The 57,671-nt window shown below is 68.9% G+C and carries 49 protein-coding genes, 1 tRNA gene and 1 pseudogene (1 of these 51 running past the window's edge); 41 read left to right on the top strand and 10 right to left on the bottom strand.

Going from position 1 to position 57,671, the window contains the following annotated elements:
- The 30 genes from ABIC63_RS25280 to ABIC63_RS25135 all read left to right on the top strand — a co-directional run.
- A protein-coding gene (locus ABIC63_RS25280) for a bifunctional 3-phosphoshikimate 1-carboxyvinyltransferase/cytidylate kinase (RefSeq protein WP_354321810.1) crosses the window boundary here: on the top strand, positions 1-1,301 show its 3' portion. 709 nt of this gene lie to the left of the window's left edge; only the last 1,301 of its 2,010 coding nucleotides appear in the window; its start codon lies beyond the left edge, outside the window; its stop codon occupies positions 1,299-1,301.
- Between the two features lie 209 nt (positions 1,302-1,510).
- Positions 1,511-3,196, top strand: a complete 1,686-nt coding sequence (gene rpsA, locus ABIC63_RS25275) for a 30S ribosomal protein S1 (protein ID WP_354321809.1) — start codon at positions 1,511-1,513, stop codon at positions 3,194-3,196.
- A 60-nt stretch (positions 3,197-3,256) separates the two neighbouring features.
- A complete protein-coding gene (locus ABIC63_RS25270; protein ID WP_017761062.1) occupies positions 3,257-3,547 on the top strand; it encodes an integration host factor subunit beta in 291 nt (96 codons plus the stop codon).
- 168 nt (positions 3,548-3,715) lie between these two features.
- Positions 3,716-4,033, top strand: coding sequence for a LapA family protein (locus ABIC63_RS25265; protein WP_354321808.1), 318 nt, complete (start codon positions 3,716-3,718; stop codon positions 4,031-4,033).
- Positions 4,023-5,177: a lipopolysaccharide assembly protein LapB gene (lapB, locus tag ABIC63_RS25260; protein WP_354321807.1), complete on the top strand. Its 1,155-nt coding sequence runs from the start codon at positions 4,023-4,025 to the stop codon at positions 5,175-5,177. The genes ABIC63_RS25265 and lapB overlap by 11 nt, the downstream gene beginning before the upstream one ends.
- 114 nt (positions 5,178-5,291) lie before the next feature.
- Positions 5,292-5,606, top strand: a complete 315-nt coding sequence (locus ABIC63_RS25255) for a ComEA family DNA-binding protein (RefSeq protein ID WP_354321806.1) — start codon at positions 5,292-5,294, stop codon at positions 5,604-5,606.
- A gap of 152 nt (positions 5,607-5,758) precedes the next feature.
- Positions 5,759-6,727 (top strand): TRAP transporter substrate-binding protein, encoded by a 969-nt coding sequence (locus ABIC63_RS25250; RefSeq protein ID WP_294372444.1) that lies wholly within the window; start codon positions 5,759-5,761, stop codon positions 6,725-6,727.
- Positions 6,728-6,742: 15 nt separating this feature from the next.
- Positions 6,743-7,249: a TRAP transporter small permease gene (locus ABIC63_RS25245; RefSeq protein ID WP_354321805.1), complete on the top strand. Its 507-nt coding sequence runs from the start codon at positions 6,743-6,745 to the stop codon at positions 7,247-7,249.
- Positions 7,242-8,537 (top strand): TRAP transporter large permease, encoded by a 1,296-nt coding sequence (locus ABIC63_RS25240; RefSeq protein WP_354321804.1) that lies wholly within the window; start codon positions 7,242-7,244, stop codon positions 8,535-8,537. The genes ABIC63_RS25245 and ABIC63_RS25240 overlap by 8 nt, the downstream gene beginning before the upstream one ends.
- A 244-nt stretch (positions 8,538-8,781) precedes the next feature.
- Complete coding sequence (locus ABIC63_RS25235; protein WP_354321803.1) at positions 8,782-10,014, top strand: alpha/beta hydrolase family protein; 1,233 nt, start codon at positions 8,782-8,784, stop codon at positions 10,012-10,014.
- Positions 10,015-10,181: 167 nt separating this feature from the next.
- The gene (locus ABIC63_RS25230; protein ID WP_294372453.1) at positions 10,182-13,148 is read left to right on the top strand and encodes a monovalent cation/H+ antiporter subunit A; all 2,967 of its coding nucleotides are present in this window, start codon (positions 10,182-10,184) and stop codon (positions 13,146-13,148) included.
- A 1-nt stretch (position 13,149) separates the two neighbouring features.
- Positions 13,150-13,497: a Na+/H+ antiporter subunit C gene (locus ABIC63_RS25225; RefSeq protein ID WP_017761071.1), complete on the top strand. Its 348-nt coding sequence runs from the start codon at positions 13,150-13,152 to the stop codon at positions 13,495-13,497.
- Complete coding sequence (locus tag ABIC63_RS25220; RefSeq protein ID WP_294372458.1) at positions 13,494-15,203, top strand: monovalent cation/H+ antiporter subunit D; 1,710 nt, start codon at positions 13,494-13,496, stop codon at positions 15,201-15,203. The genes ABIC63_RS25225 and ABIC63_RS25220 overlap by 4 nt, the downstream gene beginning before the upstream one ends.
- Positions 15,203-15,694: a Na+/H+ antiporter subunit E gene (locus ABIC63_RS25215; protein WP_294372912.1), complete on the top strand. Its 492-nt coding sequence runs from the start codon at positions 15,203-15,205 to the stop codon at positions 15,692-15,694. The genes ABIC63_RS25220 and ABIC63_RS25215 overlap by 1 nt, the downstream gene beginning before the upstream one ends.
- Entirely contained in the window at positions 15,691-15,969 is a 279-nt protein-coding gene (locus ABIC63_RS25210; RefSeq protein WP_294372460.1) for a K+/H+ antiporter subunit F, read from the top strand. The genes ABIC63_RS25215 and ABIC63_RS25210 overlap by 4 nt, the downstream gene beginning before the upstream one ends.
- Positions 15,966-16,358, top strand: coding sequence for a monovalent cation/H(+) antiporter subunit G (mnhG, locus tag ABIC63_RS25205; RefSeq protein WP_294372462.1), 393 nt, complete (start codon positions 15,966-15,968; stop codon positions 16,356-16,358). The genes ABIC63_RS25210 and mnhG overlap by 4 nt, the downstream gene beginning before the upstream one ends.
- A 144-nt stretch (positions 16,359-16,502) precedes the next feature.
- Positions 16,503-17,522 carry a Bug family tripartite tricarboxylate transporter substrate binding protein gene (locus tag ABIC63_RS25200; protein ID WP_354321802.1) on the top strand — a complete coding sequence of 340 codons (1,020 nt, stop codon included), beginning with the start codon at positions 16,503-16,505 and terminating at the stop codon, positions 17,520-17,522.
- Positions 17,523-17,585: 63 nt separating this feature from the next.
- Positions 17,586-18,506: an alpha/beta fold hydrolase gene (locus tag ABIC63_RS25195; RefSeq protein WP_354321801.1), complete on the top strand. Its 921-nt coding sequence runs from the start codon at positions 17,586-17,588 to the stop codon at positions 18,504-18,506.
- 124 nt (positions 18,507-18,630) lie between these two features.
- A complete protein-coding gene (locus ABIC63_RS25190) occupies positions 18,631-22,122 on the top strand; it encodes a response regulator (protein WP_354321800.1) in 3,492 nt (1,163 codons plus the stop codon).
- Positions 22,123-22,250: 128 nt separating this feature from the next.
- A complete protein-coding gene (locus tag ABIC63_RS25185) occupies positions 22,251-23,051 on the top strand; it encodes a CheR family methyltransferase (protein ID WP_502935912.1) in 801 nt (266 codons plus the stop codon).
- The gene (locus tag ABIC63_RS25180; RefSeq protein ID WP_354321799.1) at positions 23,051-23,716 is read left to right on the top strand and encodes a chemotaxis protein CheB; all 666 of its coding nucleotides are present in this window, start codon (positions 23,051-23,053) and stop codon (positions 23,714-23,716) included. Before ABIC63_RS25185 ends, ABIC63_RS25180 begins: the two co-directional genes overlap by 1 nt.
- Positions 23,706-24,929: a hybrid sensor histidine kinase/response regulator gene (locus ABIC63_RS25175; protein WP_294372476.1), complete on the top strand. Its 1,224-nt coding sequence runs from the start codon at positions 23,706-23,708 to the stop codon at positions 24,927-24,929. Before ABIC63_RS25180 ends, ABIC63_RS25175 begins: the two co-directional genes overlap by 11 nt.
- Before the next feature lie 46 nt (positions 24,930-24,975).
- Positions 24,976-26,080, top strand: a protein-coding gene (gene prfB / locus ABIC63_RS25170) for a peptide chain release factor 2 (protein ID WP_354321798.1) whose coding sequence is annotated in 2 segments (ribosomal slippage) — positions 24,976-25,056 and positions 25,058-26,080 — 1,104 coding nt in all. Because the reading frame shifts where the segments join, the coding sequence is not laid out codon by codon here.
- A complete protein-coding gene (locus tag ABIC63_RS25165; RefSeq protein WP_354321797.1) occupies positions 26,080-26,790 on the top strand; it encodes an HAD family hydrolase in 711 nt (236 codons plus the stop codon). The genes prfB and ABIC63_RS25165 overlap by 1 nt, the downstream gene beginning before the upstream one ends.
- A complete protein-coding gene (gene pepN, locus ABIC63_RS25160; protein WP_294372498.1) occupies positions 26,774-29,473 on the top strand; it encodes an aminopeptidase N in 2,700 nt (899 codons plus the stop codon). The genes ABIC63_RS25165 and pepN overlap by 17 nt, the downstream gene beginning before the upstream one ends.
- Positions 29,474-29,499: 26 nt before the next feature.
- Positions 29,500-30,510 carry a class 1 fructose-bisphosphatase gene (locus ABIC63_RS25155; RefSeq protein ID WP_294372501.1) on the top strand — a complete coding sequence of 337 codons (1,011 nt, stop codon included), beginning with the start codon at positions 29,500-29,502 and terminating at the stop codon, positions 30,508-30,510.
- A gap of 77 nt (positions 30,511-30,587) precedes the next feature.
- Positions 30,588-30,663: transfer RNA gene (locus ABIC63_RS25150), tRNA-Thr, on the top strand.
- Between the two features lie 139 nt (positions 30,664-30,802).
- Positions 30,803-34,447, top strand: coding sequence for a hybrid sensor histidine kinase/response regulator (locus ABIC63_RS25145; protein WP_294372504.1), 3,645 nt, complete (start codon positions 30,803-30,805; stop codon positions 34,445-34,447).
- A complete protein-coding gene (locus ABIC63_RS25140) occupies positions 34,444-35,478 on the top strand; it encodes an HD-GYP domain-containing protein (RefSeq protein WP_294372506.1) in 1,035 nt (344 codons plus the stop codon). Before ABIC63_RS25145 ends, ABIC63_RS25140 begins: the two co-directional genes overlap by 4 nt.
- A gap of 2 nt (positions 35,479-35,480) precedes the next feature.
- Complete coding sequence (locus ABIC63_RS25135; protein ID WP_294372509.1) at positions 35,481-35,990, top strand: thermonuclease family protein; 510 nt, start codon at positions 35,481-35,483, stop codon at positions 35,988-35,990.
- Between the two features lie 94 nt (positions 35,991-36,084).
- Here the strand turns inward: ABIC63_RS25135 and ABIC63_RS25130 are convergent, their stop codons facing one another.
- Positions 36,085-37,392 carry a hemolysin family protein gene (locus ABIC63_RS25130; protein WP_294372512.1) on the bottom strand — a complete coding sequence of 436 codons (1,308 nt, stop codon included), beginning with the start codon at positions 37,390-37,392 and terminating at the stop codon, positions 36,085-36,087.
- 26 nt (positions 37,393-37,418) lie between these two features.
- On the opposite strand from ABIC63_RS25130, the gene ABIC63_RS25125 reads away from it, so the two are divergent.
- A complete protein-coding gene (locus ABIC63_RS25125) occupies positions 37,419-38,261 on the top strand; it encodes a symmetrical bis(5'-nucleosyl)-tetraphosphatase (protein ID WP_354321796.1) in 843 nt (280 codons plus the stop codon).
- A 31-nt stretch (positions 38,262-38,292) separates the two neighbouring features.
- Here the strand turns inward: ABIC63_RS25125 and ABIC63_RS25120 are convergent, their stop codons facing one another.
- The 9 genes from ABIC63_RS25120 to ahpC all read right to left on the bottom strand — a co-directional run bounded on the left by ABIC63_RS25120 (position 38,293) and on the right by ahpC (position 48,242).
- On the bottom strand, positions 38,293-39,510 hold the full coding sequence (locus tag ABIC63_RS25120) for an aminotransferase class V-fold PLP-dependent enzyme (protein ID WP_354321795.1): 1,218 nt from the start codon (positions 39,508-39,510) through the stop codon (positions 38,293-38,295).
- A gap of 127 nt (positions 39,511-39,637) precedes the next feature.
- Positions 39,638-41,110 (bottom strand): DEAD/DEAH box helicase, encoded by a 1,473-nt coding sequence (locus tag ABIC63_RS25115; protein ID WP_294372524.1) that lies wholly within the window; start codon positions 41,108-41,110, stop codon positions 39,638-39,640.
- A gap of 91 nt (positions 41,111-41,201) precedes the next feature.
- Positions 41,202-42,077, bottom strand: coding sequence for a KPN_02809 family neutral zinc metallopeptidase (gene ypfJ / locus ABIC63_RS25110; protein ID WP_294372527.1), 876 nt, complete (start codon positions 42,075-42,077; stop codon positions 41,202-41,204).
- A gap of 58 nt (positions 42,078-42,135) precedes the next feature.
- The gene (locus ABIC63_RS25105; RefSeq protein ID WP_114802409.1) at positions 42,136-42,402 is read right to left on the bottom strand and encodes a hypothetical protein; all 267 of its coding nucleotides are present in this window, start codon (positions 42,400-42,402) and stop codon (positions 42,136-42,138) included.
- 159 nt (positions 42,403-42,561) lie between these two features.
- The gene (dcd, locus tag ABIC63_RS25100) at positions 42,562-43,128 is read right to left on the bottom strand and encodes a dCTP deaminase (protein ID WP_058641997.1); all 567 of its coding nucleotides are present in this window, start codon (positions 43,126-43,128) and stop codon (positions 42,562-42,564) included.
- 81 nt (positions 43,129-43,209) lie between these two features.
- Complete coding sequence (guaD, locus tag ABIC63_RS25095; RefSeq protein WP_354321794.1) at positions 43,210-44,496, bottom strand: guanine deaminase; 1,287 nt, start codon at positions 44,494-44,496, stop codon at positions 43,210-43,212.
- A 130-nt stretch (positions 44,497-44,626) separates the two neighbouring features.
- Positions 44,627-45,724 (bottom strand): BMP family ABC transporter substrate-binding protein, encoded by a 1,098-nt coding sequence (locus ABIC63_RS25090; RefSeq protein ID WP_354321793.1) that lies wholly within the window; start codon positions 45,722-45,724, stop codon positions 44,627-44,629.
- A gap of 139 nt (positions 45,725-45,863) precedes the next feature.
- A complete protein-coding gene (gene ahpF, locus ABIC63_RS25085; RefSeq protein ID WP_294372539.1) occupies positions 45,864-47,426 on the bottom strand; it encodes an alkyl hydroperoxide reductase subunit F in 1,563 nt (520 codons plus the stop codon).
- 252 nt (positions 47,427-47,678) lie between these two features.
- Positions 47,679-48,242 carry an alkyl hydroperoxide reductase subunit C gene (gene ahpC / locus ABIC63_RS25080; RefSeq protein ID WP_354321792.1) on the bottom strand — a complete coding sequence of 188 codons (564 nt, stop codon included), beginning with the start codon at positions 48,240-48,242 and terminating at the stop codon, positions 47,679-47,681.
- A 253-nt stretch (positions 48,243-48,495) separates the two neighbouring features.
- Here ahpC and bfr point away from each other — a divergent pair, with 253 nt between their 5' ends.
- The 10 genes and pseudogenes from bfr to ABIC63_RS25030 form a co-directional block, all read left to right on the top strand.
- On the top strand, positions 48,496-48,972 hold the full coding sequence (bfr, locus tag ABIC63_RS25075; protein WP_295374261.1) for a bacterioferritin: 477 nt from the start codon (positions 48,496-48,498) through the stop codon (positions 48,970-48,972).
- Positions 48,973-49,184: 212 nt separating this feature from the next.
- Positions 49,185-49,829: a PepSY-associated TM helix domain-containing protein gene (locus ABIC63_RS25070; RefSeq protein WP_354321791.1), complete on the top strand. Its 645-nt coding sequence runs from the start codon at positions 49,185-49,187 to the stop codon at positions 49,827-49,829.
- A 47-nt stretch (positions 49,830-49,876) separates the two neighbouring features.
- Positions 49,877-50,410 carry a DUF2271 domain-containing protein gene (locus ABIC63_RS25065; RefSeq protein ID WP_354321790.1) on the top strand — a complete coding sequence of 178 codons (534 nt, stop codon included), beginning with the start codon at positions 49,877-49,879 and terminating at the stop codon, positions 50,408-50,410.
- Between the two features lie 44 nt (positions 50,411-50,454).
- Positions 50,455-51,264 (top strand): DUF4198 domain-containing protein, encoded by an 810-nt coding sequence (locus tag ABIC63_RS25060; RefSeq protein WP_354321789.1) that lies wholly within the window; start codon positions 50,455-50,457, stop codon positions 51,262-51,264.
- A 2-nt stretch (positions 51,265-51,266) separates the two neighbouring features.
- Positions 51,267-52,340 carry an FAD:protein FMN transferase gene (locus ABIC63_RS25055; protein ID WP_354321788.1) on the top strand — a complete coding sequence of 358 codons (1,074 nt, stop codon included), beginning with the start codon at positions 51,267-51,269 and terminating at the stop codon, positions 52,338-52,340.
- Positions 52,337-53,692, top strand: coding sequence for a sulfite reductase subunit alpha (locus tag ABIC63_RS25050; protein ID WP_354321787.1), 1,356 nt, complete (start codon positions 52,337-52,339; stop codon positions 53,690-53,692). Before ABIC63_RS25055 ends, ABIC63_RS25050 begins: the two co-directional genes overlap by 4 nt.
- Positions 53,693-53,922: 230 nt before the next feature.
- Positions 53,923-56,250, top strand: a complete 2,328-nt coding sequence (locus ABIC63_RS25045) for a catecholate siderophore receptor Fiu (protein ID WP_354321786.1) — start codon at positions 53,923-53,925, stop codon at positions 56,248-56,250.
- An 84-nt stretch (positions 56,251-56,334) separates the two neighbouring features.
- Positions 56,335-57,015, top strand: coding sequence for a Fe2+-dependent dioxygenase (locus ABIC63_RS25040; RefSeq protein ID WP_294372559.1), 681 nt, complete (start codon positions 56,335-56,337; stop codon positions 57,013-57,015).
- 118 nt (positions 57,016-57,133) lie between these two features.
- Entirely contained in the window at positions 57,134-57,406 is a 273-nt protein-coding gene (locus ABIC63_RS25035) for a (2Fe-2S)-binding protein (protein WP_043112580.1), read from the top strand.
- A gap of 104 nt (positions 57,407-57,510) precedes the next feature.
- A pseudogene (locus tag ABIC63_RS25030) lies at positions 57,511-57,671 on the top strand (energy transducer TonB); the annotation flags it as partial.

Here is a 57,671-nt window from a genome sequence, read left to right as displayed (position 1 = left end):
GCTACCTCACGCCCGGGCGCATTCATGTCGAGGCGGATGCGTCCTCGGCCAGCTACTTCATCGGCCTGGGCGCGCTCGCCGCACCGCTGCCGGGGCGCAACGGCATCCGCATCGAAGGCGTGGGCGCCGACTCGATCCAGGGCGACATCCGTTTCATCGACGCCGCGCGCCAGATGGGCGCGCAGGTGGACAGCGGCCCCAACTGGCTCGAGGTGCGTCGCGGCGCTTGGCCGCTCAAGGCCATCGACCTGGACTGCAACGCGATTCCGGACGCCGCCATGACGCTGGCCGTGATGGCGCTGTATGCCGATGGCCCCTGCCGGCTTCGCAACATCGCCAGTTGGCGCGTGAAGGAGACCGACCGCATCGACGCCATGGAGGCCGAGCTGCGCAAGCTGGGCGCCACCGTCGAATCGGGGCCGGACTTCATCGTCGTGCATCCACTGCCCGCCGGCGGCTGGAAGCCGGCCGCCATCCACACGTACGACGACCACCGGGTGGCCATGTGCTTCTCCCTGGCGGCCTTCAACCCGGACCGCCAGCCGGTGCGCATCCTCGATCCGAAATGCGTCGCCAAGACCTTCCCCGACTATTTCGAGACCCTGTTCTCGGTCGTCGCGGCGGACGAGGTGCCGGTGCTCTGCGTCGACGGCCCCACCGCCTCGGGCAAGGGCACGCTGGCGGCCGAGCTGGCGCTGCGGCTGGGCTACCACTACCTGGACTCGGGCACGCTGTACCGCGTGGCGGGTCTCGCGACCCGCCGGGCCGGCCTGGAGCCGGAGCCGGCCCACGAGGCCGCCATCGCCGCCATTGCCCGCGCGCTGCCGCTGCGCTTCGACGCCGGCCGTGTGCTGCTGGCCGACGAGGATGTGACGGACGCCATCCGCACCGAGGCGGCCGGCATGGACGCCTCGCGCGTGTCGGCCCTGCCCGGCGTGCGGGCGGCCCTCACCGAACTGCAGCACAGCTTCCGCCGCCTGCCCGGGCTGGTGGCCGACGGCCGCGACATGGGCACGGTGATCTTCCCCGACGCGCCGCTGAAGGTCTACCTCACGGCCAGTGCCGAGCACCGGGCCGAGCGGCGGCATAAGCAATTGATTTCCAAAGGAATTCCCGCTATACTCGCCGACCTTCGCGCGGACCTGGAAGCACGCGACGCCCGCGATTCGAATCGAAGCGTCGCCCCGCTCAAACCCGCGCAGGACGCCCGCCTCCTGGACAACTCCTTCCTCAGCATCGATCAGTCGGTCGCGCAGGTGTTGGACTGGTGGCGGCAGGTGCAGCCCTTCGAGACGCATTAAGCGCTTTCGTCGGGCTCGGCGCCCCGGCCCTGCCGGGTGCGCCTATCGCTCCAGCCAGGCTCCCCTCGCGCGTCAGCGCACCGGCCTGCTGGTTGTTCAACTTCAACCCCCGGGCTTCACTGCCCAAACCACCGGTTCCAGTCATAGAAACAGCCGCACGCGATGTTGCATGGGCGGCTGGAAACCTGGAGAGACCGGAAGGAAACTCAATGTCCGAATCTTTTGCCGCCCTCTTTGAAGAGTCCCTGAAGCGTTCCGAAATGCGCGCGGGCGAAGTGATCACCGCCGAGGTGGTCCGCGTCGAGCACAACCACGTCGTGGTCAATGCCGGCCTGAAGTCCGAAGCCTACGTGCCGATCGACGAATTCAAGAACGACAAGGGCGAACTCGAAGTCCAGGCCGGCGACTTCGTCTCCGTGGCCATCGGCTCCGTCGAGAACGGCTACGGCGACACCATCCTCTCGCGCGACACGGCCAAGCGTCTGGCTTCGTGGCTGGCGCTCGAGAAGGCCCTGGAATCCGGTGAATTCGTCACCGGCACGACCAGCGGCAAGGTCAAGGGCGGCCTCACGGTGCTGGTCAACGGCATCCGCGCCTTCCTGCCGGGCTCGCTGATCGACACCCGTCCGATCAAGGACCTGACTCCCTTCGAAAACAAGACGATGGAGTTCAAGGTCATCAAGCTCGACCGCAAGCGCAACAACGTCGTGCTGTCGCGCCGTGCCGTGGTCGAGGCCTCGATGGGCGAAGAGCGCGCCAAGCTGATGGAGACGCTGAAGGAAGGCGCCATCGTCCGCGGCGTGGTCAAGAACATCACCGAGTACGGTGCTTTCGTCGACCTCGGCGGCATCGACGGCCTGCTGCACATCACCGACATGGCCTGGCGCCGTGTCCGCCACCCGAGCGAAGTCGTTCAGGCCGGCCAGGAAATCACCGCCAAGATCCTCAAGTTCGACACCGAGAAGAACCGCGTCTCGCTGGGCCTCAAGCAGATGGGCGACGACCCGTGGCTGGGCGTGTCGCGCCGCTACCCGCAGGGCACGCGTCTGTTCGGCAAGGTCACGAACATCGCCGACTACGGCGCATTCGTCGAACTCGAGCCGGGCATCGAAGGCCTGGTGCACGTGTCCGAGATGGACTGGACCAACAAGAACGTGGCTCCCAACAAGATCGTCTCCATGGGCGACGAAGTGGAAGTCATGGTCCTGGAAATCGACGAGGACAAGCGCCGCATCAGCCTGGGCATGAAGCAGTGCAAGGCCAACCCCTGGCAGGAATTCGCGCAGAACACCAAGCGCGGCGACCGCGTCAAGGGCCCGATCAAGTCGATCACCGACTTCGGCGTGTTCGTGGGTCTGGCTGCCGGCATCGACGGTCTGGTGCACCTGTCCGACCTGTCGTGGAACGAAGCTGGCGAGACCGCCGTGCGCAACTACAAGAAGGGCCAGGAAGTCGAAGCCATCGTGCTGGCCGTCGACGTGGACCGCGAGCGCATCAGCCTGGGCATCAAGCAGTTGGACGGCGACCCGTTCACCACCTTCTCGTCCGTCAATGACAAGGGCCAGATCGTGACCGGCAAGGTCAAGACCGTGGATGCCCGTGGTGCCGAGATCGATCTGGGCGGCGACGTCGTCGGTTACCTGCGCGCTTCGGAAATCTCCCGCGACCGCGTGGAAGATGCCCGCAACGTGCTGAAGGAAGGCGACGAAGTCACGGCCGTGGTCACCAACGTGGACCGCAAGAACCGCAGCATCCAGCTGTCCATCCGCCAGAAGGACATGGTCGACCAGCAGGAAGCCATGGCCAGCCTGAACCAGCAGTCGGCCCGCGAGAACGCCGGCACCACCAGCCTGGGCGCCCTGCTGCGTGCCAAGCTGGACGGCAGCGACAAGTAATCGACCCGGATCGCGGCGGGTCGCAGGGGTGCAGACGCCTGAACCCGCCGTGTGCCAGCAATGACACGTTCCGATCTGGTCGAAGAACTCGCCGCCCGCTTTGCGCAGCTCACGCACCGCGATGCCGAGCAGGCCGTCAAGACCATTCTTGACGCCATGAGCGACGCGCTGGTGCGGGGGCATCGCATCGAGATCCGCGGCTTCGGCAGCTTTTCGGTGAGCCGCCGCCCGCCTCGCCTGGGCCGCAACCCGCGTTCAGGCGAAAGCGTGCAGATCCCCGAGAAGCGCGTGCCGCACTTCAAACCGGGCAAGGCCCTGCGCGAAGCCGTGGACCGTTCGAGCGAGGCATGAGCCCAGCCGCGGCCCTTCGTCCTTTATGGGGGCGGATGGGCCAAGGCCTCCTACTTAGAATCGTCCCGCCATCGGGACCTTCATGACGAGATATTGCCTTCACGCGCCCTGCTTCGTGTGGCCACTGCCCCCTCACCGGACCGCAGTTCGCACCGGAGTGGCCTGGCGATGAAATACCTCCTGTGGCTGCTCAAGGCAGCCATTTTTTTTACCCTGTTCGCCTTCGCGCTGAACAACCAGCACGAGACCACCGTGCACTTCTTCTTCGGCACCTCCTGGCGCGGGCCGCTGGTGCTGGTGGTGCTCGCGGCCTTCGCCGCCGGCCTGGTGGTCGGTGCGCTCGGCATGCTGCCCGGGTGGTGGCGCCATCGCTCGGCGGCCGCTGCGTTGCGCCAGCCGTCGGCGCCCCCGGACGGTGTGGCAGATGTGCCGCTGACCCCGCCCCCGGTGGCAGAACCCTCCCACGCCCGACGCCATGGACTTTGACCTGAGCTGGCTGCTGCTGGGCCTGCCCCTGGCCTTCGTGCTGGGCTGGCTGGCCTCGCGCCTGGACCTGCGCCAACTGCGCTTCGAGAACCGGCAGGCGCCCAAGGCCTACTTCCGCGGCCTGAACTTCCTGCTCAACGAACAGCAGGACCAGGCCATCGACGCTTTCATCGAGGCGGTCCAGAACGACCCCGACACGCAGGAGCTGCACTTCGCCCTGGGCAACCTGTTCCGCCGCCGGGGCGAGTACCAGCGCGCGGTACGCGTGCACGAGCACCTGCTGTCGCGGGCCGATCTCAACCGCGCCGACCGCGACCGCGCCCAGCATGCGCTGGCGCAGGATTTCCTGAGCGCCGGCCTGCTCGACCGGGCCGAGACGGCGCTGCAGAAGCTGGAAGGCACGCGCTACGAGAACGAGTCCCGGCTCGCCCTCCTCGCCATCTACGAACGCTCGCGCGAATGGGCGCAGGCCGAGGCCGTGGCGACCAAGCTCGATGCCTCCGACCAGGCGAGCTACGCCGCCCGGCGTGCCCATCACCTGTGCGAGCAGGCGGCGGAGCACAGCGCCCGCGGCGATGCGGACGCGGCGCTGCGCCTGCTCCAGCAGGCGGCACAGCTTGCGCCCGACGCGCCCCGCCCGGCCATCGACACCGCGGCACTGCAACTGCGTCAGGGACGGGCCATGGAAGCCTGGACCACGCTGTCGGAACTCAGCCGCACGGCGCCGCTGGCCCTGCCGCTTTACGCGGCCGCGCTGCAGCAGGCGGCACAGGCCGCCGGCGAACAGGCCGCGGCCGCAGACCTGCTGCGGACCCGCTACGAAGCCGAGCCATCCATCGATGTGCTCGAAGCCCTCATGGCGCTGGAAGCCACCGGCGGCGACGCGCCACGCGACCGCTACCTGGAGCATCTGGCCCGCCAGCCGGGCTCGCTGCTGGCCGCCTCCCGCTGGCTGGCCGGCGAAACCCTGCGCGACGATGCACGCACGCATCCGCCGGTGCAGCGCGCGCTGGACCAGGTGGCCCGTCCGCAGATGCGCTACCGCTGCGCCGCGTGCGGCTTCGAGGCCCACCAGTACTTCTGGCACTGCCCGGGCTGCCAGGCCTGGGACAGCTATCCACCCCGTCGCGTCGAGGAACTGTGACGCGCTTCACGCGCGCCGGCACTGGATGCATTGACAGCCTCCGTCCGCCTGAATTCTGATGGTCGGGCTGCGCGCAATGCGCAGCGCATTCCAATCACATTCAGGAGGAAATTCATGATGATCAAGAAGCTCGTCGCATCCTTGGTGCTGGGCCTGTCGGCCCTGGGCGCCTTCGCCGCCGTCGACGTCAACAAGGGCAGCGCCGCCGAGCTCGACGCGCTGCCGGGCGTGGGGCCGGCCATGTCGCAGCGCATCGTCGACGCGCGCAAGCAGGGGGAGTTCAAGGACTGGTCCGACCTCATGGCCCGCGTGAAGGGCATCAAGAGCAAGTCCGCCGCCAAGCTGTCGGCCGCCGGCATGACCGTGGGCGGCAAGCCCTTCGACGGTGCCGGTGCCCCGGCCAAGGAAGCCGCCAGCAAGAAGAAATAGGAACGAGGCCACATCGCTCAGACCAGGGCCGCCTTTGGGCGGCCTTGTCGTTTTTGCACCGGCATGCGGCCAGACAAACCCCCAGCCGGTGGCCTGATATTTGCACGTATCCTGGATTTCCATATCTTCAACAACAGTCGGAGCGTTCATTCATGAAGTTCAAGTCCAGCCTCGCACTGGCCACGTTCGCCCTTGCGACCGCCGCGTCCGCCCAGGTCAAGTGGGATCTGCCCACGGCCTATCCGCCGAGCAACTTCCACACGGAGAACCTGGCCAAGTTCGCGGGCGAGGTGGACCAGGCCACCGGCGGCAAGCTCAAGATCACCGTGCACTCCAACGCCTCGCTGTTCAAGGCGCCCGAGATCAAGCGCGCGGTGCAGGGCGGTCAGGCGCAGATGGGCGAGATCCTGCTGGTGAACTTCCAGAACGAATGGCAGGTCTTCGGCGTGGATGGCATCCCCTTCCTGGCCGACAGCTACGACGCCGCCTGGAAGCTCTATCAGGCGCAGAAGCCGGTGCTCTCCAAGAAACTGGCGGAACAGGGCATCGTGCTGCTCTACACCGTGCCCTGGCCGCCGCAGGGCATCTTCATCAACAAGCCCATCGCCTCGGCCGCCGATCTCAAGGGCGTGAAGTGGCGGGCCTACAGCCCGGCCACCGCCCGCATTGCCGAGTTGGTGGGCGCCCAGCCCGTGACGGTGCAGCAGGCCGAGCTGTCGCAGGCCATGGCCACCGGCGTGGTGGAGTCATACATGTCTTCGGGCTCCACGGGCTACGACACCAAGACCTACGAGTACATCAAAAACTTCTACGACACGCAGGCCTGGCTGCCCAAGAACGCCGTGCTGGTGAACAAGAAGGCCTTCGATGCGTTGGACAAGCCCAGCCAGGATGCCCTGCTCAAGGCTGGCGCCGACGCCGAGAAGCGCGGCTGGGAGGTCTCCAAGGCCAAGACGCAGGAATACCTCGACCTCCTCAAGAAGAACGGCATGGCCATCCATGTGCCGTCCGCCCAGCTCAAGGCCGACATGAAGAAGGTCGGCGACACGATGATCAAGGAGTGGTCGGAGAAGGCGGGCGCAGACGGCCAGGCAGTGCTCGACGCCTACCGCAAGATGTGACCTCCGGCGCCGGCGATGCGAAAGGCCCTGGACGCCCTCTACGACGCCGCCGCCGGCCTGGCGGCGCTTTCCATGGTGGGCCTGCTGCTCGCGGTGCTCACCTCCATCCTCGCGCGGCAGTTGCACTTCAACGTGCCGGGCATCGATGCCTACGCCGGCTACCTGATGGCCGGCACCGGCTTCCTGGCGCTGGCCCATACGCTGAAGAAGGGCGAGCACATCCGCGTGACGCTCGTGCTCACGGCCATGGGCGTCACGCCGCGCCGCTGGCTGGAGCGCTGGGCGGCACTGGCCAGCGCCGCGCTGGCCGCCCTCTTCGCCTTCTACAGCGTGCGGCTGGCAATTCAGTCCTACCAGTTCAACGACATGTCCACCTCGAACGACGCCACGCCGCTGTGGCTGCCGCAGCTGTCGATGGTGATCGGCACGGTCACCTTCGCCATTGCGGCGCTGGACGAATGCGTGCTGGAGTGGCGCGGACGCGTGCGCGCGACTGACGGGGAGATGCTGCGCCATGAGTGATCTCGGCATTGCCGGCCTGCTGATCCTGGCGCTGTTCCTCATCCTCGGCAGCGGCGTCTGGATCGGCCTGACGCTGTCGGGCGTGGCATGGATCGCGATGCAGCTCTTCACCTCCCGCCCGGCGGGAGACGCCATGGCCGTGACCATCTGGGGCTCCGCGTCCAGCTGGACGCTTACCGCGCTGCCGCTGTTCGTCTGGATGGGCGAGATCCTCTTCCGCACGCGGCTGTCGCAGGACATGTTCAAGGGCCTGTCGCCCTGGATGCAGCGCCTGCCCGGGCGGCTGCTGCACACCAACGTGGTGGGCTGCGCGATCTTCGCGGCCGTTTCGGGCTCCAGCGCCGCCACCTGCGCCACCATCGGCAAGATGACCCTGCCGGAGCTGGGCCGCCGCGGCTACCCGCAGGACATGGTCATCGGCACGCTCGCCGGCGCCGGCACGCTGGGACTGCTGATCCCGCCCTCGATCATCATGATCGTCTACGGCGTGGCGGCGGATGTGTCGATCGCCCGCCTGTTCATCGCCGGCGTCGTGCCGGGCGTGCTGCTGGCGCTGCTGTTCTCGGGCTACATCGCGGTCTGGGCCCTGCTGCATCCGGACCAGGTGCCCGCGCCAGACGGCCGGATGCGCTTCGCCGAGAAGCTGGCTGCATCGCGCAGCCTGATCCCTGTGACGCTGCTCATCCTTGCCGTGCTGGGCTCGATCTACGCCGGCATCGCCACCGCGACCGAAGCAGCCGCCGTGGGCGTGCTGGGCGCGCTGGTGATCTCGGCCGCCCAGGGCTCCCTCCGTTGGCAGACCTTCAAGGATTCGCTGCTGGGCGCGACCCGCCTCTACTGCATGATGGCGCTGATCCTGGCCGGCGCCGCCTTCCTGACGCTGGCCATGGGCTATGTCGGCCTGCCGCGCCACCTGGCGGAATGGATCGGCTCGCTCGGTCTCAGCCGATTCCAGCTCGTGCTGATCCTGGCCGTGTTCTACATCGTGCTGGGCTGCTTCCTGGACGGCATCTCGATGGTGGTGCTGACGATGGGCGTGATCATGCCCACCGTGACGGCAGCCGGCATCGATCCGATCTGGTTCGGCATCTTCATCGTGCTGGTGGTGGAGATGGCGCAGATCACGCCGCCGGTGGGCTTCAACCTCTTCGTGCTGCAAGGCATGACCGGCAAGGACCTGCTCTACATCGCGCGGGTCACCCTGCCGATGTTCCTGCTCATGGTGCTGGCGGTGCTGATCATCTATGCCTTCCCGGCGCTGGTCACCTGGTTGCCCCGCCAGATGTAGATGCGGGCAGCGTCGGCCGCGCCTGTTGCGACTTCGCCGCAACCGCCGGACCTGACCTTGCTCGCCTGCTTTGCTTGGACTACGCTTTTACCTCCAGTTAAGAGTTAGCACATTCAGAAACAACCTGGGAGGGTTGCGGTGGGAGCAAGCATGGGCCCCGGAACGGTGTGCCCGTCCCTCCTGCGGCTGAATGTGACGAGCGATACGGCCCCGCCGCATCACCACGTCCAACAGGAGGATCCCTATGTTCAAGTTCTTGAAGCCCTTGCTCGTGGCCGGCTTTTTGGCCGCCGCGGCAATCTTGCCCGCACATGCCCAGGCGCCGGTCGCGGCGCCAACGCTGTCCGCGAAGACCATCGCCGGCAACGTGCAGTACGAATTGATCGGCCAATGGGACGTCAACCGGCTCAACACCATCCTGAGCACCGATACGCCGAAGTTCGCCGGCATCACCGTTTCCTACACGCCAGCCCGCACGGGAGTCCGGCTCTACCGCATCAGCTATGACTCGGTCGTTCCGGAGAAGGGCAACAAGCCGATCCGCGCTTCGGGCCTGCTGGCGCTCCCCGACAACGCTGGCGCCACGCTGCCGGTGGTCTCGTACCAGCATGGCACGGTGTACGGCCGCCAGGAAGTGCCCGGCTTCCCGGAGCAGTCGCCCGAGACCCAGCTCATGATTGCCCAATTCGCCGGGCAAGGCTATGCGGTGGTGGGCGCGGACTACTTCGGCATGGGCATCTCCACCGAGCCCGAGGGCTACCTGGTCAAGGCCAGCCACCAGCAGGCCTGCTTCGACTTCCTAGTGGCCGCCAAGGGCGTGATGGCCGACCTGGGCCGGCAGTCCAGCAAGCTCTACCTGGCCGGTTGGTCGCAGGGCGGCTTCGTCACCATGGCGCTGCTGGAGAAGCTGGAGCGCTCGGGCGTGAAGGTCGACGGCGCCGCGACGGCCAGCGCCCCGCTGGACCTGGGTGTGGCGATGAGCGGCTTCCTGAGCTACCCGCGGCCCTTCGACGCGGTCTGGCTCAACAGCATCTTCATCCTGTCGGCCTTCTCGTACGAGAACTACTACGGCGTCCCCGGCCTCGCCCGTTCGCTGATCAACGAGCCCTACTACGACGCCGCCCGCAAGGCCTACGAACGCCAACCCTTCAACGCGGCCGACATCCCCAGCGACCTGCACAAGCTGCTGAAGGCGGAGTATTTCGATCCGCACTATTTCGCGGACTCCGCCTTCGGCAAGCTCATCGCCGCCACGCAGTCGTACCGTTGGGTGATCAAGTCCCCGGTGCGCAACTACTACGGCGAAACCGACGAGGCGATCACGGTGGGCGTGGGCCGCATGGCACAAACGTATGCGCAGGCGCTGGGCGCCGGCAATCCGATGGTCGAGGCCGTCTCCACCGGCAAGACCACGCACCGGGGCACCTTCGCCACGGCCGTGCCGCAGTGGAAGGCCTGGTTCGACACCGGCCGCTGATCGTCGCGGCGGCACATGCCACCGGGCGCGGGAGCCTGTGCGCGGGCGGGCCCGCAGCGCCTTGAAAAACGCCTACGGCGACATGGGGCCGCGTCCTCCAAAGACCGGCCGCCATGCAGAGGTTTTTGCAATGGAGATGGGAAGGTCGGTCGATAGAATCGATTGAGATGCCCCTGGTCGCCCTCGTCCTCCTCCCCTTCCTGGCCAGTGCGCTGGCGGCCATGATGCCGTCCGACGCCCGCAACCGAGGGGCGGCCATCGCGGGATTCACGGCCCTGGGCTGTGCCGTCTTCGCCGCCTGGCAGTTCCCGGCGCTCGCCGCCGGCGAGGTGCTGCAAGAAGGCCATCGGTGGATCCCCACCCTGGGCGTCGACCTGTCCTGGCGCATGGACGGTCTGGCTTGGCTGTTCTGCATGCTGGTGCTCGGCATCGGGGCGTTGGTGGTGCTCTACGGGCGCTACTACATGTCCTCCTCGGACCCGGTGCCCCGCTTCTTCGCCTTCTTCCTCGCTTTCATGGGCGCGATGGTGGGTGTGGTGCTGTCGGGCAACCTGATCCAGCTGGTGCTGTTCTGGGAGCTGACCAGCCTGTTCTCCTTCCTGCTGATCGGCTACTGGCACCACCGCCGCGACGCCCGCCGCGGCGCTCGCATGGCGCTGACTGTCACCGGCGCGGGCGGCCTCTGCCTTCTGGCAGGCGTGCTGCTGCTGGGCCGCATCGCGGGCAGCTACGAACTGGACGTGGTGCTGAATTCGGGCGACGTGGTACGGGCCGATCCGCTCTATCCGCTGGCGCTGGTGCTGCTGCTGCTGGGCGCCTTCACCAAGAGCGCGCAGTTCCCCTTCCACTTCTGGCTGCCGCGCGCCATGGCGGCGCCCACGCCGGTGTCGGCCTACCTGCATTCGGCCACCATGGTGAAGCTGGGTGTGTTCCTCATGGCGCGCCTGTGGCCGGTGCTGTCGGGCACCGACCTGTGGTTCTGGCTGGTGGGCGGCGCGGGCGCCTTCACGCTGCTGCTGGGTGGCTATGTCGCCATGTTCCAGCGCGACCTGAAGGCGCTGCTGGCCTATTCGACGATCTCGCACCTGGGCCTCATCACGCTGCTGCTGGGCATGAACAGCCCGCTGGCCGCCGTGGCGGCGGTCTTCCATGTGATGAACCACGCCACGTTCAAGGCGTCGCTGTTCATGGCCGCCGGCATCATCGACCACGAGACCGGCACCCGCGACATCAGCCGGCTGAGCGGGCTGCTCAAGTCCATGCCCATCACCGGCGCGCTGGCCATCATCGCCAGCGCCTCCATGGCCGGCGTGCCGCTGCTCAACGGCTTCCTGTCGAAGGAGATGTTCTTCGCCGAGACGGTGTTCCTCGACGGCGCGCCCTGGCTGGAAATCGCGCTGCCCGTGCTCGCCACCCTCGCCGGCGCCTTCAGCGTGGCCTATTCGGCCCGCTTCGTCTTCGACGTCTTCTTCGGCCCGCGCTGCGACACCGAGGTGCCCAAGCCGCCGCACGAGCCCCCCCACTGGATGCGGGTGCCGGTCGAGTTCCTGGTGCTGCTGTGTCTGGTCGTCGGCGTGGTGCCAGCCTGGTCGGTGGGCGCCTTCCTGGCGACGGCCGCGGCGCCGGTGGTCGGCGGCACGCTCCCCGAATACAGCCTCGCGGTCTGGCACGGCTTCAACCTGCCTCTGGCCATGAGCGTCGTGGCGCTGGCGGGCGGCGCCGCCATCTATCTGATGCAGCGTCGCAGCCGGGCGCATGGCGGCCTGAACCGCACGCCGGTCATCTGGATGTTCGACGGCCAGCGCATCTTCGAGAACCTGCTGGCGCGCCTGTCCCAGCTCGGACGCAATGGCCGGCGCGTGCTCTCGACCAACCGGCTGCAGCCGCAGTTGCTCCTGCTGGTGATGGTGGCGGTGCTCGGCGCGGGCGCCTCGCTGTGGCTGGCGCCTGCCGACACGGGCAGCCGCCAGCGCCTGCCCTTCTCGCCCATGTTCCTGATGACCTGGGTCATCGGCTGCACCTGCGCGGTCGCGGCCGCCTGGCAGGCCAAGTTCCACCGGCTCGCTTCGCTGATGCTGGCCTCCGGGGCGGGGCTGGTGAGCTGCATCACCTACATCTGGTTCTCGGCGCCCGACCTGGCGCTGACGCAACTGGTGGTCGAGACGGTGACCACCCTGCTCATCCTGCTGGGCCTGCGCTGGCTGCCGATGCGCAAGGCCGAAGTCCAGCCCCCGCGCGAGCGCATGCGCCCCTGGGGCCGCCGCGGGCGCGACCTGCTGCTGGCCACGGTGGCCGGCTGCGGCATGGCGGCGCTCGCCTGGTACATGATGACCCGGCCCTTTCCGCAGAGCATCTCCCCCTTCTTCCTGGAACGCGCCCTGCCCGAGGGCGGCGGCACCAACGTGGTCAACGTGATGCTGGTCGACTTCCGCGGCTTCGACACCTTCGGCGAGATCACCGTGCTAGGCATCGTGGCGCTGACGGTCTATGCGCTGCTGCGGCGCTTCCGTCCGGCCGCCGAGGCAATGGCGCTGCCGCCGCAACAGCGGGTGCAGCAGGACCAGGGCGGCACCGACCTCGTCAATCCGCGCCGCGCCACGGACACGGCCATCGGCTACCTGATGGTGCCCGCCGTGCTGGTGCGCCTGCTGCTGCCGCTGGCGGCCATGGTGTCGGTGTACTTCTTCATGCGCGGCCACAATCAGCCGGGCGGCGGCTTCGTGGCCGGGCTGGTGATGTCGGCCGCGCTGATGCTGCAGTTCATCGTCTCGGGCGCGGCCTGGACGGAGGAGCACCTGCGGATCTACCCGCGGCGCTGGATCGCCCTGGGCCTGCTCATCGCGCTGGCCACGGGCGCCGGCGCCATCGCGATGGGCTATCCCTTCCTGACCACCCACACGGCCCATGTCACGCTGCCGGTGCTGGGCGAGTTGCACGTGCCCAGCGCCATGTTCTTCGACATCGGCGTCTTCGCGCTGGTGCTCGGCGCCACGCTGCTGATCCTCACCGCCCTGGCGCACCAGTCCATCCGCAGCCACCGCTGGGCCGAGGAGCAGGAAGAAAAGGCCGCGGCCAGGGCCGCCCTCGAAGCTGCGAATGCCGAGGCCATCCGCATCACTGGCGGAGCCGTCTGACATGGAAGCCGTTCTCGCCATCGCCATCGGCGTGCTCACCGGGTCGGGCGTGTACCTGCTGGTGCGCCCTCGGACCTTCCAGGTGATCATGGGCCTGACGCTCATCTCGTACGCCGTCAATCTGTTCATCTTCAGCATGGGCCGGCTCAAGGTCGACAGCGAGCCGGTCCTGCGCAAGGGCGTGGAGGCCACGCTGCAGAACACCGCCGACCCCATGCCGCAGGCCCTGGTGCTGACGGCCATCGTGATCGGCTTCGCCATGACGGCGCTCTTCCTGGTGGTGATGCTGGCCTCGCGCGGCATCTCGGACACCGACCACGTGGACGGCCAGGAGCGGGAGGAGACATGAGCAACGAAATCCTCGCGCTGCTCGACCGACTGCTCGACGCCACCATGCCGCACCTGGTGGCGGCGCCCATCCTGCTGCCACTGCTCACGGCCGCGCTGATGCTGCTGATGGGCGAGCAGCGCCGGCGCGCCAAGTCGGCACTCACGGTCATCTCCGGCCTGTTCGGCCTGCTGGTGGCGCTCGCCCTGCTGCGCTGGGTGAACACGCCCGACACCGGCGGTGGCCCGGGCTCCATCGGCGTCTACCTGCCCGGCAACTGGGCCGCACCCTTCGGCATCGTGCTGGTGGCCGACCGCCTCTCGTCCATGATGGTGGCGCTCACGGGCGTGGTGGCCTTCGCGGCGTCCATCTACTCCACCTCCCGCTGGGACCGGGCCGGTGTGCACTTCCACCCGCTGCTCCAACTGCAGCTGATGGGCCTGAACGGTGCCTTCCTCACCGGCGACCTGTTCAACCTGTTCGTGTTCTTCGAGGTCATGCTGGCGGCTTCCTATGGGCTGCTGCTGCACGGCTCCGGCGCCCTGCGCGTGCGCGCCGGGCTGCACTACATCGCCATCAACCTGGCGGCCTCGTCGCTGTTCCTGATCGGCGCGGCCATGCTGTACGGCGTGACCGGCACGCTCAACCTGGCCGACCTGAGCCAGCGCATTGCCGAGGTGGCACCGGCCGACCGGGGGCTGCTGCATGCCGGCGTCGCCATCCTGGCCGCCGCCTTCTTCGCCAAGGCCGGCGCGTGGCCACTGAATTTCTGGTTGGTGCCCGGCTACAGCGCGGCGGTGTCGCCCGTGAGCGCCGTCTTCGCCCTGCTGACCAAGCTGGGCGTGTACGTGGTGCTGCGCACCTGGACGCTGTTCTTCGGTCCCGACGCGGGCGACTCGGCGCTCTACGGCCAGCCGGTGATCATCGGCCTGGGGCTGGCCACGCTGACCGTCGGCTCGCTGGGCCTGCTCGGCTCGCAGCGGCTGTCGCACCTGGCGAGCTTCGCGGTGGTGGTGTCGGCGGGTACGCTGCTGGCCGCCGTCGGGCTGGGGCAGGAAGGTGTCTGGGCCGGCGCGCTCTATTACCTGCTGGGCTCCACGCTGGCGGCCAGCGCCCTCTTCCTGCTGATCGACATGATCGAGCGCTGGCGCAACGCCGGCCACAGCATCGCGCCCCACGAATCGGCCGCGACCACGCCCTTCCTCACAGAGGACCTGCAGGCCCTGGACGACGTCAACCTGGACGACGAGGCGCAGGCGCTGTATGGCCGCGCCATCCCGGCCGGCGTCGCCTTCCTGGGCCTGGCCTTCGTGTGCTGCGTGCTGCTGCTGGCCGGGCTGCCGCCGCTGCCCGGCTTCATCGGCAAGTTCGCCATGCTGTCGGGCCTGCTGGACGCCCAGCAGGTCAGCCGCTGGGGCTGGGCCTTCATGGGCCTGCTGCTGGTCTCGGGCTTCATGACGCTGGTCGCGTTCTCGCGCAGCGGCATCCGGCATTTCTGGACCCACACACAGGGCTCGCTGCCGGCGCTGCGTGCACTGGAGGTGCTGCCGGTGGCGGGCCTGCTGGCCGCGTGCATCGCCCTGGCGGTCGGTGCCGGCCCGGTGCTCCTGCACGCCCAGGCCACCGCCGCCAACCTGGCCGACACCCGCGACTACCGTGCCGCCGTGTTCGCGGCCACCCAGAAGGCCGGTCCGACGACCACCGGGCGGGCGGAGGTCCGGCCATGATGCGACGCCTGATTCCCTCGCCCCCGCTCACCATGGCACTGTGGGTGGTATGGCTGCTGCTGAACCAGTCGCTGCATCCGGCCACCATGCTGCTGGGTGCGGTGCTCGCGGTGGCGGTGCCGCTGCTCACCAAGGGCCTGCGGCCGGCGACAGTGCGCATGCGCCGCCCGCTGGCGGCGCTGCGGCTCCTGCGCCTGGTGATGGCCGACCTGCTGGTGTCGGCGCTGGGCGTGGCGCGCGCCCTGCTCACCCGCCGGACGCCGCAGATCCATTCGGCCTTCGTGCGCGTGCCGCTGGACCTGCGCGACCCCAACGGCCTGGCCGTGCTGGCCATGATCCTGTGCCTCACGCCCGGCACCGCCTGGGCCGAGCTGGCGGTCGACCGCAGCCAGCTGCTGCTGCATGTCTTCGACGTGGACGACGAAAGCGACCTGATCGAGCGCATCAAGCTGCGCTACGAGACCGTGCTGATGGAGATCTTCGAGTCATGACGCCACTCTTGTTCTGGGCGCTCAAGGGCGCGTTGTTCCTCCTGGCCGTCGCCATGCTGTGCGCGCTGGCGCGGCTGCTGATGGGCCCGACGGCGCAGGACCGGGTGATGGCGCTCGACTGCCTCTACATCAACGGCATGCTGATGATGCTGACGCTGGGCATCGTCTACTCCAGCGCCGTCTACTTCGAAGCGGCGATGCTGATCGCGCTGTTTGGCTTCGTGGGCACGACGGCGCTGGCCAAGTTCCTGTTGCGCGGCGAGGTGATCGAATGAGCGGACCGCTGCCTTTGTGGGCCGAGGCACTCACGGCCCTCCTGGTGGTGGTGGGCGCCGGCTTTGCCGCCATCGGCTCCTTCGGTCTGGTGCGCATGCCCAGCTTCTTCCGCCGCATCCACACGCCCACGCTGGGCGCGACCGCCGGGGTGTGGTCGATCTCCCTGGCCACGGCGGTGTACTTCTCGGCGCAGGGCTCGCACCTGTTCCTGCACGCGGCGCTGATCGCGATGTTCGTGGCGCTGACGGCGCCGATCACCACCATCTTCCTGACGCGGGCTGCGCTGTTCCGCGAACGCCAGAAGGGCGGCGACGTGCCGCCGCCAGCCGCCACGCGCAGCGAAGACGGCGCCCCGGTCACGGTCCAGCTCGACAAGACGCCGGATTGACCCCGTCAGCGGGCGCGCGGCACTGCGCGTTGTGCAGACGCCTCGCCACCCGCAGCACGTCGATACCAGCCCGGCAAGCCCGCCTTGCGCGGCGGCAGCGAGTCCGTTAACGTCTTGTAACTTTAGTCAATCTCGGACACGTTCATGGTCGACAAGCGCCGCCTGCTCCATTCCTGTGCCGCCCTGGCGGCCAGCGCTTGCCTGCCGGCCTGGGCGCAATCCGGCAACAAGTCGCCCCGACCCGCCATAGCGCCGGATGGCGGCGCCAGCTGGCCCACCCGGCCCGTGAAGCTGCTGGTGGGATTTCCGCCCAATTCCTCGCCCGACATCGCGGCACGCATCGTGGCCGATCCGCTGGCGCGGCTGCTCGGCCAGACCGTGGGTGTCGAGAACAAGCCCGGTGCCAGCGGCAACATCGCCGCCAACGCGGTGGCCAAGGCCCGCGACGACCACACCCTCGGCGCGCTGATCAACGGCAACCTCACCATCGCCCGGCTGCTGGACGCTGCCGTGCCCTTCGACCCCGAGACCGACTTCGCCCCGGTCGGCCTGATCGGCACCGCACCGCTGGTGCTGGCGGCCACGGCGCAGGCCCAGGGCACCCGGCCGGACGAGCTGCTGCTGTGGGCCCGCAACCTGGGCACCGATGCCCGCTACGGCACGCCCGGCAACGGCACCGTCGGCCACCTGGGTATGGAGCTGCTGAAGATGCGCACCAGCATCCGCGCGCAGTACCAGGGCTTTGCCGGCAATCCGCAGGTGATCGAGGCCATGCTGGCCAACCAGATCCAGCTGGCCCTGCTGCCGCCGGGGCTGGCGCTGCCGCACATCCGCCAGGGGCGGCTCAAGGCCATCGGCATCACCGCGCCCGAGCGCAGCCCCCTGACGGGCGAGATGCCCACGCTGCGCGAGGCCGACGTGCGCGGCGCGGACCTGGAGATCTGGACGGCCCTGGCAGCGCCGGCCGGGCAGTCGCCAACGGCCATCGCACGGCTCAATGGCGCGCTGCAGACGGTGCTGCGCACCCCCGAGGTGAGCGAGGCCCTGCTCAAGGCCGGCTGGCAGGCCCGCGGCGGCACGCCCGAGGCGCTCGCGCGACGCATCCGCAGCGACACCACCACGCTCGGCGGCGTCATCCTGATGCGCGGGATCAAGGCCGCCTGACGGCGGTGGACGTGTCCGGTGGCGGACTGCCCGCCGGCGGGCGCCTTTCTATGATCGCCGCCCATGTACGCTCCCCGCCGCCTGCCGCAGTCCGACTTCGTTCCCGTGCGCAACCTGCGCTACCACGTGCTCACCTGGGGCACGCCCTCGCTGGCGCGTCCGCCACTGGTGCTGCTGCACGGCTGGATGGATGTGGCGGCCTCCTGGCAGTTCGTCATCGATGCCCTGGCGCAGGAGCGCTTCGTCATCGCGCCCGACTGGCGCGGCTTCGGCCAGACCGGCGGCGGCGACGTCGACAACTACTGGATGCCCGACTACCTGGCCGACCTCGACTGGCTGCTCGACCACTACGCCGCCGACCGCGCCGTCGACCTGGTCGGCCACAGCATGGGCGGCAACGTCGCGATGCACTATGCGGGCGTGCGACCGGGACGCATCCGGCGGCTGGTCAATCTCGAGGGATTCGGCATGCCCGCCTATGCGCCCGACGAGGCGCCCAGGCGCTACGCGCGCTGGATCGACGAGAACAGGCAGTTGCATGAAGGCGGCATGCGCCTGTCGGGCTACAGCACGCCCGATGGCGTAGCGCGCCGCCTGATGAAGACCAACCCCCGGCTGTCGCAGGACAAGGCCGACTGGCTGGCCCGGCAGTGGGCCCGGCCGGTGCGCCAGGAGGATGGCAGCGAGCGCTGGGAGATCCAGGGCGATGCCGCGCACAAGGTGATCAACGCCAACATCTTCCGCGTGGACGAGACGCTGGCCCTCTATGCCGCCATCACCGCGCCGGTGCTGGCCGTGGTGGCCAGCGACGACAGCCTGCACGGCTGGTGGAACGGCCGCTACACCCTCGACGAATTCCACCGGCGCCTGGAGGTGCTGCGCGAACTGCGCACCGCCCGGGTGGAGGACGCGGGCCACATGCTGCATCACGACCAGCCGGACCAGGTGGCGGCGCTGATCGAAGACTTCTTCCAGCCGTCATGAACGCGGGCGGCGCCAAGGTGGTCGGCCAGCGCCCGCCGGTCTTGGCATAAGCGGCGTTTTCCGACACCCCCCGGGCACGTCCTCGGGCAGACTCGGTCGGTTTTGCTCCGACCAAGCCCCACCCATGGACCGACGCCCTGCCATCGCCAACGATGAGTTCCGCCGCCTGCTCAGCCGCAACGTCAAGCTGCCCCTGCTGCTGGGTGCCCTGGGGGCGGTCGTCTTCGTGGCGCTCATCGGCTACCTGTTGTCGGTCATCAGCTGGGTGGAGCACACGGACCGGGTCACCCGCACCGCCACCGAGACCCAGCTGCTGCAGGCCGACATGCAGGCCGCCGTGCGCGGCTACCTGCTGACGGGCAACGGCGCCTTCCTCCAGCCCACCGACGCGGCGCGCACCCGCGCCCACGCCCTGCTGGGCGAGCTGCGCGTGCTGGTGGCCGACAACCCTCAGCAGGTCGGCCGTGCCACCAAGCTCGACGAGCTGCAGCGGGCGTGGGAGAGCTATGCCGACGACGTGGTGGAGTCCAAACAGCGCGGCGAGGACATCGGCGAGCGCCTGCAGTCCGGCCGCGGCAAGCGCATCGCCGACGAATCGCGCTCCACGTTGGATGCGTTCCTCGCCACCGAACAGGCCCTTCGCGCCGAGCGCAACCGCAGCGCCAACCGCGCCGCCGTGGGCGTGGTGGCCGGCTACCTGCTGCTGAGCGTCCTGATCAGCGTGGTGCTGTCCATCCTCGGCCGCCGGCAGATGCTGCATCTGTCCGACCGCTATGGCCAGGCACTGGCCGAGCAGGCCGATCATTCCGAACGCATGGAGGCGCAGGCCTGGTTGCGCGGCGCCCAGAACGAACTGGCCAGCCGCACCGTGGGCCAGTTGACGGCGCAGAACCTGGGCCGCCAGGTGCTGGAGTTCTGCGCCCAGCACCTGCGCAGCGCCGTGGGCGCCGTCTACGTACACGACACCGACGGCAGCCTGCGCCGTGTGGCCAGCTATGGCTTCTCGCGCGAGTCCGAGGCCGCCTCGCAGAGCTTCCTGCCCGGCGAAGGCCTGGTGGGCCAGGCCGCCGCGCGCGGCGAGTTGATGGACATCACGCCCGTGCCGCCCGGCTACCTGCGCGTGAGCTCGGGCCTGGGCGAAGCCCCGCCGCACACCGTGCTGCTGCTGCCGATCTCGCACGAAGGCCAGGTCAACGGGGTCGTCGAACTGGGCCTGCTCGCCTCGCCCTCCCCGCGCGAGCTGGAACTGCTGCGCGGCGTGGCCGACGACGCCGGCAGTTCCATGGCGGCCGCGCGCTACCGCGAGCGCCTGCAGCAGGTGCTGGCCGAGACGCAGCAGCTCAACGAGGAACTGCAGGTGCAGCAGGAAGAGCTGCGCACCGCCAACGAGGAGCTGGAGGAGCAGTCCCGCGCGCTCACCGAAAGCCAGGTCAACCTCGAGAACCAGCAGGCCGAGCTGGAGCAGATCAACAGCCAGTTGGCCGAGCGCACCGAGCAGCTCGACCAGCGCAATGCCGCGCTGCGCCGCGCCCAGTCCGACCTGGAGGAACGTGCCGACGCCCTCGCCCGCGCCAGCCGCTACAAGTCGGAGTTCCTGGCCAACATGTCGCACGAGCTGCGCACCCCGCTCAACAGTGCGCTGATCCTGTCGAAACTGCTGGCCGACAACAGCCAGGGCAATCTGAGCGAGGAGCAGGTGCGCTTCGCACGGTCGATCCACGACTCGGGCAACGACCTGCTCACGCTGATCAACGACGTGCTGGACATCGCCAAGGTCGAGGCCGGCCGGCTGGACATCCATGCCGAATACCTGCCCGTGGCACGGCTGGTGGAATCGCTGCAGTCCACCTTCACGCCGCTGGCGCAGAACAAGTCGCTCGCGCTGCGCATCGAGCTCTCGCCCGACGCGCCGGCGCACCTCATCTCGGACCGTCAGCGCGTGGAGCAGATCCTCAAGAACCTGCTGTCCAACGCCATCAAGTTCACCGACCGGGGCGAGGTGCTGCTGAGCGTGCAGCCAGGCCCGCAGGGCGGCGTGCGCTTCGACGTGCGCGACTCGGGCATCGGCATCGCCCCGGACCAGCAGGCGCTGATCTTCGAGGCCTTCCACCAGGCCGACGGCACCACCAGCCGCAAGTACGGCGGCACGGGGCTGGGGCTCTCGATCTCGCGCGACCTGACGCGCCTGCTCGGTGGCACCCTCACCGTCAGCAGCGAACTGGGCCAGGGCAGCACCTTCACGCTGAGCCTGCCCGCCGACATCGCGCAGCGCCTGGAGGGCGACGACGCCGCGCCGCTGCCGCGCAGCAGCACGGCCGCAGCGCCCGTCGCGCTGGCCCCGCTGGCCGCCCCGGCGCAGGCCGCGCCGCCGGCACCCCAGCCAGCGCCCGCCCCCACCTTCGCGGACGACCGCGACCAGCTGGCGGAGGACGTCCGGCGCGTGCTGGTGATCGAGGACGAACCGCAGTTCGCCCGCATCCTGTACGACCTGGCGCACGAATACGGCTGGCGCTGCCTGGTGGCCCATGGCGCCGCTGACGGGTTCGCGCTGGCGCAGGAGCTGCAGCCGCACGCCATCCTGCTGGACATGCGCCTGCCCGACAGCTCCGGCCTGGCCGTGCTGCAGCAGCTCAAGGACGATGCGGGCACCCGCCACATCCCGGTGCATGTGGTCTCGGCGCAGGACCAGGCCGAGGCGGCGCTGCACATGGGCGCCGTAGGCTATGCACTCAAGCCCACCACGCGCGAGCAGCTGCAGGCCGTGTTCTCGCGGCTGGAGGCGCGCCTGGCCCAGAAGGTCAAGCAGGTGCTGCTGGTGGAGGACGACGATGTGCAGCGCGAGAGCGTGGTGCACCTGATCGGCGACGACGACGTGGCCATCACCGCCGTCGGCACCGGCGAGGAAGCCCTCGCGCTGCTGCGCGAGCGCGTCTTCGATTGCATGATCACCGACCTGCGCCTGCCCGACATGCAGGGCGGCGAACTGCTGCAGCGCATGTCGTCGGAAGAGATCTGCTCCTTCCCGCCCGTCATCGTCTACACCGGCCGCAACCTGACGCGCGACGAGGAGGCCGAGCTGCTGCGCTATTCGCGCTCGATCATCATCAAGGGCGCGCGCTCGCCCGAGCGGTTGCTCGACGAGGTGACGCTGTTCCTGCACAAGGTGGAATCGCAGCTGTCGGCCGAGCGGCAGAGCATGCTGCGCACGGCCCGCGAGCGCGACCGCGTGTTCGAAGGCCGGCGCATCCTGCTGGTGGACGACGACGTGCGCAACATCTTCGCCCTCACCAGCGCGCTGGAGCAGCGCGGCGCCAAGATCGAGGTGGCCCGCAACGGCCGCGAGGCGCTGCACAAGCTCGACGCGGTGCCCGACATCGACCTGGTGCTGATGGACGTCATGATGCCGGAGATGGATGGCCTGGAGGCCACGCGCCGCCTGCGCAGCGACCCGCGCTTTCGCAAGCTGCCGGTCATCACCGTCACCGCGAAGGCCATGAAGGACGACCAGGAACAGTGCCTGGCCGCCGGCGCCAGCGACTACCTGGCCAAGCCCATCGACCTGGACCGGCTGTTCTCGCTGCTGCGGGTGTGGATGCCGCACATGGAGCGCCTGTGAGCGCCCGCCCCGCCAGCCCGGACGCCGAGGAAGCCGGGGGCCGCCTCGCGACGCCGCGCCCGCCGGGCCTTGCCCCGTCGGGCACGGACGCCGACCGCCCCGCGCCACCGCCGCCCAGCGCCTCCGACATCGAGCTGCGCCTGCTGATGGAGGCCATCTATCTGCGCTACAGCCACGACTTCCGCGACTACACCGGCGCCTCGCAGAAGCGCCGGGTGAACTATGCGCTGGAGCAGATGGGCTACCGCAGCATCTCCGCACTGCAGGAGCAGGTGCTGCGCGACGACCAGGTCTTCGGCCGGCTGCTGCAGTACCTCACCGTGCCGGTCAGCGAGATGTTCCGCGACCCGGACTACTTCCTCGCGCTGCGCCAGCAGGTGGTGCCGGTGCTGCACACCTATCCGTCGATCAAGGTCTGGGTGGCGGGCTGCAGCACGGGCGAAGAGGTCTATTCCCTGGCCATCCTGCTGCGCGAGGAGGGACTGCTGGAGCGGGCGCTGATCTACGCCACCGACATCAATCCGCAATCGCTGGAGAAGGCACGGCAGGGCATCTTCCCGGCCGACGCGGTGCGCGAGTACACGGCCAACTACCAGCGCGCCGGCGGTCGCAAGTCCTTTTCCGACTACTACACCGCGGCCTACGGCGGTGCGCGCTTCGACCCCGCGCTGCGGACCAACGTGATCTTTGCCGACCACAGCCTGGCCACCGACAGCGTGTTCGCCGAGACGCACCTCGTCTCCTGCCGCAACGTGCTGATCTACTTCAACCGCCGGCTGCAGGACCGGGCGCTGGGCCTGTTCCACGACTCGCTGTGCCACCGCGGCTTCCTGGGGCTGGGCGCGAAGGAGAGCGTGGATTTCTCGGCCTATGCCGAGCGGTTCGAGCCGGTGGCGCGGGCGGAACGCATCTTCCGCAAGGCGGCCTGATGTCGGCGATCCGCTCCCCCTACACCGCCGGTCACGCCGCGCCGCCGTCGACGCCGGGCGATGGCGACTTCGACCCCGGCCCGCTGCCGCAGGTGGATGCAGTGGTGGTCGGCGCCTCCGCCGGTGGCGTCGACGCCCTGCTGCGCCTGACGGCGGCCCTGCCCACGCCGTGGCACCTGCCGCTGATCGCGGTGCTCCACCTGCCGCAGGACCGGGAGAGCCGCCTGGCGGACATCTTCTCGCACCGGTTGCCGATCCCGGCCTGCGAGGCGCGCGACAAGGCCGCCGTCGAGGCGGCCACGCTGCACTTTGCACCGCCGGGCTACCACCTCTTCATCGAGGCGGACCGCCACTTCTCGCTGAGCTGCGAGCCGCCGGTGCACTTTTCGCGGCCCTCCATCGACCTGCTGATGAGTTCCGCCGCCGACGCCTACGGGCCCCGCCTGGCCGGCCTGCTGCTGACCGGCGCCAACGAGGACGGTGCGCAGGGGCTGGCCGATATCGCCGCCGCGGGCGGCCTCACTGCCGTACAGTCGCCGGGCGAAGCCATGGCGCCCCAGATGCCCCAGTCCGCCCTGGCCCTGCGCCAGCCCGATTACGTCCTGCCCCTGGCCCAACTGCGCCGGCTGCTGATCCTGCTCGACGCCCAGCACCATGCCCATTGACCCGTCCGAGATCGAAACCAAGCTCCTGATCGTCGACGACCTGGAAGAGAACCTGATCGCGCTCGAAGCGCTGATCCGCGACCCGGGCCGGCGCGTGTTCCAGGCGCGCTCGGGCGACGAGGCGCTGGCGCTGATGCTGGAGCACGAGTTCGCGCTGGCCGTGCTGGATGTGCAGATGCCCGGCATGAACGGCTTCGAGCTGGCCGAGCTGATGCGCGGCACCGAGCGCACACGCACCATCCCGATCATCTTCGTCAGCGCCGCGGGCCGCGAGCTCAACTACGCTTTCCAGGGCTACGAAAGCGGCGCGGTCGACTTCCTGCACAAGCCGCTGGACGCGCACATGGTGCGCAGCAAGGTCAGCGTCTTCGTCGAGCTTTACCACAGCCGCATGGCGCTCCAGCGCGAGATGGACGCCCTGGCCACCCTCCACCGCGAGCAGCAGGCGCTGGTGGCCGAACTGCGCGAGGCGCGTGCCGACCTGGAGCGCGCCGTTCGCATGCGCGACGACTTCATGTCCATGGTCTCGCACGAGCTGCGCACGCCGCTCAACACGCTCTACCTGGAGACCCAGGTGCGCAAGATGCACCTGGCGCGGGGCCACATGTTCTTCTTCACGCCCGAGCGGCTGAAGGAAACGGCCGAGCGCGACCAGCGCCAGATCCAGGCCATGGTGCGGCTCATCGACGACCTGCTGGACGTCACCCGCATGCGCAATGGCCGGCTGTCGATGAGCCCGCAGGCCTTCGACCTGAGCGCCATGGCGGCGCGCGTGGTCGCCGCGCTGGCGCAGCAGGCAGAGGCCGCCGGGGCCGCCATCCATCTGGAGGCGCCCGAGCCACTCACCGGCGTCTGGGACGAGTTCCGACTGGAGCAGGTGCTGACCAACTTGCTGACCAACGCCCTGCGCTATGGCGGCGGCAAGCCGGTGGACGTACACGTCGGCTTGCGCGGCGAGGAGGCCGTGATGAGCGTGCGCGACCGCGGCATCGGCATCGCGCCGGAGGACCAGGCCCGCATCTTCCAGCAGTTCGAGCGCGCCGAATCGGGCCGCCGCGAGGTGGCCAGCGGCCTGGGGCTGGGCCTGTTCATCACCCAGCAGATCGTCCAGGGCCACGGCGGGCGCATCGAACTGGAGAGCACGCCGGGCGAAGGGTCCACTTTCCGCGTGGTGCTGCCCTTCGAGCCGCCCTCGGCCGAAGACGCCGCGTGAGAAAATCTCGCGTTTCCCCGAACACCCGCAAGAACAGGATCGCACCATGGACGCAGAACAGATCAACCTCATTGGCACCACCCTGGCCGACCTGAGCACCCGGACGGCCGACTTGCGGAGGTATCTTTGACTTCGATGCCAAAGCCGAACGCCTGAGGACGGTCAACGCCTCGCTGGAAGACCCGACGGTCTGGAACGACCCCAAGAAGGCCCAGGAACTGGGCAAGGAAAAGAAGGCGCTGGACGGCGTGGTGCTGGCCATCCAGCGCCTGGAGCGTGACCTGGCCGACAACACCGAGCTCTACGAGATGAGCAAGGAAGAAGGCGACGAGGCGGGCCTGAAGGCCATCGCCGACGACGCCGAGGAACTGCGCAAGGAGATCGAGCAGCTCGAGTTCCGCCGGATGTTCAACAACCCGGCCGACCCCAACAACTGCTTCGTCGACATCCAGGCCGGCGCAGGCGGTACCGAGGCGCAGGACTGGGCCAGCATGCTGCTGCGCCAGTACCTCAAGTACGCCGAACGCAAGGGCTTCAAGACCACGGTCGAGGACGAATCCCCCGGTGAAACCGCGGGCATCAAGAGCGCCACGATCAAGGTCGAGGGCGAATACGCCTTCGGCCTGCTGCGCACCGAGACCGGCGTCCACCGCCTGGTGCGCAAGTCGCCCTTCGACTCCTCGGGCGGCCGCCACACCAGCTTCGCCTCGCTCTTCGTCTATCCGGAGATCGACGACTCCATCGAGATCGAGATCAACCCCTCGGACGTGCGCGTGGACACCTACCGCGCCAGCGGCGCCGGTGGCCAGCACATCAACAAGACGGACTCGGCGGTGCGACTGACGCACTTGCCGACCGGCATCGTGGTGCAGTGCCAGGACGGCCGCAGCCAGCACAGCAACCGCGACGTGGCCTGGAAGCGCCTGCGCTCGCGCCTGTACGACTTCGAGATGCGCAAGCGCATGGAAGAACAGCAGAAGCTGGAGGACAGCAAGACCGACGTCGGCTGGGGCCACCAGATCCGCAGCTACGTGCTGGACAACAGCCGCATCAAGGACCTGCGCACCGGCGTCGAGATCTCGGCCACGCAGAAGGTGCTCGACGGCGACCTCGATCCCTTCATCGAAGCCTCGCTGAAGCAGGGCGTCTGATGCCCGACCGCAGCCCGCGCCCCGAGGGCGCCGCCCTGCCCGTGCAGGCCCTGATCTTCGACATGGACGGCACCATGATCGACTCCATGCCCTGGCATGCGAAGTCGTGGGTGGCTTTCGCCCAGCGACACGGCATCACGATGCCAGCCGACGAGATCCTTCGCCGCACCACGGGCCGCACCGGCACCGAGTGCATGCGCGAGGTCTTCGAGCGCGAGCTGCCGCCGGACGAATGCCTCGCGTTGGTGAACGAAAAGGAAGCGATCTACCGCGAACTCTTCGACGCGCCCTTTGCCGAGGTGGCGGGCTTCACCGCGTTTGCGCGACAAGCCGCTGCGCGCGGCCTGAAGGTTGCCGTCGGCACCGCGGGCGACCGGCACAACGTGGCCTTCGCCCTTGAACGCCTGAAGATGGACCCGCCGCCGCTGACCATCGTCGGCGGCGACGAGGGCCTGCGTGGCAAACCCGAGCCCGACATCTTTCTCGAAGCGGCCCGCCGCATCGACGCCGATCCCGCGCGCTGCATCGTCTTCGAGGACGCGCCCTTCGGCATCGAGGCCGCGCGCCGCGCCGGCATGCGTGCGGTGGCCGTGTGCAGCACCCACGGCGCCGACGAACTCGCCGGTCCGCATGTGATCGCGGCCGTGCCCGACTACCACTCCCTCCTCCGCTCTCATTTTCTGGAGACGCTCGATGTTGCTCTCTCGTGACGCCCAATCGGCCCAGCCCGTCGCCATCCAGCGCGAGGACTATTCGCCGCCGGCCTACTGGATCGACACCGTCGACCTGTGTTTCGACCTCGACCCGGCCAAGACGCGCGTGCTCAACCGCATGAAGCTGCGGCGCAACCCGGACGTGGCGGCCCAGCCGCTGCGCCTGGACGGCGACGAGCTCAACCTGGCCCGCGTGCTGGTCAACGGCCAGGGCGCCGCCTTCCGCATGGAAGGCAGCCAGCTGGTGATGGACGGCCTGCCCGATGAGTTCGAGCTGGAGATCTTCACCACCTGCTGCCCGGCGAAGAACACCAAGCTGATGGGCCTGTTCGTCAGCCAGAACACCTTCTTCACCCAGTGCGAGGCCGAGGGCTTCCGCCGCATCACCTACTTCCTGGACCGTCCGGACGTGATGGCCAGCTACACCGTCACGCTGCGCGCCGACAAGACGGCCTACCCGGTGTTGCTGTCCAACGGCAACCTGGTCGAACAGGGCGAGCTCCCGGAAGGCCGCCATTTCGCCAAGTGGGTCGACCCCTTCAAGAAGCCCGCCTACCTGTTCGCCCTGGTGGCGGGCAAGCTGGTGGCGCGCGAGCAGCGCATCAAGGCGCGCAACGGCCGCGAGCACCTGCTGCAGGTCTACGTGCGCGCCGGCGACCTGGACAAGACCGAGCATGCGATGAACTCGCTGATCCACTCGGTGCTGTGGGATGAGGCCCGCTTCGGCCTGCCGCTGGACCTGGACCGCTTCATGATCGTCGCCACCAGCGACTTCAACATGGGCGCGATGGAGAACAAGGGCCTGAACATCTTCAACACGAAGTACGTCCTCGCCAGCCAAGCCACCGCGACGGATGCCGACTACGCCAACATCGAGAGCGTGGTGGGCCACGAGTACTTCCACAACTGGAGCGGCGACCGCGTCACCTGCCGCGACTGGTTCCAGCTCTCGCTCAAGGAGGGCCTGACGGTCTTCCGCGACCAGGAGTTCAGCATGGACCTGTGCGCCGAACCGTCCGCGCGCGCGGTCAAGCGCATCGAGGACGTGCGGGTGCTGCGCACCGCCCAGTTCCCCGAGGACGCGGGCCCGATGGCCCATCCGGTGCGGCCCGACAGCTACATCGAGATCAGCAACTTCTACACCGTCACCATCTACGAGAAGGGCGCCGAAGTCGTCCGCATGATGCAGACGCTGGTGGGCCGCGACGGCTTCGCCCGCGGCATGACGCTGTACTTCGAACGCCACGACGGCCAGGCCGTGACCTGCGACGACTTCGCCCAGGCCATCGCCGATGCCAACCCCGACAGCGAGCTGGCCCGCCGCCTGCCGCAGTTCAAGCGCTGGTACAGCCAGGCCGGTACGCCACGTCTGGCCGCCACGGGGCACTACGACGCCGAGGCCCGCACGTACACGCTGGCCTTCACGCAGAGCTGCCCACCGACGCCGGGTCAACCGGTGAAGGAGCCGTTCGTCATTCCGGTGGCCGTGGGGCTGCTGGGTGCGGATGGCCGCGCGCTCCCGTTGCAGCTGGAAGGCGAGCCGCAGCCCGCCGGCGAATCGCTCACGCTGGTGCTGCACGAAGCCGAGCAGCGCTTCACCTTCACCGGCCTGGACGAGGCGCCGGTGCCCTCCATCCTGCGCGGCTTCAGCGCGCCGGTGGTGCTGCAGTTCGACTACACGCGCGAACAGCTGCTGGCCCTGCTGGCGCACGACAGCGACCCCTTCAACCGCTGGGAGGCCGGACAGCGCCTGGCGCTCGGTGCCGCGCTCGCTGCCATCGGCGATGACAGCCGCCAGCCCGACGCACCGGTGCTGGACGAGGCCTTCGTCGGCGCCATGCGCGAGGTGCTGCGCAATGGAACGCTGGATGCCGCCTTCAAGGAACTGGTGCTGACGCTGCCCTCGGAGGTCTACATCTCCGAGCAGCTGGACGTGGTCGATCCGCAGCGCGTGCACCGCGTGCGCGAGGCCATGCGCATCCAGCTGGCGACGGCTCTGTACGCCGAATGGCAGCAGGCCTACGAGGACAACAAGGACACCGGCGCGTACCGGCCCGAGCCGGTCTCGGCCGGCCGCCGTGCGCTGGCCGGCATGGCGCTGGCGCACCTGTGCATCGCCGCACGCGAGTCGGGCGACGCCGTCTGGCCCGGCAAGACGCTGCAGCGCTTCAAGGACGCTTCGAACATGACCGACCGCTTCAACGCGCTGACGGCGCTGGTCGTGTCGGGCCACCCGCTGGCGGCGCAGGCGCTTGCGCGCTTCCATGCGATGTTCAAGGACGAGGCCCTGGTCATCGACAAGTGGTTCAGCCTGCAGGCCGGCGCGCCCGACCGCGGCGGCGACGTGCTGCCGCTGGTCAAGCAGCTGACGCGCCATCCGGACTTCTCCCTCAAGAACCCGAACCGCGCCCGCAGCGTGATCTTCAGCTACTGCAGCGCCAACCCCGGCGCCTTCCATCGCCTGGACGCCGCCGGCTACGTGTGGTGGAGCGATCGGGTGATCGAGCTCGACGAGATCAACCCGCAGGTCGCCGCCCGGCTGGCGCGCGCGCTGGACCGCTGGAACAAGCTGGCCGAGCCCTACCGGGGCGCCGCACGCGAGGCCATCGCCCGCGTGGCGGCCCGCCCGGGCCTGAGCAAGGACACGCTCGAGGTCGTCAGCCGCGCCCTCGCCCCCTGATTTTTGAAACCCTCCCAGGAGTCCCCATGGCCTCTCAGAACATTTCACTCACCCGCTACCTCGTCGAGCAGCAACGCGTCGACGGCCTCATCCCTGGCCAGCTGCGCCTGCTGCTGGAGGTGGTGGCCCGCGCCTGCAAGCGCATCAGCCTCTCGGTCAACAAGGGCGCCCTGGGTGGCGTGCTGGGCACCGCCGGCAGCGAGAACGTGCAGGGCGAGGTGCAGAAGAAGCTGGACATCATCGCCAACGAGGTGCTGATCGAGGCCAACGAATGGGGCGGCCACCTCGCCGCCATGGCCAGCGAGGAGATGGACAGCATCTACGTGGTGCCCAACCGCTATCCGCAAGGCGAATACCTGCTGATGTTCGACCCGCTCGACGGCTCCAGCAACATCGACGTCAACGTCAGCATCGGCACCATCTTCAGCGTGCTCAAGAAGCCGGACGATCACCCGGGCGTGCAGGAAGGCGATTTCCTGCAGGCGGGCTGCAAGCAGGTGGCCGCCGGCTACTGCCTCTATGGCCCGCAGACGGTGCTGGTGCTCACCGTGGGCGATGGCGTGGCCATGTTCACGCTCGACCGCGAGCAGGGCAGCTTCATCCTCACGCAGGACAAGATGGAGATCCCGGCCGACACCAAGGAATTCGCGATCAACATGAGCAACATGCGCCACTGGGACGCTCCGGTGAAGCGCTACATCGACGAATGCCTGGCCGGCAAGGACGGCCCGCGCGGCAAGGACTTCAACATGCGCTGGATCGCCAGCATGGTGACCGACGTGCACCGCATCCTCACGCGCGGCGGCGTGTTCATGTACCCCTGGGACAAGCGTGAACCCGAGAAGCCGGGCAAGCTGCGCCTGATGTACGAGGCCAACCCGATGGCCTGGCTGGTGGAGCAGGCGGGCGGTGCGGCCACCAACGGCCGCGAGCGCATCCTCGACATCCAGCCCCAGAAGCTGCACGAACGCGTGTCGGTGATCCTCGGCTCCAGGAACGAGGTCGAGCGCGCGACGAAGTACCATTTGGAGGCGTGAGCTTTTTCGCGCTATACTCCTGGGCTGCTTACGAAGGCGCTCACCACAGTGCCTTCTTGCCCTAGAATAAGTTTTTCGCCGGCGTAGCTCAGTTGGTAGAGCAACGCACTCGTAACGCGTAGGTCACCAGTTCGATTCCGGTCGCCGGCACCATCTCCAAAGCCCGCAAGCTGACGCTTGCGGGCTTTTTTGTTGGCCCCTCGCGCGCAGGCCGCAGCACCCCCGGTCCGCGGCAAGCGCAGCCCGCGCGTTGTAGGACCCTGTAAGCTCTTCCCCTCCCCAGACTCTCCACATGCCTACGCAGACCGACTGGCTCGGCATCCTTGCGCCCCTGCAATCGGCCGCGGGCGTGTGGCTGGCCGCTGCCGCCGCCGTGCTGTGCGGCTGGCAAGTGCTGCAGGCCGGCCTTCAGGCCGGGACGTCCGCCGATCGCAGCGCGGCCGCGCTGCTGGCCACGCTGCTGTGGACGATGGCCCTGGCGCTTTCCATCCACGCCGGCCTTGGCTTCGGCCTGCACGGCACCGGGGCGGACGAGGTCGCCTGGGGCTGGCCCTTGCTGCCCGGGGCAGCCGCCGCGGCGGCGCTGGCCGCCAGTTGGAGCGGGGCCACACGCTGGCGGGCCGGGGCTGCCGGCCTGGCAGGCTTGGCGGGCACGGCGCTTTTCATCGGCCGCACCGCGACGCCACTGGGCTTCATGAGCGTGCTTCTGGCCGCCGCCGCGCTGATCATGCTGCTGGCCTATGCGCTGCTGCGAGCACCGCGCTCGCCGGCGGCCACGATGCGCTGGCAGCCCGGGCTCTGGGCCCTGGCAGCGCCGCTGGTCGTCGCCGTCGTGGCCGCTGTGGGCGCCCTGCCGGGACCAATCGCGGCGCCGGCGCTGCCCCACTGGAACGAACTGCCGTGGCCGCAGCAATGGTTCGGCCTGTGCGCCCTGACTCTTCTGTACATCGGTGTGTGTGGCATCCGGCGGACGCAGGCACAGGCGGCGACGCTCGACGCCTTGCAGCAACGCTTCGACCTCGCGCCGGACGGCCTGCTCGTGCTCGACGCCGAGCACCGGATCACGGCCGCCAATGCCGCGGCACTGCGGCTGCTGGCGCTGCGCCCGGAAGAGGCCACCGGCAAGACACTCCCGACCCTGCTCGACGCGGCAGACACCGACCTCGGGGAATGGCTCAGGGATCCGGCCAGCAGCCCGGCCGGGCCCGGCGAACGCCGCGCGCTGCGCCCGCTGGCCGGCGGCGGCGCGCTGGCGCTGCGCCTCGCGCGCGCGGGCCTGGGCGTCGACCGCCAGGGTCGCGACGCCGCCTGCATCGTCACCCTGGCAGACATCAGCGCGCAGCATGCCGAGGAAGAAGCGATCCGCCAGCGCGAGCGCCGCTACCGCGGGCTGATCGACAACATCCCGGGCGTGTCCTTCAGCACCCTGCTCGACGAGCCCCACACGACGCTCTTCGCCAGCCCCAGCGTGGACGCGCTGACGGGCTGGCCCGCCTCCGACTTCACCTCGGGGCGGCGCACCCTGGCGCACCTCATCCATCCCTCCGACCGGCAGCGCATCCAGCAGGCCCTGATCCTGGCGGCCGGCCTGCCCGAGGGCGGGCCGGTGACGGCGGAGTTCCGGCTGCTGCACCGCAGCGAGTCCGAACGCTGGGTCTGGTTCACCGGCCAGGTGACCCATCCGCGCGAGGGTGGCCCGCCGCGCCTGGATGGCGTGCTGCTCGACATCACGGAAACCCGCCGCCACCACTGGATGCAGGGCGGCACCGCCGAGGCGGTGCAGCGGGTGATGGGGGTCGCGGTGTTTGCCATGGACGGCCGCATCGAGTGGGCCAACGACCGCATGCTCGGCTGGATGGGCTACACGCTCGAGGAGTTCACCGCCCGCCACCACCACGACCTCGTGGATGCCGCCGCCGGCCGCCAGACCGCCTTCGATGCCCTGTGGCAGCGCCTGCGCCGCGGCGAATTCGAGGTGGGCGAATACCGCCGCGTGACCCGGCAGGGCCAGGAGTTCTGGCTCCAGGGCTCGTACAACCCCATCTTCGACGCCGACGGCATCGTGGTGCGCGTGGTGCTCCTGGCGCAGGACATCAACCCCCGCCGCCAGATGGAAGGCGCCCTGCGCGAAGCCAAGGCCCGCGCCGAGCAGGCCGCCGCGGCGCGCACCATGTTCCTGGCCAACATGAGCCACGAGATCCGCACACCGATGAACGCCATCCTCGGCTTCACCGAACTGCTGCTCGAAGGCCCATTGGCGGTGGAGCAACGGCGCCACCTGCAGACCGTGCGCCAGTCGGCCCAGAGCCTGCTCGGCCTGCTCAACGGCATCCTGGACACCGCCAAGCTCGACCGCGGCGCGCTGGAACTGGAACTCGCCGACTTCTCCCTCCGGGAATTGTTGGAGCAGACCGCCACCTCGCTGCGACTGGAGGCCGAGCGCAAGGGCCTGGCGCTGCAGGTGCTGTGGGACGACGCGCTGGACATGCATTTCCGCGCCGATGCCGTGCGCATCCGCCAGGTGCTGACCAACCTTCTGGGCAATGCCATCAAGTTCACCGAGCGCGGCGAGGTGCGGCTTGCGGCGCGCCGCGCGGGCGATCTGGTCGAGTTGTCGGTGCAGGACACGGGCATCGGCATCCCCGCGGACCGGCTGGCCGCCATCTTCGACCCCTTCGCGCAGGCCGATGCCTCCACCAGCCGGCGCTTCGGCGGGACGGGCCTGGGCACCACCATCGCCCGCCAGCTCACCGAGCTGATGGGCGGGCGCATCGAGGTCCAGAGCACGCCGGGCCAGGGCAGCGTCTTCCGGGTGCTGCTGCCGCTGAAGACCGCGCTGGCACCGGCTCCCCTGCCGCGCCTGCCGGAGCCGCCCGTCGAGCCGCCGCCGCTGTCCGTGCTGGCCGTGGACGATGTGCCCGAGAACCGCGACCTGGTGCGCCTGGCGCTCGGGCAGCGCGGCCATCAGGTGAGCACCGCGGCCGACGCGCCGAAGGCGCTGGACCTGCTGATGAAGCACCGCTTCCACGTGGTGCTGCTGGACGTCCACATGCCCGGCATCGACGGCCTGGAGGCCGCCCGGCGCATCCGCGCCTACGAGGCCTCGCGCAGCCTGCCGCCCACCCCGCTGATCGCGCTGAGTGCGAGCGTCTTGCCCGCCGACCGGCAGGCCGCGCGCACGGCCGGCATGGAAGGCTTCGTGCCCAAGCCCTTCGAGGCCGCCCAGCTCCTGGCGGAGATGGCGCGCGTCACCGGCCTGCAGCGCGGCGGCGACCTCGCCCTGCCGATGCCAGCGGCGGCGCCCGCCGGCACGATGCTGCCGGCGGGCGTCGACTGGGCCCGCGGCATCCGCAACTGGACCCATGAAGCCGCGCTGCGCCGGGCCCTGGACAAGATGCTGGCGCAGCATGGCGGGGCCGCTGCCGCCATCGCCGAACAGGTCGAGCGCGGCCAGTTGGACGAAGCGCGCCAGATCGCCCATCGCCTGCGCGGCCTGGCCGGCAACCTGGCCTGCGACGAGCTCTTCGCCGCCGCGACGAACGTCGAGCTGGCCCTGGCGCAAGGCGAGCCGGACGCCGCGCGGCAGGGCATCCCGGCACTCAGCGCCGCGTTCGACGCCGTGCAGGCTGCGCTCGACAGCCGGCCCTTGCCGCCCTCCACGCCGGACGGCGAACGCGTGATGCTGGACGGCGCGCGGCTGCGCACGGCGCTGGCGGAACTGCTGCGGGCGATACACCGCAACGAGATGGCCGGCGACGAGGACTGGCCCGACGTCGCCGCCACGCTGGCGTTCATGGGCGAGGGCCCGACCGCCGATGCGCTGCGGCAGGCGCTGGACGGCTTCGAGTTCGGCGCCGCGGCCCGGCTCCTAGAATCGCTGATCGACCGGCTGCCCCCCGACGCGGCCCTGGCAGGCGAGAAGGCTTCCCATCCATGACCGACCTCTCCGCGATCCAGCGGCCCACCGTCCTCGTCGTCGACGACGAACCCCTGAACCTGCAGGTGGTGCGCAGCATGCTGCACACGGACTACCGCCTGGTCTTCGCCAAGGACGGGCGAAGCGCGCTCGCGCTGGCCTCGGCCGCGGCGCCCGATCTGGTGCTGCTGGACGTGATGATGCCGGGCATGACCGGCTACGAGGTCTGCCGCGAGCTCAAGAGCCAAGAACTCACCCGCTACGTGCCGGTGATCTTCGCCACCGCGCTGGCCGACGAGGCCAACGAGGAGCTGGGCCTGGCCTGCGGCGCCGTCGACTACGTCGCCAAGCCGCTCAACGCCGGCATCCTGCGCGCCCGCATCCGCACCCACCTGTCGCTGGTGCGCATGGAGGAACTGCAGGCCACCCGGCTGCAGGCCATCCGCTGCCTGGGTGCCGCCGCGGAGTACAAGGACAACGAGACGGGCATGCACGTGGTGCGCATGAGCCACTACGCGCACCTGCTGGCGCTGGCCTCGGGCTACGGGCCCGCCGAAGCCGACGACCTGCTGCATGCCGCGCCCATGCACGACATCGGCAAGATCGGCATCCCGGATGCCATCCTGCAGAAGCCCGGTTCCCTCACCCCCGACGAGCGGACCGTGATGATGGCGCATCCGGTCATCGGCGCCGACATCCTCGGCAACCATCCCTCGCGGCTCTTCCAACTGGCCCGCACCATCGCCCTGACCCACCACGAGAAGTGGGATGGCAGCGGCTACCCACACGGGCTGGCGGGCGCGGACATCCCGCTCGTGGGCCGCATCGTGGCGCTCGCCGACGTCTTCGACGCCTTGACCAGCGTGCGCCCGTACAAGCCGGCCTGGCCCGTGGAAGAAGCCATGGCCTGGATCCAGAGCCAGAGTGGCAGCCACTTCGATCCCACCCTCGTGGAGCTGCTGCAGCAGAACCTGCCGCGCGTGCTGGAGATCAAGGCCCAGTTCGGCGACGACGCGGCCGACATCGTGGTGCTCGACTCGGAAGACCACTGACGGTGGCCCTGGCTGCAGCCCTGCTGCTGTGCCTCGTCACCGCAGTGAGCGACGGCGACACCCTCCACGCCGACTGCGACGGTGGCGAGGCGCTGACGGTGCGCGTGCATGCCATCGACGCCCCCGAATCAGGGCAGCCCCAGGGCCGCAACGCGCGGCGCCTGTTGGCGCGGCTGGCGCTGCACCGCGAGGTCGAGCTGCGCTGCGTGGACCGCGACCGCTATGGCCGGGCCGTCTGCGCCGTGCAGGTGCCGCCGCCCGAAGATCCGGATGCAGCGCCCAGCCTGGATGCCGGAGAAGCCATGCTGGAGGCGGGCTTGGCCTGGTGGTACCGCCAGTACGCCGAGGCGCAGACGGCCGCCGCCCAACGCCGCTATGCCGCCGCCGAAGCGCGGGCACGCCGGGCGCGTGTCGGCCTGTGGAAGGCGGCGAACCCGACGCCGCCCTGGCAATGGCGCCGCGAGCAACGCGAACGCGAACTCGACACGGATCGCGCAGAACAGGCACATTGAACGCACAGGCGACGCGGGCCGCGCGCCCGGTCGGGCATCGATCCTGCGAAGCAGCCGGTGGCCTCGTCGGCCGACCGGAACCGGGGCGCCGGACTCAGCGGGCGTCCGCCGGGACCAGCGGACGCGCCTGCACGCGGTCGATGCGGCGGCCTTCCAGCGCGAGCACCTCGAAGCCCCAGCCCGCGCATTCGATCTGCTCGCCCACCGCCGGCAGGTGGCCCGACACGGACATCAGCAACCCGGCCACGGTGTTGTAGCGGCCGCGCTCCTCGTCCGGCAACTCGCGGATGGCCAGCCGCGCCCGCAGTTCCGACACGGGCATCAGGCCGTCGAGCGCCCAACTGCCGTCGGGCTGCGGCATGGCCCAGGCGTCCGCCGGCACGTGGGGGTGCAGCTCGCCAGTGATGGCCTCCAGCAGGTCGCGGGGCGTGAGCAGGCCCTGCACCACGCCATATTCATCCACCACCATCACCATGCGGCCCGCCTGTGCCCGGAACTGCTCCAGCAACTCCAGGCCGGTCAGCGTCTCAGGCACGAAGGACGCCGGCTGCGCCAGCGTGCCCAGCGCCCCCTCGTGCGCCGGCCCCAGCTTGAGCAACTGCGCCACGCTCACCACGCCCACCACGTCGTCCAGCGAGTTGCGGCAGACGGGATACCAGGAATGCATCAGGTTGATGGCGCCGGCCGCGGCCACCTTCTGCAGGGCCTCGGCCACCGTCAGGTTGGCGGGCATCCACTCGATGTCGCTGCGCGGCACCATCAGCGAGGACAGTCGGCGGTCGTCCAGATGGAACACGTTGCGCACCATCTGGTGCTCGTGGCGCTCGATGACGCCGGACTCCACACCCTCCTCCAGGCTGGCGGATATCTCTTCCTCGGTCACCGCGCGCGCGCCCGTGGCATCGATGCGCAGCAGCCGCAGCGTGGCCGCCGTGGTGCCGGAGAGCAGGTAGACGAAGGGCTTGGTGCCCTTGGCCAGCGCGCGCATCGGGCGCGACACCCAGCGCGCCACCGGCTCGGGATAGAGCTGGCCGATGCGCTTGGGCACCAGCTCGCCGAAGATGATGGTGAAGAAGGTGATGCAGGTCACCACCAGCGCGGTGGACAGGATGCTGGCCGGCCCCTCGCCCAGGCCCCATTCCTGCATCCGGATGGCCAACGGCCCGGCAAAGGCCGATTCGCCCACGATGCCGCTGAGCATGCCGATGGACGTGATGCCGATCTGCACGGTGGACAGGAACTGCGTCGGCATGTCCATCAGCTTGAGCGCCGCCGCGGCCCCCGGGTCGCCCGTCTCCGCCAATGCCGCCAAGCGGGCGCGGCGGGAGGTGGCCAGAGCCATTTCGGACATCGCGAACAACGCATTGCACGTCGTCAGCAAGGCCAACAGAAGGATATCCATCGAGGGGTCAAGGGGAGAATGAGGGCATGGCACTCTATCTCATCGGTGATGTGCAGGGCTGCGACGAGGCGCTGGGCCGCCTGCTCGACACCCTGGACTTCTCGCCCAGCCGCGACCGGCTGGTGCTGCTCGGCGACCTGATCAACCGGGGGCCTGACTCGCTGGCTGTGCTGCGCCGGGTGCGGGCGCTGGGCGATTCGGCCCGCAGCCTGCTGGGCAACCACGACCTTCACCTGCTCGGCGTGGCGCATGGCGTGCGCAAGCCCGGAAGGCGCGACACGCTCGCACCCATCCTGGACGCACCCGACCGGGAGCCTTTGCTGGACTGGCTGCGCCACCGCGCGATGGCGCTGCACGAGCGCATCGGCGGGCGCGACCTGCTCATGGTGCACGCGGGCGTGCTGCCCGCCTGGACGGTGGAAGACACGATGGCACGCGCCCGCGAACTCGAAGCCGTATTGCGCAGCCCGAACCTGGGCAATTTCCTGCAGGAGATGTACGGCAACGAGCCCGCCGCCTGGTCCGACGATCTTGCGGGCAGCGCGCGCCTGCGGGTGATCGTCAACACACTCACCCGCCTGCGCTTCTGCAGCGCCCACGGGGTGATGGAGTTCGAGGCCAAGGACAGCGCCGCGGAGGCCCCGGCGGGCTACATGCCTTGGTTCGACGTGCCCGGTCGGCGCACTGCCGAGGCAGTGGTCGCCTTCGGCCACTGGTCCACGCTGGGCTGGCTGTCGCGGCCGGATCTGCTGTCGACCGACACCGGCTGCGTCTGGGGCGGCTGCCTCACGGCCGTGCGCATCGGCGCCACGCTGGACGAGCGGGAGCGCATCGACGTGCGCTGCACCCAGGCGCAGGCGCCGGGCTGAGCGCGCGCCCTCACGCAGCGGCAGCGGCGGCTCAGGCCGTGCCGAGCACCTTGTCCAGGCCGGCCTTCAGGTGGCCCACGCTGCGGTCCACGTTGCGCCACTTCTCCAGGCCAAACAGCCCGATGCGGAAGGTCATGAAGTCCGGCCCCTCGCCGCACTGCAGCGGCACGCCGGAGGCGGTCTGCAGGCCGGCCTCGATGAACTTCTTGGCGCTCTGGATGCCGGGGTCGGTGGTGTAGCTCACCACCACGCCCGGCGCCTTGAAGCCTTCGGCCGCCACGCTGGGCAGGCCGCGCGATTCGAGCAGCGCGCGCACCTTGTCGCCCAGTTCGAACTGCGCCTGGCGCGCCGCCTCGAAGCCCCAGTCGCGGGTTTCCTTCATCACGTCGCGCAGCAGCACCAGCGCGTCGGTGGGCATGGTGGTGTGATACGCATGCTGGCCGCGCTCGTAGCCCTCGGCGATCTGCATCCACTTCTTGAGGTCGCAGGAGAAGCTGCTGCTGGTGGTGCCCTCGATGGCCTCGCGCGCGCGTTCGCCCAGCATCACCATCGCGCAGCAGGGCGAGCCGCTCCAGCCCTTTTGGGGCGCACTGATCAGCACGTCCACGCCGGTGGCCTGCATGTCCACCCACACGGCGCCGGAGGCCACGCAGTCCAGCACGAACAGGGCGCCCACCTCGCGGGCAGCGGCGCTCACGGTGCGCAGGTAATCGTCGGGCAGCAGGATGCCGCTGGCCGTTTCCACATGCGGCGCGAAGATGACCTTGGGCTTCTCGGCACGGATGGTGGCGGCGATCTCCTCCGCAGGGCATGGCGCCCAGGGCGCCTGGGAACCCTCGCCCTGCTGGCGGGCCTGGCAGACGATGGCGCCGCCACCCAAGGAAGCGCCGGGCCGCCCCAAGCTTCCTTGTCCCCCTTGGGGGGCGGGCTGGGCATCGCCCGGCCCTGGGGGCAAACCGAATCCACCGGCGTCGAAGATCTGGCTCCAGCGGTAGCTGAACCAGCCGTTGCGGATGATCAGCACCTTCTCGCGATTGGCGAACTGGCGCGCGACGGCTTCCATGCCGAAGGTGCCACTGCCCGGCACCAGCACCGCGGTGCGCGCGTGATAGACCTCCTTCAGCGTCGCCAGGATGTCCTGCATCACGCCGGTGAAGCGCTTGGACATGTGGTTGAGGGCGCGGTCGGTGTAGACGACCGAGAACTCGAGCAGGCCGTCGGGATCGACGTGGGGCAACAGGCCGGGCATGGGAGTCTCCTTTTTGTGGATGCAGGGTACCGGCCAGCGACCGGCAGAAAGACAAAGGCTGGCACGCGTGCCAGCCCTGGGGACCATCGCAGCGGCCCGACCCGCGAGGCCGGTCGCGCAGCGGCACTCAATTCTGCTGCTGCGGCTCCGCCGACTTGAACAGCGCGGCCACCTTGCGCTTGGTACGGATGTTGCCCGATCCCGGCTGCTTGGGCGCGGGCGCCTTGGCGGTCTGCTCCCAGGCGGGTGCCTCGTCACCGCCAGCGGCCTCGTAGGGCTTGTCGAAGAAAGGATCGCGCGGTGCGTGGGTGCGCTGCGGGCGCGGGGCGCGGTAGCCCTCGGCCGCCGCGGGGGCGCTGCTGCGGGGTCGGTCGAGCGCGTCGCGGGCATCGCCCGTCTCGCCGTCCTCGCGCCAGCGGCGGCGACCGTCGTTCATGCGGCCGCGCGGACGCTCGTCGTCCATCTCCAGCGGCTGCAGCTCGATCTTCTTCTTGATCAGCTTCTCGATGTCGGCCACCAGACGGGCGTCATTGCCGCCGCCGGCAAAGCTCACGGCCAGGCCCGAGGCGCCTGCACGGCCGGTGCGACCGATGCGGTGCACGTAGTCCTCGGCGTTGAAAGGCACGTCGTAGTTGAAGACGGCGGGCACGTCCTTGATGTCCAGGCCACGGGCCGCGACGTCGGTGCACACCAGCAGGTCCACCTCGCCGGCCTTGAAGGCGGCCAGCGCCTTCAGGCGCTCGTCCTGGCTCTTGTCGCCGTGCAACGCCGTGCAGCGCAGGCCCTCGCGCTCCAGCGAACGGGCCAGCCGGGCGCAGCCCAGCTTGCTGTTGACGAAGACGAAGGCCTGCGTGATGCCGCGCTGGCGCACGATCTGCTTGAGCGCACGGCGCTTGTCGTCCTCGTGCACGCCGTAGAACACCTGCTCGACGGTGGAGGCGGTCTCGTTGGGCCGGGCCACCTCGATGGTGATCGGGTCCTGCAGGTAGCTGGAGGCCAGGCGTTTGATCTCGGGCGAGAAGGTCGCCGAGAACAGCAGCGTGGTGCGCTGCTTGGGCAGGTACGACAGGATGCGTTGCAGGTCGGGCAGGAAGCCGATGTCCAGCATGCGGTCGGCCTCGTCGAGCACGACGTATTCGACCTGGTTCAGCACCGCGTTTTTGGCCTCGATGTGGTCGAGCAGCCGGCCGGGCGTGGCCACCAGCACCTCCACGCCCTTCTTGAGCTCGGCGGTCTGCGGCTTCATGTCGATGCCGCCAAAGACCACGGTGCTGCGCAGCTGCGTGTACTTGGCATACATCTTCACCTGCTGGGCGACCTGGTCGGCCAGTTCGCGCGTGGGCAGCAGCACCAGCGCGCGCACCGGATGCCGGGCGGGCGAAGTCGAGGCGTTCTCGTGTTTGAGCAGGCGATGCAGCAGCGGCAGGGAGAAGGCGGCGGTCTTGCCGGTGCCGGTCTGGGCGGCGCCCATCACGTCCTGGCCGGACAGCACCACCGGAATCGCCTGCGCCTGGATCGGCGTCATATGTTCGTAGCCCATGTCGGCCACGGCGCGCTTCAACGGGTCCGCCAGCGCGAGGTCGGAATAGAGAGTACTCATAGGAAGTCCGCGATTGTCGCATTGCCGCAAAAAACGGCAGTGACAGCGGGGTGACGGGCGTTCTGGTGCCGTCAGGCCGACCGTGCAAGGCTCAGAGCGTGGAGGCGTTGAAGGTGTCGCAGGCCTTCACATGGCCGCTCTTGTAGCCGTTCATGAACCAGCGCTGGCGCTGGGCGCTGCTGCCGTGGGTGAAGCTGTCGGGCACCACCGCCCGGCCCGCGGAACGTTGCAAGGCGTCGTCGCCGATCTTCTCGGCCGCATTCATGGCGGCGGCGATGTCGGACGGGTCAAGCCATTGCTTCGACTCCTGCGAGCGCTGGGCCCATACGCCCGCGAAGCAGTCCGCCTGCAGTTCGACCCGCACGCTCGTCGCATTGACCTGGGTCTCGTTCTGCCGCCGGCGCATGGCGTCGACCTTGTCGGTGATACCCAGCAAGTGCTGAACGTGATGGCCCACCTCATGCGCGATGACATAGGCCTGCGCGAATTCCCCAGGCGCTCCGAGCCGGTCGCGCAGGGTGTCGTAGAAGCGCAGGTCGATGTAGACCTTGCTGTCGCCCGGGCAGTAGAAGGGGCCCATGGCACTCTGCCCGGTGCCGCAGGCCGTGGGCGTGCTGTTGTCGAAGAGCACCAGCGTGGGCGCACGGTACTGGGCGCCGCCTTCTCGGAACACCTCGCCCCACACCACCTCGGTGTTGCGCAGCACCGTGCGTACGAATGCGGTCTCGCGGTCGTTACGCGGCGCATGAGCGGGGGCTTGCTGCTGCTGGACGACGGGGCCGCCGCCTCCGCTGAGCAGGCCCAGCAAGGTCAGGGGATTGATCCCGAACAGCCAGCCCGCCACCACCGCCACGGCCACCGTGCCGAGGCCGATGCTGCGGCCGCCGATGGGGAAGCCGCCACCGCCGCCGCCCATGCCGCGGCGGTCTTCGACGTTGTCCGATTGGTCGTTGCCTTCCCAGCGCATTGCTTTCCTTTCGAATCGGCCCGGCCGGCCAATGGCGCAACGATGCGCCGCGTTTGTTTCAACGGGCCAGGGTGTAGCTCACGGACTGTACGCCCGCGGGCTGCTCGAAGGCAGCCGTCAGCCGGGCGCGCTGGGCTCGGACCTCCTCGGCCGTCTGGACGGCGATGCGCGCCTGGGCGTCACGCAGTTGGGCGGCCTGGACCTGTCCGCGCGCCACCTGGTAGATCGCAGCAAGAAGGAACAGCGCCACCACGGCGAGCGAGCCGATCAGCAGCCACTGAGAGGGCGAAAGGAAGGAAGGGCGTGCGGCAGGGTGTTGGGACATCGGCGGCTCCTGCACGGCCCATCCGTGCGGGTGGCCGAAGACTCGTGGGCAACCGGGCCGAGGCGTGGCGGCCCGCTGCGCGAATCCTTGTAGGCGCCGCCAAGCAGCGGCTGTCAGCCGCGCCGGGCACCCTCCCTGGCATCCGCCGGCGGCAAGGCTTCAGGCCTTGGGCAGCGTCACGCCGCTCTGCCCCTGGTACTTGCCGCCGCGGTCCTTGTAGCTCACCTCGCAGACCTCGTCGCTCTCGAAGAACAGCACCTGCGCACAGCCCTCGCCCGCGTAAATCTTCGCGGGCAGCGGCGTGGTGTTGGAGAACTCCAGCGTCACGTAGCCTTCCCACTCCGGCTCGAAAGGCGTGACGTTGACGATGATGCCGCAGCGCGCGTAGGTGCTCTTGCCCAGGCAGATGGTCAGCACATTGCGGGGAATGCGGAAGTACTCCACCGTCCGCGCCAGCGCAAAGCTGTTGGGCGGGATGATGCAGACGTCGGCATGGATGTCGACGAAGCTCTTCTCGTCGAAGTTCTTCGGGTCCACCACCGTGCTGTGGATGTTGGTGAAGACCTTGAATTCGGGCGCGCAGCGGATGTCGTAGCCATAGCTGCTGGTGCCGTAGCTGATGAGCTTGCGACCGTCCTGCTGGCGCACCTGACCCGGCTCGAAAGGCTCGATCATGCCGTGCTGCTCGGCCATGCGCCGGATCCATTGGTCGCTCTTGATGCTCATGGGAAGACTCGCGCTGGGCGTGCCGGGGCACGCGTCGGAAAAGAGGGCCCGCATTGTGGCACGCGGGGCCCGGGCGGCGGCTCAGCCGGCACGGGCGATCACCGTGCGCGCGATGACACGGTCGTCGCCCAGCACGATGAGGGCGAACAGCAGTTCCTCCAGAGAGGCTGCGTTGGCCGACTTGCGCGCCAGCAAGGGCGTCGCCGCCGGGTCCAGCACCAGGAAGTCCGCCTCGCAGCCCGGTTGCAGGTTGCCGATGGTGCCGGACAGCCCCAGGGCCTGCGCGGCGCCCGCCGTGTGCAGCCACCACAGGCGCGAGGGGGCAAGACTCAGGCCCGGCTTGGTCTGCCCTTCACGTCCCGCGTAATAGGCGGCCAGCATGGTGTGGAAGGGGCTGAAGCTGGTGCCGCCGCCCACGTCGCTCGCCAGTCCATGCAGGTAGTCGACGCGCTGGGCGCCCTCGAAGTCGAAGAAACCGCTGCCCAGGAACAGGTTGCTGGTGGGGCTGACGGCCGCCGCGGTGCGGGTGGCACGCATCAGGTGGCGGTCGTCGTCGTCGAAATGGATGCAGTGGGCGTACACCGCGCGCTCGCGCATCAGGCCGAAGTCGTCGTAGACGCCCAGGTAGGAGCGCGATGCGGGAAACAGCTCGCGCGCCCACTTCACCTCGTCCTTGTTCTCGGCCACGTGCGACTGGATCCAGGTGTCGCCATAGCGGGCCGCCAGTTCGCCGGCACCGCGCAATTGGCCCTCGGTGCTGGTGGGCGCGAAGCGGGGCGTGATGGCGTAGCCGAGCCGTTCCAAGCCATGCCAGCGGCGGATCAGGTCTTCGGTGTCGGCCAGGCTGCGCTCGGTGTCGTCGCGCACGCCATCGGGCGAATGGCGGTCCTGCAGCACCTTGCCGGTGATCAGGCGCATCTGCCGTCGCCGCGCGGCCGAGAACAGCGCGTCCACCGAGGCGGGATGCGAGGTCGCAAAGGTGAGCGCGGTGGTCACGCCGTGGCGCAGGAGCTCGTCCAGGAAGACCTCGGCCACCTCGGCCGAATGCGCGGGTTCTGCAAAGCGGGTCTCTGCCGGAAAGGTGTAGTTCTCCAGCCAGGGCAGCAGGCCGTCGGCCGGCGCGCCGATGATGTCCGTCTGCGGAAAGTGGATGTGCATGTCCACGAAGCCGGGCGCAAGGATGCGGCCCGACAGATGCTCGGGCTCGACTTCCGGATGGCGGGGCTGCACCGCACCGTGGCTGCCGACGTCGACCACGCGCTCGCGGCCCCGGTCGTCGGGTGCAACCACCAGCAGGCCATCGGTGTCGAAGACGGCGTGGCCGGCATCATCGAAACGCAGGAGCGAGGCGCGGTAGGCTTTTTTCATCGGTCGTGGATCGGGGGAGAGAAGCAGCGGCGCCAGGCCGCGCGAGTACTTCGGCGGAGCGTACTGGAAGCCGCAGTGCCCCGACTGCCGCTCGGCTTATAGCGGCTATATGCCGCGCGGCAGCGGAAGGTCAGGGCTCGATGCGGCCCTGCACGCCCTCGACCAGCCAGTTCATCTTGAGGATCTGGTCGTCGTCCAGCGCCTGGCCGCGCGGGATCACGATACGGCCCTGGCTGTCGCGCACGTCGGCGGCCACGGCACGGAAGGGCTGCAGCCGGCCGGCCGCAATGTCCTGCTGGCGCGCCATCATCTCGTCCTGCACTGCCTTGGGCACCTTGGGGCCGAAGTCGCCGACACGGATCATCCCGTCCTTGACGCCGCCCCAGGTGTCGGTGCTCTTCCAATTGCCATCGAGCACCGCCTTGGCGCGCTGCACGTAGTAGTCGCCCCAGCGATGCGTGACGGCGACGATCTGCGCATCGGGCGCCACCTGGCGCATGTCGGAGTGGTAGGCCACCGCCATCCGGCCCCGCTCCTGCGCCGCCTTCATCACGGCGTTGGAACCGGTGTGGAAGGCCAGCACATCCGCGCCCTGGTCCATCAACCGCATTGCGGCATCGCGCTCCAGCGCCGGATCGAACCACTGGTTGAGCCACACGACCTTGACCTGCGCGACAGGATCGACCGAACGCATGCCGAGCGTGAAGGCATTGATGCCCTGCAGCACCTCGGGAATCGGGAAGCCCGCCACGTAGCCCGCGACGTGCGACTTGCTCATGCGACCTGCCGCCACGCCAGCCAGATAACGGCCTTCGTAATAGCGCGCATTGGCCGTCGCCACGTTCTCGGCACGCTGATAGCCGGTGATGGACTCGAAACGCACCTGCGGAAACTCGCGCGCCACGCGCATCGTCGGCGCCATGTAGCCGAAGCTGGGCGTGATGATGAGCTGGTTGCCCTGGCGTGCCAGATCGCGGATCACTCGCTCGGCGTCGGGCCCTTCGGCCACGTTCTCGACATAGGTGGTCTTCACCTTGCCGGGCAGCGCCGCCTCGATGGCCTGGCGGCCCAGCTCATGCTGGTGCACCCACCCGGCGTCGCCCAGCGGTGCGACGTAGACGATGCCGATCTTCAGCGGCGCCTGCGACGGCGTCGGCTGGGCATGGGTGAAGGGGGAAGACAGAAAACAGCAGGCGGCCGCGAGCGCGGCTGCGAGGTTTTTGTACATGGTGTTCCTCTACATGGCCCCAAAAACGAAAACGCCGCGCAGCGGGGCGGCTGCGCGGCGGGCGAATTGTAATGAGTGGACCGATTCCGGCCCCGGCGGGCGGGCTCTGCAGCGCCCGCCTCGGGCCCGCCGCCTGCGCTCAGGCAGCCACGGGCGCGCTGGTGCGGATCAGGTGGTCGAAGGCGCTGAGTGCCGCCTTCGCGCCCTCCCCCGCGGCAATGATGATCTGCTTGTACGGCACCGTGGTGCAGTCACCCGCAGCGAACACACCCGGCACCGAGGTCTGGCCCTTGGCGTCCACGATGATCTCGCCGTGGCGAGACAGCTCGACCGTGCCCTTGAGCCAGTCGGTGTTCGGCACCAGGCCGATCTGGATGAACACGCCTTCCAGGTCCACACGCTGCTCCTGGCCGGTCGCGCGATCCTTGTAGGTCAGGCCGTTCACCTTGTCGGTGCCGGTGATGGATGTGGTCTGCGCGTTGGTCAGCACCGTCACGTTGGGCAAGCTGGCGAGCTTGCGCTGCAACACCGCATCGGCGCGCAACTGGGTGTCGAACTCGATCAGCGTCACATGGCCCACGATGCCGGCCAGGTCGATGGCCGCCTCGACGCCGGAGTTGCCGCCGCCGATCACCGCCACGCGCTTGCCCTTGAACAGCGGGCCGTCGCAGTGCGGGCAGTAGGCCACGCCCTTGTTCTTGAACTCCTGCTCGCCCGGCACGTTGATGTTGCGCCAGCGGGCACCGGTCGACAGGATCACGGTCTTGGCCTTGAGCGTGGCGCCGCTTTCCATGCGCACTTCGATCAGGTCATTGCCCGGCACCAGCGCCGATGCACGCTGCAGGTTCATCACGTCCACGTCGTAATGGCGAACGTGCTCGTCCAGCGCCAGCGCGAAGTGCGGGCCTTGCGTCTCCTTGACGGAGATGAAGTTCTCGATGCCCAGCGTGTCCAGCACTTGGCCGCCGAAGCGCTCTGCCGCCACGCCGGTGCGGATGCCCTTGCGGGCCGCGTACACCGCTGCCGCAGCGCCTGCCGGGCCGCCGCCGACGATCAGCACGTCGAAGGCTTCCTTTGCGCTGAGCTTCTTGGCCTCGCGCTCGACGCCGCTGGTGTCGATCTTGGCCAGGATCTCTTCCAGACTCATGCGCCCCGAGCCGAACATCTGGCCGTTCATGAACACGGTGGGCACGCCCATGATCTGGCGGTCCTCGATCTCCTTCTGGAAGGTGCCGCCTTCGATCATGGTGGTCTTGATGCGCGGGTTCTGCACGGCCATCAGGTTCAGGGCCTGCACCACGTCCGGGCAGTTGTGGCAGGTCAGCGAGACGTAGACCTCGAATTCGAAGTCGCCGTCGAGTTGCTTGATCTGGTCGAGGATGGCCTGCTCCACCTTGGGCGGATAGCCGCCCTGCTGCAGCATCGCCAGGATCAGCGAGGTGAATTCATGACCCATGGGCAGGCCGGCAAAGCGCGGGCCGTCGGTCTGGCCAGGCTTGTTGATCGAGAACGAGGGCTTGCGGTCATTGCTCTCGGCGTGGTCGATCACGGTGACCAGCTTCGACGTGCTGGCGATGTCCTGGAGCAACTCGCGCGTCTGTGCCGACGCCGGCGAGTCGTCCAGCGCAGCCACGATCTCGATGGGCTGGGAAATGCGCTCCAGGTAGCTGGAAAGCTGGGCTTTGGTGGCGGCGTCAAGCATGGCGGTGTCTTTCTGGCGTTCGGGTCTTCAATGGGAGATGGGCCTCGGGGCGTTGGCCCGACGGCGGGGCTCGTCTCCAGCATCTAGGGACGGGCCGGCAATAAAAAAGCCCGAGTCACAAGGGTGCCCCGGGCTCGGGGGCAGCTGCTGCGCAGCCGCCCGGCAGGCAGGTTCAGGCGTGCGCCGTCCACCCTCCGATAAGGGAGTGCATCCGGCACGGGAAGCCTGACGCCAACCGGGCGAAGGGCATGCTCAGATCTTGCCGACCAGGTCGAAGGAGGGCTTCAGGGTGGCGGCGCCTTCTTCCCACTTGGCGGGGCAGACTTCGCCCGGGTGCGAGGCGACGTACTGGGCGGCCTTGACCTTGCGCAGCAGGTCCTTGGCGTCACGGCCGATGCCTTCGGCGGTGATTTCCAGGGCCTGGATCACGCCTTGCGGGTCGACGATGAAGGTGCCGCGGTTGGCCAGGCCCTGGTCTTCACGCAGCACTTCGAAGTTGCGGCTGATGGCCAGCGTGGGGTCGCCGATCATCGTGTACTTGATCTTGCCGATGGTCTCGGACGAGTCGTGCCAGGCCTTGTGGGTGAAGTGGGTGTCGGTCGAGACCGAGTAGATCTCCACGCCCATCTTCTGGAACTCGGCGTAGTGGTCGGCCACGTCGCCCAGCTCGGTCGGGCACACGAAGGTGAAGTCGGCCGGGTAGAAGAAGAAGACGGACCACTTGCCCTTGACGTCGTCGCTGGAGACGTCGACGAACTTGCCGTCCTTGTAAGCGGTGGCCTTGAAGGGCTTGATTTCGGTGTTGATCACGGACATGTGCGGTTCCTCTTGAGGTCGAAAAAACTTGCGAGGCTCTAGTATATGCATGAGCCAAAGGAAATTGATAGATAAACACTATCGATCGGGATCCCTGTAGCTATGACGAAGTCGGTGTGCGCGGCCCGACCGATACGAACGCCTCTCACGATCAAACGCATGCAGACCAGACCGGCCGGGTCTTGCCTTGTCGGCACTGGAGTGCGCCCGCACAATCCGCCCCTTCGGGACCCTCCGGTCCGAGGACGAGAACATGCAAGGCGATCCCCAGGTCATCGATCATCTCCAGGCCCAGCTCAAGATCGAGCTGACCGCCATCAACCAATACTTCCTTCACTACCGGATGCTCAAGCATTGGGGCTTCGACAAGCTGGCGAAGAAGGAATATTCCGAATCCATTGAAGCCATGAAGCACGCGGACAAGCTGATGGACCGCATCTTCATGCTCGACGGCCTGCCCAACCTCCAGGACCTGGGCAAGCTCAACGTGGGCGAAGACGTGCCCGAGATCCTCGATTGCGACCTGCGCACCGAGCAGGGCGCGCAATCCACGCTCAAGGCGGGCATCGCCTACTGCGAATCGGTTCGCGACTTCGTCTCGCGCGACCTGCTGGAGGACATCCTCGAAGACACGGAAGAGCAGATCGACTTCCTGGAGACGCAGATCGATCTGGTCGGCAAGGTGGGCTTGCAGAACTACCTGCAGTCGCAGATGGGCGACGCCGACTGAGTCGGCCGGGCGCACGGCGCCACGATTCGCCGAGCTTTATCAAGGGCCCTTCGCGGGCCCTTGCCGCTTCATGAAACTTTACCGACACGCGTCGCTGCGAATTCGATAGCAATAGACATCGGCACAGCAACGATGTCTCCGCATCCGCGACTTCCTGCCCAGAAATCAAATAGCATCCATTCTCATTTGCGCCGATAGAATCCGCGGCGCCGATGACATCCCCCGCCTCTTCCGCCCGCCGCGCCTACTGGCTCAAGACCCTCCATGAATGGCACTGGGTGAGCTCGGCCTTGTGCCTGGTGGGCATGCTGCTGTTCAGCCTCACGGGCATCACGCTCAACCACGCGGCGGACATCGAGGCCAGGCCGGATGTCCTCCACAAGACGGCCACGTTGCCACCGGCGCTGCGCGACGTCTTGCGGCAGCAGCAACCCGATGTCGACCGACAGCACCATGGCCGCGCACCCGCCCCGGCCGCACTGGCGAGTTGGCTGAAATCGCAGTGGGCCGTCGACGCCGGCGGGCAAGAGGCCGAATGGTCGGCCGACGAGTTCTACCTGTCCCTGCCCCGACCGGGCGGCGACGCCTGGGTGCGCATCGCCCTGGACGACGGCAGTGCCGAATACGAGCGGACCGATCGCGGCTGGATCGCTTACCTCAACGACCTGCACAAGGGCCGCCACACCGGGGCGGCGTGGCGATGGTTCATCGACGTGTTCGCAGCCGCCGCCCTGCTCTTCTCGCTCACGGGCCTGCTGATCCTGAAGATGCACGCCGGCCGCCGCCCCTTCACCTGGCCGATGGTCGGCATGGGCCTGCTCGCGCCGCTGCTGCTGGCCTTGCTGCTCATCCATTGACCGCCTCTTTCCCGCCCTTCCCTCGCTTCTCTTTCAAAGGACGCTCCGTGCAGCTTCGCTATCCCCTTGCGCCTCTCACCCTGTCGCTGCTGTTCGCCGGCCCGGCCGTGGCCGCCGGGCTCGGAGTCAACATCGAGATTCCGCGCCTTTCGGTCTCCGAGTACCACCGGCCCTATGTGGCGGCCTGGATCGAACGGCCCGACAACACGGTGGCCACGACGCTGGCCGTCTGGTACGACGTGCGCACCCGCGCCAACAACCCCGAGGGCGAAGGCACCAAGTGGCTCAAGGACCTGCGCCAGTGGTGGCGCCGCACCGGCCGCGAGCTGTCCGTGCCCATCGACGGCGTGACCGGCGCCACCAAGCCGGCGGGCCGCCATGCACTCGCCTTCACCGAAGGCAGCAAGCCGCTGGGCCAGTTGGCGCCGGGCAGCTACCGGCTGGTCGTCGAGGCCGCCCGCGAGGTCGGCGGCCGCGAAGTGGTGACCGTCCCCTTCCAGTGGCCGCCCGCCAAGGCCGAGCAGGCCGGCGCCGCCGGCAAGGAAGAGCTGGGCGAGATCAAGCTCGATCTCAAGCCCTGACCGCCCCCAGCCGCCCCTCTCCACATCCTTTTTCGGAGCCTCCCATGCGCACTCCCTTCCGTCTCGCCACCCTGGCCCTGGCCCTGGGCCTTTGCGCCACCCTCGCCGCCCAGGCGCACAACCTCTGGCTGCTGCCCTCCACCACCGTGCTGTCCAAGCCCGACTGGGTGACCGTGGACGGCGCCGTCTCCAACGACCTGTTCGTCGCCAACCACTTCCCGCTCAACCTCGACAACCTGCAGGTCACCGGCCCCGACGGTGCCGCCGTGAAGCCCGAGAACACGGCCAAGCTCAAGTACCGCAGCGTGTTCGACCTGAACCTGGCGCAGCCGGGCACCTACCGCATCGCCGTGGTCAACAGCGGCGTCTTCGCAAGCTGGAAGGACAAAGCCACCGGCCAGCCCCGCCGTGCACGCGGTACGGCCGAGAGCATCGGCCGCGAGATCCCGGCCGATGCGCAGGACGTCGCCGTCACGCAGTCGCTGGGCCGCGTGGAGACCTTCGTCTCGGTGGGCAAGCCGACGGCGCTCAAACCGACTGGCCAGGGCCTCGAACTGGTGGCGGCGGGCAGCGCCACCGACCACGCCAAGGGCGAGAAGTCCGGCTTCACGCTACTGCTCGATGGCCAGCCCGCGGCGGGACTGGACGTGACAGTCACGCAGGGCAACACCGTCTACCGCGACAAGCTGAACGAAACGACCGTCAAGACCGACGCACAGGGGCGGTTCGACATCACCTGGCCCGCAGCCGGCATGTATTGGCTGGAGGCGAGCACGCGCGACGCCAAGACCTCGCTGCCGCAGGCCAAGGAGCGGCGGCTCAGCTACGCGGCCACGCTCGAGGTCCTGCCCTGAGCGTGAGCGCTTCGTCCTCCACCGGGCGCGACCGCCCGGCCAACACGCCGCTGTCCTTCGCCCGCTGGCAGGCCGGCGGCTATGCGCCGATGCGCATGCCACGACCGGCCGACCCCGCACGGCTGCAGTCGCTGGCGGGCCAGACCATGGGCACCCACTGGTCGCTGCGTCTGGACAACCCGCGGATGCTGCCGCTCGGCGAGGTGCGTGCGGCGGTCGAGGCGGTGCTGGACGATGTCGTTGCGCAGATGAGCCATTGGGCGAGGGATTCCGCCCTCAGTCGCTTCAACGACGCGCCGCCGGACAGCTGGCATGTCCTGCCCGGCGGATTGGCGCACGTGCTCGGCCGCGCCCTGCATTGGGCACAGGCCGGCGACGGCGCCTTCGATCCGACGCTGGGCGCCTTGGTGGCGGCCTGGGGCTTCGGACCCGACGCCAGCGCCTCGCCCGCCTGGCCGGACTCGCGCACGCTGGCGATGGCGCGGGCGCGCTATGGCTGGCGCCGGCTCGATCTGCGGGACGAAGCGCATGGCCGGTCAGCCAGGCAGCCCGGCGGCCTCAGGCTGGACCTGTCCGGCATCGCCAAGGGCCACGCCGTGGACCGCGGGGCAGAGGCGCTCGCGGCCATGGGCCTGCACGACTTTCTCTTCGAGATCGGCGGCGAACTGATCGCCCGCGGCCAACGCCCGGACGGACGGCCCTGGCGGGCGCAGGTCGCGGCCGCCGACACCGATGCCCAGCCGCCGCTGGTCCTGCCGTTGCGCGACGAAGCCGTCGCCACCTCGGGCGACCACTGGCATGTGCGGGAGCACGCGGGGCGGCGCTGGTCGCACACGCTCGATCCGCGCACCGGCGAGCCGGTCGGCCACGCCCTGGCCGCCGTGACGGTGGTGCACGCCAACTGCATGGATGCCGATGCGCTGGCCACGCTGCTCACGGTCATGGGCATCGAGGAAGGGCTGGCCTTCGCGGATGCGCACGAGGTCGCCGCGCTCTTCACCGAGCGCCTGCCGGCTGGCACGCTGCACCGGCAGGCCAGCCGGTGCTGGCGCTTCGGCATCGGCACCGCGTCGTGAGCGAAGCGCTGCGCCACTGGACGGCCGGCGGCGCCACGCTGGCCTATGCCGCGCTGTGCGCCGCCATCTACGCCAGGCAACGGCACCGGGCGAAGGCGCGGAGTGATGCAGTTGCGGATCTCTCTGGCACCGCCGATTCCCCAGTGCTGGTCCTGCACGCCACGCAGACTGGCCTGGCCGAGCAGTGGGCCTGGGCCACCGCAGAAGCCCTTCACCGCAGCGGCACGCCCGCGCGCGTGCTGGCACTCAACGCACTGGATGCCGACCTGCTGGCCGGCACGCCCCGCGCCCTGTTCATCGCCAGCACCTACGGCGAAGGCGACGCCCCGGATGGCGCGGGCGCGTTCGCCGACGCGGTGATGCACCGCCCGGCCGCGCTGGCCCACCTGCGCTATGCCGTGCTGGCACTGGGCGACCGGCAGTACCGCGACTTCTGCGGCTTCGGCCGGCGGCTGGACGCCTGGCTCCAGGCGGCGGGCGCCACGCCCGAATTCGCGCGCATCGACGTGGACCGCGGCGATCCCGAAGCGCTTCGGCGTTGGCACGAACACCTCGGCCTGACCGCGCCGACCGCCAGCGCCGACGCCGAAACGGCCTTCCACCCCTGGACCCTGCGCCAGCGCGAGCACCTGAACCCCGGCAGCCTGGGCGGACCGATCCATCGCCTGCACCTGCAGGCGCCTGCCGGCATGGCCCCGCACTGGGAGGCGGGCGACCTGGTCGACCTCCACCTGGACAGCGACCCCACGCGGCCCCGCGCCTACTCGATCTGCTCCATTCCCGAGGAAGGCGATCTGCAGCTGATGGTGCGGCAGACCCGGCATCCGGACGGCCGGCCTGGTGCCGCGTCGGGGCTGCTGACAGAGACGCTGCAGCCAGGCCAGTCGGTGCCGCTGCGGCTGCGCCCCCATCCCGGCTCCCGCCTGCACCCCGACGCGCAACGACCTCTGCTGCTGATCGGCAATGGCACCGGCCTGGCCGGCCTGCGGGCGCTGCTGCGCGAGCGCATCCGGCGCGGGCAGCATGAGAACTGGCTGGTCTTCGGCGAGCGGCAACGCGCGCACGACCGACTGCTCGACGACGAATTGACCGCGTGGCAGGCCGAGGGCCGTCTGGCGCGGCTGGACCGGGTCTTCTCCCGCGACGACGACGATGGCGCCTATGTCCAGCACCGCCTGCTGCGCGAAGCGGCACAGGTGAGCGCCTGGTGCGAGCGTGGCGCGGTCATCCACGTCTGCGGCAGCCTGCAGGGCATGGCCTCGGCGGTGGACCTCGCGCTGCGCCAGATCCTGGGCGAGCCGGCGATGCAGTTGCTCCACCGCGAAGGCCGCTACCGGCGCGACGTGTACTGAGGCGCGGAAACACCGTCACGGCATCACGCCCGTGGGGCAGCGTTGCCGCAGGGCCACACCGGTGCGATTCCGATGCGCCGAGACCGCCTCGATCCCTCCAATCTTGTTGCGAGTCGTTATCATTCACGGCGCTGCAGCATCGACTGCTGTGGCTCCTGCCAGCCACGCGCCCTCCCCGTTGCGCCAGCCAAGCGAAACACGCAACGCAATCAGCTTCCGGAGGGAATCCCATGGCACAACACATCAAGAGCCGCAAACACGCGGTGCCGCGCAAAGCTGCGGGCTGGACCGGCGCCGCCGCCGCCACGCTCGTGGCCATCGCCGCGCCTGCGGGCGCGCAGACCGCCTCGTCCACCACCGATACCACCGCCAGCACCAGCACGCTGCGCGAAGTCCGCGTGGAGGGCGCCCGCGAGTCGTTCAAGGCCGACACCGTCTCCTCGCCCAAGTTCACGCAGCCGCTGGTCGACACGCCGCAGACCATCACTGTCATCAAGAAGGAAGTGCTGCAGGAGCAGGGTGCCAACACCCTGACCGAGGCGCTGCGCAACACGCCCGGCATCACCTTCCAGATGGGCGAGAACGGCAACACCTCGACCGGCGACGCCGTCTTCCTGCGCGGCTTCGACAGCTCCGGCAGCATCTTCGTGGACGGCGCGCGCGACGTCGGCACCGTCACGCGCGACATGTTCAACGTCGAGCAGGTCGAGGTGGTCAAGGGCCCGGCCAGCGCCGACATCGGCCGCACCGCGCCCACCGGCTACATCAACCTGGTGAGCAAGGTGCCGCAGGCCTCCAATTTCTTCGCTGGCAGCGTGAGCCTGGGTTCGGGCGACCAGAAGCGCGCGACGGCCGACATCAACCGCGTGCTCAACGCCGAGGGCACGATGGCCCTGCGCCTGAACGTGATGACGCAGGACAGCGGCGTGCCGGGCAGGGACGATGTCAAGAACAAGGGCTGGGCCATTGCGCCGTCCATCGCCTTCGGGCTGAACACGCCGACGCGGGTGATCCTGCAGTACCAGCACGTCAACCAGCGCAACAGGCCGGACGGCGGCATTCCCACCGTCGGCCTGAAGGGCTACTACCTGGACCAGTTGAAAGGCATCGGCGGCAATGGCCCGCAGCCCGACACCAGCAACTACTACGGCTGGCTGTCCGACCACGACAACGTGGACGCCGACATGTTCACGGCCCGGATCGAGCACGACTTCGACTCCGGCGTGAAGCTGCGCAACCTCACGCGCTGGGGCCGCACCGACCAGGACCTGGTTCTCACCGCCCCCTTCAGCAACGGGCTGCTGACGCCCTCGGTCACCAACCCGCTGACCTGGTCGACGCGGGTGCTGCCGCAGGGCAAGGGCCAGCGCAACGAGATCCTGACCAACCAGACCAACGTGACGGCCGAGGCCACCACGGGCAGCATCAGGCATTCGATCAGCGCTGGCCTGGAACTGGCGCGCGAGCAGCAGGACAACACCACGATGGCCGCCACCATCAATGCGGCCAACGGAGTGCGCACGGTGTCGGCCGGGACGGTGTCCTACCAGGCCTACAACAGCCTGTACATGCCGAACCCGTACCGCGCCTTCGTGCCCGTGCTGCCCACCGGCGCCAGCACCGAAGGCACGACCAGCACGGCCGCGCTGTATGCCTTCGACACGCTCAAGTTCAACGAGCAGTGGCAGCTCACGGGCGGCCTGCGCTGGGAGCATTACCGCACCCGCTTCACCAGCCTGGCCGCGCCGGTGAATGGTGTGCAGACGGCGCTCACGCAGGAGGGCTCGGACAACCTTCTGACCGGCAAGCTCGGCGTCGTCTACAAGCCGGCGGACAACGGCAGCGTCTACGCCGCCTATGCGACCGGCGCGCAGCCGCCGGGCGGCAACTTCAGCTTCCCCACGTCGCTGACCACCGCCAACGTCAACAACCTGAGCCTCGATCCGCAGAAGTCCAAGACCGTCGAGCTCGGCACCAAATGGGATGTTCTGGACAGGCGCCTCGCACTGTCGGCCGCCGCCTTCCGCACCAAGAACGAGAACGAACAGGTGCAGGTCGACACCTTCGGCAACTTCGAGCAGTACGGCAAGACGCGCGTGCAGGGCCTGGAGCTGAGCGCGGTCGGCCAGATCACGCCGGCCTGGCAGATCATCGGCGGCCTGGCCCGCATCGACACCAAGATCCTCGAAGGCTCGCGTACCAGCACCACGCAGAACGGCGCACAGATCCGCTATTCGCCCAAGCTCACGGCCACGCTGTGGACGAGCTACAAGTTCCCCTTCGGCCTGACGGTCGGCGGCGGGGTGCGCTACGTGTCGACCCAGCAACGTTCAACCTCCACGGCGGCGATCACGCCCACCAGCTTCTTTCCCGAGGTGCCGAGCTACACCGTGTGGGATGCGATGGTGGGTTATGAGATCAACCGCAACGTCAGCATCCAGCTGAACCTGTACAACCTGGCCGACAAGTTCTACCTGGCGCGGGTGAACAACGGCGGCAACCGGCTGGTCATGGGTACGCCGCGCTCGGCACTGCTGAGCGCCAACTTCCGCTTCTGATCGCCTGCCGCCGCCTCAGGGCGCGCAGTCCCCATCCACCCGGCCGCCTGGCCGGGTTTTTCGCTTGTCGAGGAGAACGACACCATGATGGTCCATGTCCCCGAAGTCCTGAACCCCGAGCAGGTGCGGCAGCTGCGTGCGGCGCTGGACGCCGCCGAGTGGATCGACGGCCGCGACTCGGCGGGCCCGCAGGGCGCGCGGGTCAAGAACAACCGGCAGCTCTCGGAGCAGTCGCCCGTCGCCCAGGAACTGGGCGGCGTGATCCGCGAGGCGCTGGCCCGGCATCCACAATTCTTCTCGGCGGCCCTGCCTCTGCGGGTGGTGCCGCCGATGTTCAACCGCTACGAGGGCGGCGAGACCTATGGCCTGCATGTGGACGGCTCGGTGCGCTCCCTGCCGGGCGGCGGCGGACAGCTGCGCACGGACCTGTCGTGCACGCTCTTCCTGTGCGACCCACAGGACTACGACGGCGGCGAACTGGAGGTGGTCGACACCTACGGCACGCACGAGGTCAAGCTGCCCGCGGGAGACCTGGTGCTGTATCCGTCGAGCAGCCTGCACCGCGTGCAGCCGGTGACGCGCGGCGCGCGGGTGTGCTCCTTCTTCTGGCTGCAGAGCATGGTCCGCGACGACGCCCGCCGCGGACTGCTGTTCGAGCTGGACCAGAACATCCAGAGCCTGCGCGCCCGCCTCGGCGAGACCGACGAGACGGTGGCGCTGACCGGCACATACCACAACCTGCTGCGGATGTGGGCCGAGGTGTAGCTCACGCCCCATCGAAGACACCCTTCTTTGCAGTGAGGATAGAGATTGCGAATGCGAGAAATTCGTATTTATAATCGTCCAACTTCTTCCTCACAGCCAGCCAACTGCAGCCACCGCCATGATCGTCTGTGTATGCCGCCGAGTGTCGGACCGCGAGATCGTGCGGCATGCCCGTGCAGGCATGAGTTTCGACGAGATCCAATTCGAGCTCGGTGTGGCCACCCAGTGCGGCCGCTGCGAAACCTGTGCCCGCGACGTGGTGGCCCAATGCAGTGCGTCGCATCCGGTTGCCGCCCTTCACAGCGACATCGAACCCCGCGCGATCCAGCTTGCCACTGCCATCACGGAGAGCAAAGCATGGAATTCGTCGCAGCCCTCGTCGGCGGCCTGATCTTCGCCGGCTCGGTCTGGTGGGTACTGCGCCGCTAGATCCTCTTTTCTGATCTACGCTCACCGGCTCTGCATGCATGGCCGGGCTGTGTTTCTGGGTTGACCGTGTCGAGCCGCTTTTCCTCTCCCCCCTCTTCTCCCCTCGGCGTCTCCCGCACGACCTTGATCGTTGGCGGCGTGGTGCTCTTCCATGCCGCAGCGCTCTGGGCGCTGCAGAGCGGGCTCATCCGCAAGGCCGCCGAAGTGATCGTGCCGGTGGAGATCCT

The organism is Pseudacidovorax sp. 1753 (genome assembly GCF_040544975.1).
GTDB lineage: Bacteria > Pseudomonadota > Gammaproteobacteria > Burkholderiales > Burkholderiaceae_C > Xenophilus.
Note: the sequence above shows the minus strand (reverse complement) of the source record. Positions and strands in the feature narration are given on the sequence as shown.

Bases quoted from the DNA above. Each gene is read 5' to 3' on its own strand.
- rpsA (WP_354321809.1), top strand. From the start codon at position 1,511: ATGTCCGAATCTTTTGCCGCCCTCTTTGAAGAGTCCCTGAAGCGTTCC.
- ABIC63_RS25270 (WP_017761062.1), top strand. From the start codon at position 3,257: ATGACACGTTCCGATCTGGTCGAAGAACTCGCCGCCCGCTTTGCGCAG.
- ABIC63_RS25265 (WP_354321808.1), top strand. From the start codon at position 3,716: ATGAAATACCTCCTGTGGCTGCTCAAGGCAGCCATTTTTTTTACCCTG.
- lapB (WP_354321807.1), top strand. From the start codon at position 4,023: ATGGACTTTGACCTGAGCTGGCTGCTGCTGGGCCTGCCCCTGGCCTTC.
- ABIC63_RS25255 (WP_354321806.1), top strand. From the start codon at position 5,292: ATGATGATCAAGAAGCTCGTCGCATCCTTGGTGCTGGGCCTGTCGGCC.
- ABIC63_RS25250 (WP_294372444.1), top strand. From the start codon at position 5,759: ATGAAGTTCAAGTCCAGCCTCGCACTGGCCACGTTCGCCCTTGCGACC.
- ABIC63_RS25245 (WP_354321805.1), top strand. From the start codon at position 6,743: ATGCGAAAGGCCCTGGACGCCCTCTACGACGCCGCCGCCGGCCTGGCG.
- ABIC63_RS25240 (WP_354321804.1), top strand. From the start codon at position 7,242: ATGAGTGATCTCGGCATTGCCGGCCTGCTGATCCTGGCGCTGTTCCTC.
- ABIC63_RS25235 (WP_354321803.1), top strand. From the start codon at position 8,782: ATGTTCAAGTTCTTGAAGCCCTTGCTCGTGGCCGGCTTTTTGGCCGCC.
- ABIC63_RS25230 (WP_294372453.1), top strand. From the start codon at position 10,182: ATGCCCCTGGTCGCCCTCGTCCTCCTCCCCTTCCTGGCCAGTGCGCTG.
- ABIC63_RS25225 (WP_017761071.1), top strand. From the start codon at position 13,150: ATGGAAGCCGTTCTCGCCATCGCCATCGGCGTGCTCACCGGGTCGGGC.
- ABIC63_RS25220 (WP_294372458.1), top strand. From the start codon at position 13,494: ATGAGCAACGAAATCCTCGCGCTGCTCGACCGACTGCTCGACGCCACC.
- ABIC63_RS25215 (WP_294372912.1), top strand. From the start codon at position 15,203: ATGCGACGCCTGATTCCCTCGCCCCCGCTCACCATGGCACTGTGGGTG.
- ABIC63_RS25210 (WP_294372460.1), top strand. From the start codon at position 15,691: ATGACGCCACTCTTGTTCTGGGCGCTCAAGGGCGCGTTGTTCCTCCTG.
- mnhG (WP_294372462.1), top strand. From the start codon at position 15,966: ATGAGCGGACCGCTGCCTTTGTGGGCCGAGGCACTCACGGCCCTCCTG.
- ABIC63_RS25200 (WP_354321802.1), top strand. From the start codon at position 16,503: ATGGTCGACAAGCGCCGCCTGCTCCATTCCTGTGCCGCCCTGGCGGCC.
- ABIC63_RS25195 (WP_354321801.1), top strand. From the start codon at position 17,586: ATGTACGCTCCCCGCCGCCTGCCGCAGTCCGACTTCGTTCCCGTGCGC.
- ABIC63_RS25190 (WP_354321800.1), top strand. From the start codon at position 18,631: ATGGACCGACGCCCTGCCATCGCCAACGATGAGTTCCGCCGCCTGCTC.
- ABIC63_RS25180 (WP_354321799.1), top strand. From the start codon at position 23,051: ATGTCGGCGATCCGCTCCCCCTACACCGCCGGTCACGCCGCGCCGCCG.
- ABIC63_RS25175 (WP_294372476.1), top strand. From the start codon at position 23,706: ATGCCCATTGACCCGTCCGAGATCGAAACCAAGCTCCTGATCGTCGAC.
- ABIC63_RS25165 (WP_354321797.1), top strand. From the start codon at position 26,080: ATGCCCGACCGCAGCCCGCGCCCCGAGGGCGCCGCCCTGCCCGTGCAG.
- pepN (WP_294372498.1), top strand. From the start codon at position 26,774: ATGTTGCTCTCTCGTGACGCCCAATCGGCCCAGCCCGTCGCCATCCAG.
- ABIC63_RS25155 (WP_294372501.1), top strand. From the start codon at position 29,500: ATGGCCTCTCAGAACATTTCACTCACCCGCTACCTCGTCGAGCAGCAA.
- ABIC63_RS25145 (WP_294372504.1), top strand. From the start codon at position 30,803: ATGCCTACGCAGACCGACTGGCTCGGCATCCTTGCGCCCCTGCAATCG.
- ABIC63_RS25140 (WP_294372506.1), top strand. From the start codon at position 34,444: ATGACCGACCTCTCCGCGATCCAGCGGCCCACCGTCCTCGTCGTCGAC.
- ABIC63_RS25130 (WP_294372512.1), bottom strand. From the start codon at position 37,392: ATGGATATCCTTCTGTTGGCCTTGCTGACGACGTGCAATGCGTTGTTC.
- ABIC63_RS25125 (WP_354321796.1), top strand. From the start codon at position 37,419: ATGGCACTCTATCTCATCGGTGATGTGCAGGGCTGCGACGAGGCGCTG.
- ABIC63_RS25120 (WP_354321795.1), bottom strand. From the start codon at position 39,510: ATGCCCGGCCTGTTGCCCCACGTCGATCCCGACGGCCTGCTCGAGTTC.
- ABIC63_RS25115 (WP_294372524.1), bottom strand. From the start codon at position 41,110: ATGAGTACTCTCTATTCCGACCTCGCGCTGGCGGACCCGTTGAAGCGC.
- ypfJ (WP_294372527.1), bottom strand. From the start codon at position 42,077: ATGCGCTGGGAAGGCAACGACCAATCGGACAACGTCGAAGACCGCCGC.
- ABIC63_RS25105 (WP_114802409.1), bottom strand. From the start codon at position 42,402: ATGTCCCAACACCCTGCCGCACGCCCTTCCTTCCTTTCGCCCTCTCAG.
- dcd (WP_058641997.1), bottom strand. From the start codon at position 43,128: ATGAGCATCAAGAGCGACCAATGGATCCGGCGCATGGCCGAGCAGCAC.
- guaD (WP_354321794.1), bottom strand. From the start codon at position 44,496: ATGAAAAAAGCCTACCGCGCCTCGCTCCTGCGTTTCGATGATGCCGGC.
- ABIC63_RS25090 (WP_354321793.1), bottom strand. From the start codon at position 45,724: ATGTACAAAAACCTCGCAGCCGCGCTCGCGGCCGCCTGCTGTTTTCTG.
- ahpF (WP_294372539.1), bottom strand. From the start codon at position 47,426: ATGCTTGACGCCGCCACCAAAGCCCAGCTTTCCAGCTACCTGGAGCGC.
- ahpC (WP_354321792.1), bottom strand. From the start codon at position 48,242: ATGTCCGTGATCAACACCGAAATCAAGCCCTTCAAGGCCACCGCTTAC.
- bfr (WP_295374261.1), top strand. From the start codon at position 48,496: ATGCAAGGCGATCCCCAGGTCATCGATCATCTCCAGGCCCAGCTCAAG.
- ABIC63_RS25070 (WP_354321791.1), top strand. From the start codon at position 49,185: ATGACATCCCCCGCCTCTTCCGCCCGCCGCGCCTACTGGCTCAAGACC.
- ABIC63_RS25060 (WP_354321789.1), top strand. From the start codon at position 50,455: ATGCGCACTCCCTTCCGTCTCGCCACCCTGGCCCTGGCCCTGGGCCTT.
- ABIC63_RS25045 (WP_354321786.1), top strand. From the start codon at position 53,923: ATGGCACAACACATCAAGAGCCGCAAACACGCGGTGCCGCGCAAAGCT.
- ABIC63_RS25040 (WP_294372559.1), top strand. From the start codon at position 56,335: ATGATGGTCCATGTCCCCGAAGTCCTGAACCCCGAGCAGGTGCGGCAG.
- ABIC63_RS25035 (WP_043112580.1), top strand. From the start codon at position 57,134: ATGATCGTCTGTGTATGCCGCCGAGTGTCGGACCGCGAGATCGTGCGG.